Origin of the sequence: Actimicrobium sp. CCI2.3 (assembly GCF_035019065.1) — a bacterium.
In the GTDB taxonomy this organism is placed as follows: domain Bacteria; phylum Pseudomonadota; class Gammaproteobacteria; order Burkholderiales; family Burkholderiaceae_D; genus Actimicrobium.
The window spans coordinates 1-51667 of the sequence record NZ_JASJWR010000036.1 but is presented as its reverse complement, the minus strand read 5'-3'; the positions used below and the strand labels follow the sequence as shown (position 1 = coordinate 51667).

Genomic DNA, 51667 nt, shown 5'->3' with positions numbered 1-51667 from the left:
GGAGCGGGAGAAGAGGCTCGAACTCTCGACCTCAACCTTGGCAAGGTTGCGCTCTACCAACTGAGCTACTCCCGCGTGAAACTTGTTGCTGAGTTCGTTTGATGCACGCCTGTACTTTGCATCGAACCGAACTCTTCTTAAATCGAAATGGAAGCTTGAAACAGCTTTCATCGTTAATCTGGAGCGGGAGAAGAGGCTCGAACTCTCGACCTCAACCTTGGCAAGGTTGCGCTCTACCAACTGAGCTACTCCCGCGTTCACAACAGAGGCGTATTATAGAGGGCCGCTTCTTTTTGTCAAGCCAGCAGCTTCCAGACTCAACAAAAAACAGAACATCGGTCATGAATGCTCTTTCATCAATGGCCACGCTTTTCTCAGGTAATAAAACATAGACCACACGGTGAGCACGGCCGCAACAGCCAGCAGCCATTGCCCCCAAATCCGCGTGTCAATCAAACCAAGCAACGTGTCGTAGTACAGCAGCATCGGAATAGCGACCATCTGCGCCGTTGTCTTGATTTTTCCGATCGAGCTGACCGCTACGGATTTGGATGCGCCTAACTGCGCCATCCACTCACGCAAGGCCGAAATCGTGATCTCACGGCCAATAATGATGAAGGCGACGACGGCGTTGACACGATCAAGTTGCACCAGTATCAGAAGTGCCCCTGCAACCATCAGCTTGTCGGCGACCGGATCAAGGAATGCGCCAAACGCGGACGTCTGGTTCCAGCGGCGCGCCAGAAAACCATCCAACCAGTCCGTCAGCGCAGCCACAATAAAAATGCAGGTCGATGCCAAACCTTTGTCAAACGATGAAATCCAGGCTCCAGGCAAATAAAATACGCCGACCATCAATGGGATTAACGCAACACGCAACCACGTGAGCAGGATCGGAAAATTCAGTGGCATGGGTCGGGCTCTTGAAAGTCAGGCTTGGTTTGATAAGGCGTTTAGCCGAGCGTCCTGAACCCGGCTAATGGCAACGTGCCAGTAATCTAATGCAATTGCCGATAAATGTCTTCCGCCAATTGACGTGAAATACCATCAACCGACGTGAGCTCTTCCACACTGGCATTGGTTACCTCACGCAAGCTACCAAAACGTGCCAGCAGCTTTTGTCGTCGTTTGGCACCAATACCTTCGATCTCTTCAAGACGCGACGCTTGTCGGGTCTTGGCGCGTCGGGCACGCATGCCCGTGATCGCAAAGCGATGAGCCTCGTCACGAATCTGTGCGATCAGCATCAGTGCGGCTGATTCCTTGCCGAGTTCTTTGGCTTCACGACCGTCGACAAAGACCAGCGTTTCCAGTCCAACCCGCCGTCCCTCACCCTTGGCGACACCGACGATGAGGCTGATGTCGAGTCCCAGCTCGACAAATACTTGACGCGCCACTTCCACTTGGCCTTTACCACCATCAATCAACACGATATCGGGCATCACGCCGTCACCGTTGGCGACTTTTTCATAACGCCGCGTCAATACCTGCCGCATCGCCGCGTAATCGTCACCGGGGGTGATGTCGTTGATGTTGTAGCGTCGATACTCGCCGTTCTGCATGGCATGGTGATGAAATACCACGCATGATGCCTGGGTCGCTTCGCCTTGCGTATGGCTGATGTCGAAACATTCGACGCGCAACGTCTCGATGTCGGCACTATCGAGTGCCAGCACGTCAACTAACGCACGGGTACGCGACTGCTGCGATCCCTGCTCCGACAGCAAGCGCGCAAGAGAAATTTCAGCGCCCTTGCAGGCCATTTCCAGCCACTGCCGACGCTGCGCTTGCGGCTGGAACAGCAGATTGATCCGGTGACCACACTGCTCGATTAACGCCAGCATCAATTCGGGCTGATCGAACTCGAGATTCAAGATCAAGGTCGACGGAATGAATTTCTCCAGGTAGTGCTGAGCAAGAAATGCTTTCAGCACTTCGACATCAATGGCGTCTTCAGCGGTGGCCAGCGCGTTGTCAACATGGGTCGGAAAGTAGGCGCGGTCACCAAGGTGCCGGCCACCTCGCACCATTGCCAGATTCACGCAGGCACGTCCGCCCTGCACGATGACGGCGATGATATCGATATCGGCATCGCTGCCCGTTTCCATGGTTTGCTGGTGCAGCACGCGCGACAAGGCGCTGATCTGGTTGCGCACAGTCGCTGCCTGTTCAAACTTCAGTTCACCGGCATACGCATGCATCTTTCCTTCGAGCGTTTGCATCACCTCGCTTTGCTGGCCACGCAAAAATTTCGCGGCATTTTCAACATCCAGGTTGTAATCCTCCTGACTGATTTCGGCGACACACGGCGCGCTACAGCGGTGAATCTGATGCAGCAGACATGGACGGGTACGGTTGGCGAAAACGCTGTCCTCGCAGGTTCGCAACAGAAACACCTTTTGCAGAATCTGCATCGACTCTTTCACGGCCCATGCGCTCGGAAACGGTCCGAAAAACTGACTGCGCTTGTCGACCGAGCCGCGGTAGTACGCCATGCGCGGGAAAGACTGCCCGGAAATTTTAAGATACGGGTACGACTTATCGTCCCGAAACAGGATATTGAAACGCGGATGCAGCGTCTTGATCAGATTGTTTTCCAGGATCAGCGCTTCGGCTTCACTGCGCGTTACGGTGGTCTCGAGCCGGGCGATGCGTTCAACCATCATCGCGATACGCGAACTGCTGAGCGTTTTCTGAAAATAGCTGGAAACACGCTTCTTCAGGTCACGTGCCTTGCCGACATACAGCACATTATTGTCGGCATCGAAATAGCGATAGACGCCGGGCAGATGCGGCAACTTGGCGACCGTGTCGAGCACGATCATGCGTGCATCCGACAACGGCACGACGGTGACTGGAGGCACTTCCTCAGACATGCATCAAGCCTGCGACCGTACGTAATGCGGCGTGGTAACGCGTATCCGCTTGTAGTACCTCCCATTGCATGGGCGTGCTCGATGGCATCAGCGCTGCGATACGCGCCGAACTGGCCGTCGTCGCCAATGCCGGATCAAGACCGGCAAGTAGCTGATCGGCCATATCGGGACGATTGCAGATCAAGACCATGTCGCAACCGGCCTGGAGCGCGGCGGTCGCACCAGCGACCACGTCGCCGGCAACGCTGGCACCTTCCATGCTCAGGTCGTCACTGAAAATGACGCCCTCGAAGCCGATTTCATTACGCAATAACGACAGCCATTTTTTTGAAAATCCGGCCGGTGCGGCATCGAATTGCGGATAAATGACGTGTGCCGGCATCACGCCTGACAAGCCCCGTCCGAGCCAGCGATAGGGCGCGGCATCATCCGCCACGATGGCCTCGACAGCGCGATCATCAACCGGAATGGCGACATGCGAATCCGCCTTGACGTAACCGTGCCCTGGAAAATGTTTGCCGCAATTGGCCATTCCTGCAAGCAGCAATCCATGATTAAGACTCCGCGCCAGTTGCGTCACTACTGCCGGGTCACGATGAAAGGCCCGATCACCGATGACGCCTGAATCGCCGTGGTCCAGATCAAGGACCGGCGTGAACGACAGGTCGACACCGCAGGCACGCAGCTCGGCTGCCAGTACGAAACCGACATCGGTGGCGGCGCAACTGGCAGCCTGTGCGTCAACGTCCCACAATTGACCGAGGTGCCGCATCGCCGGCAGCACCGTGAAACCATCGGTACGAAAGCGCTGGACGCGACCACCTTCGTGATCGACCGCGATCAGCACGCCCGGCTTTGCAGCGTGAATTGCCGTGGTCAGGGCGACCAATTGGGCACGGTCTTGCCAATTGCGTGCAAACAGGATGACCCCGCCCGTCAGCGGATGGCAAATGCGGGCGATATCGTGCGCATCGAGGACCGTACCAACCACATCGAGCATGACAGGTCCGATGCGTTGCGCAATGCTGCTGACTACGTTCTTCATTTTTTCTCCACGATGACAAAAGCGACCGCATAGTCGGTTTCGTCGGTAATCGAGACCTGTGCGGTCAATTCGTGCTGCGCCATGAACGTGGCCAATGTGCCGCTGGTCACGATCACCGGCTTGCCACTTGGATCGTTCAACGTTTGCATCGCACGCCAGGTCATCGGCATCCTCATTCCCAGGCCAATGGCTTTGGAAAAAGCTTCCTTGGCCGCAAAGCGCGTCGCAAGAAAACTTATTCCGCGCTGATCGGAACTGGCTGCCCGGTGATGATATTTTGCCAGTTCCTCAGTGCCAAGAATTTTCTCGGCAAACCGCGGACCGTGGCGCCTGAGCGCAGCGGCAATACGGTCTATGCGGATGATGTCGGTACCAATGCCGTAGATCATGACTGTCAATGCCTGCGAGCTTGCGTCAGGATTGCCTTCATGTCCCCGACTGCCGTTTGCCAACCCACCGCAATCGCCCGGATCAGCAAAGATTGACCAACCTGAATCTGCATGACATCCTCTAGCGCGGCAAGACGAGCAGCATTGGTCAGGTCAAGCCCGTGCGCGATTTGCACTTGCATCCCGAGACGGGTCGCTGCAGCAGTGCATGTCGCGAGCCGCTCAAACTCTTCATCTGCGCGAACCGCATTTGTCGAAGTACCGTACATGCTCGCGTCAAATTCAATCGCATAGGCACCTGCAGCATGGGCTGCCTGCACTTGCTCAAGGTCGGTTTCGATGGCAAATGCCAGCTCTATTCCGTGCGCTTGCAATTGCTGCGTGATCTCAGCATTCCCGTCACCCATGACCATACAGACTCGCTGCGGCTGCATGCTGATCGCCTGAGCAAGCAGCTGACCACCCACTGGTAACCGCAAATGCAATTTGATCATCAGCTCTGAAACGATTGCTGCAAACACAGCCGGAGCGACCTCGCCTGTAAGCAGACTGATACCATCGGCACCGGCAGCTTGGGCAAGACGGGCAGCCTGAACAAGGTCCGGTCCGGGTCGATCAGAACGTAATCGAACCAGCGGCATCAGATCGACATAAAAGTCCGGGCCAGTAGAATGCGGATTGAGATAACTCATCGGTAGCGATACTTCCTAAAGCTGGGTCAGATCGATCAGGATCTGGCGGGTATTGAGGGGAACACCTCCGAGCTGATGCGCCAGCAAAAAACGCATCAGGAATTTACTCTGGCTTTGCGTCATCGACCCAGTGTAGTCTTCGCGCTCCATATCCAGTAAGGTCTGGCCCGAGACGCGTGGCCAGATATCGGACGGCCGGGCCGGTCGCGCACCGCGCTCCGGGTCAACCACATAGCTATTGCCTGGCACAACCCGTTGTCCCGTACTTGAACACATGCTGAGATCAGCCGCGACGCCGGTTTCCTTCATCAAGCTAAGCTCGAATTTACGCAAAACGATGGGTGCAGTTTCGCCGTGCGCCAGCTGATTGAGCGCTGACACATAATGATCGAACAGACCAGGATGCGGGTCATCCCTAGCGATCAGCTTGATCAGTAACTCGTTGAGATAGAACCCGCACAGCAAAGCGGATTTTTCAAGAGGCAGCAAGCCACCGACCCATTCGGCCGCTGTCAGCGTCCGAATTTCGGATTTACCTGTCCAGCTCAATGACAGTGGCTGAAACGTTTGCAGTACGCCGCGCAGTGCAGAATGAGGACGCTTGGCACCTTTGGCCACCAGTCCGATTCGACCGTGCTCGCGGGTGAACACATCGATAATCAGGCTGGTTTCCCTGTGCGGATAACTATGCAGCACAAAACCGGGCTGACCTGCGATGCGCAGGGTTTTCTCTGCGGGGGCCGCACGACGCGGACGCGCCAGCGGCTTGACCGTGGTCACCGGAAGTTCAGGCTGATCGGCCGCGCGAATCACCCTGTCGACTTATTCGTAACCGTAAGCGCGCAGGCCCGCTTCGTTGTCGGCCCAGCCTGACTTGACCTTCACCCATATTTCGAGATAGACCGGACCACCAAACAGCCGCGCCATATCCAGTCTGGACTGCGTTGAAATTTCTTTCAGGCGTGCACCCTTCTGTCCGATCAGCATCGATTTGTGGGTGGAACGCTCGACCAGAATCGCGGCAAACACCCGGCGCAAATCACCTTCCTGTTCAAATTTTTCGATCAGTACCGTACTTGTGTATGGCAACTCATCACCGACGAACCGGAAAACTTTCTCACGAATGATCTCGGCAGCAAGAAATTTTTCACTCCGATCCGTGATGTCATCGGGACCAAACTCGGGAGGATTTTCGGGCAAGAAGCGCCGCGTTTCTTTTTGCAGGCCATCCAGCTGAAAACGTAATGTCGCCGAGACCGGTACCACCGCAGCAAAATCGTGCTTGGAAGCGATTTCTTGCGCGAACGGCAAAAGGACAGCCTTGTCCTTGACGCGGTCTGACTTGTTGATCACCAGGATACAAGGCACTGTATCCGGTATCAAATCCAGCACTTGCTGGTCCGCCGGTCCAAATGTTCCCGCTTCAATGAGGAACAGGATGACGTCCGCAGACGTCAGCGTATTAGCGACAGTTTTGTTGAGTGTCTTGTTGAGCGCATTCGCATGCTTGGTCTGGAAGCCGGGTGTGTCGACATAAATAAACTGCGTATCTTCAACAGTTTGAATGCCGGTAATACGATGCCGCGTAGTTTGCGCCTTGCGCGACGTGATGCTGACTTTTGCGCCGATCAGCGCATTCATCAACGTCGACTTGCCGACATTGGGACGACCGACAATAGCGATGTAGCCACAGCGGAAATTCGGGGTTGTTACTGATTCAGTCATGCGATTTTCGATTGGGTAACGGAGATGGAAATGGCTGTTTCAGGAGCCGTTTCCGGCTCCTGCACAACAACGTTGGACGCAGGCAGCGCGAGCTTGCCCGCCTTGCCCGGCACTTTTTTTGGTTCGGCATACTTGCCTGGCATTGAAGACTCGGACGGGGCTCGCTCTGAAGCAGAGTCGGTCTGAATCGTCGCGATTCCAGTCAACTTCAATTGGGACGCACGCGGCTTGACCTTGCGTGCACCCGAACCGCCCTTGGACAGGGCTGACTGCAGGATATCCAGAGCGCATTGCGCCGCCGCTTGCTCTCCCGCACGACGACTTCCTCCGGCACCAAAAACCTTGATGTCAAGCTTCGGCACAAGACATTCAATCTCGAATTCCTGATTATGGGCAGCACCGTGCGTTGCCACAACGTTGTACTGCGGGAGGGCGATTTTTCTGCCCTGCAAATATTCCTGCAGCAACGTTTTGGCGTCCTTGCCTAGCGTCTTCGGATCGACCGAATCCAGAATGGGAATGTAAAGTGAACGAATAACATCTCGCGCCGCATCAAATCCGGCGTCCAGAAAAATCGCGCCGAACAGGGCTTCCAGCGTGTCCGACAGAATGGACGGACGCCTGAAGCCGCCGGACTTGAGTTCGCCTTCGCCAAGATGCAAAAACTGTGAAATCTCCAACCGCTGTGCGATCTCGTACAACGCTTGTTGCTTGACCAGATTCGCCCGCAATCGGGAAAGGTCTCCTTCATCGACCTTGCTGTAGCGCTCGTATAGCAAGGAAGCGATGACACAATTCAATATTGAATCGCCTAAAAATTCCAGTCGTTCATTGTGGGCAACACTGTGGCTGCGATGCGTCAGCGCCTGCTGCAACAAGGTAGTGTCTTTAAACCAGTAAGCGAGTCGATCTTCCAGAAGCATACAATCCATTTCAGTCCACACGACACCGGGTTACTCGACCGGTTTCTTCGCGACGCCTTTCACAGTCGTCGCCGAATAATCAATTAACAACCAGGTAGGACCAATCAGTGGAATCTTTTTTTGATATGCCACGTTGATCTCGAAGTTATCGCCGTCTTTTACTACCTCCAGATCTTTGCTGGATATCGAGTCGATATAGCCGACACTTGCCTGTCGATCGAACGACGCCCGAATCTCTACCGGATTTTTCCCGTCAGCCTTCGCCGCTGTGATGGCCTTTTTGATCGACAGGAATTCGATCACGGTTGGCACCACTTTTAATCCCAGCACAGCGACTGCGCCGATCAGCGCCAGCATCACAATCAGGCCGACCAATGTTACGCCTTGTTGTCGCCTCGATGACGCTCTTTGCATACGCACCCCCTGCGGTCACTATGGTTTGACTATCGAATACCACCTATCCGCTTCAGGTTACCAAGATTCATCCAGACATAGAACGCTTTTCCAACAATGTTCTTGTCCGGCACAAATCCCCAATAACGGCTGTCAGCGCTATTGTCCCGATTATCGCCCATCATAAAATATTGTCCAGCAGGTACGGTGCAAGCAAAACCCTCGGAGTCGTACGTACATGCCTCGCGCATCGGGTAGTTATCGATGTTACTGAGCTCGTTGGGCGCTTGGGGATTGTTGAGTATTTTGTGGTCCCCGACACCGAACGTTTCGACATATTGCTTCGAATACGTCAGTCGCTCTTCATCCAGATAATCAGGCAATGGTGCGTAAGAAACCGGCGTCCCATTAATTATCAGTCGCTTGTTTTTGTACACGACACGATCACCCGGAGTCCCTACTACGCGTTTGATGTAGTCCAGTGACATGTCCTTTGGATACTTAAACACCATCACATCACCACGCTGCGGGTCGTTGATCTCGATGATTTTCTTATTGATAAGCGGCAAACGGATGCCATACGCAAATTTATTCACCAGAATCAAATCACCAACTAATAACGTCGGCACCATTGAAGGCGACGGTATTTTGAATGGCTCATACAGAAATGAACGCAATACAAACACCAGCGCGATAACCGGGAAAAAACTGCCTGAATATTCAACCCACGTCGGCTGACGCAAAATCTCCGCCTCCAGCGCATGGCGACCTGACGCTTCCAGCTTAATACCCTCAGCTTGCAGTTTCGCATTGCGTGCATCGAATTCCCGAAGCGCGGAATTAGCCTTGATGCGACGCTGCTTGGCGAGATAAAACACATCCAGCACCCAGACCACGCCGGAAATGATTGTCAAAACAAAAAGTATTAATGCAAAGTTGCCCAAAATTGCCTGGAAGTTCATTTGTTATCCACTTGTAAAATTGCCAGAAAAGCTTCTTGCGGTATTTCAACAGAACCGACTTGCTTCATGCGTTTCTTACCGGCTTTTTGCTTTTCAAGGAGCTTTCTCTTGCGGCTGATGTCCCCGCCATAGCATTTGGCCAGAACGTTTTTGCGCAGGGCTTTCACGTTTTCCCGCGAAATGATATTGGCCCCGATAGCCGCCTGAATCGCCACATCAAACATCTGGCGCGGAATCAGTTCACGCATTTTTGCTGCGACGGCACGTCCACGGTAGTTGCTGTTGCTGCGGTGAACAATGATGGCCAGCGCATCGACTTTCTCGCTGTTGATCAGCATGTCGACCTTGACGACATCGGCCGAGCGATATTCCTTGAACTCGTAGTCCATAGACGCATAACCGCGTGAAGTCGATTTAAGCTTGTCGAAAAAATCGAGGACGATTTCTGCCATCGGCATTTCATACGTCAATTTGACTTGCTTGCCATGATAATTCATGTCGATCTGCATACCGCGCTTACCCGTACACAGGGTAATCACTGCGCCAACATATTCTTGCGGCATATACAAATTGACTGTCACGATGGGCTCGCGGACTTCTTCTATACGTGAAGGGTCAGGCATTTTGGACGGGTTATCCACCATCAGCAGTGTTCCGTCGCGCAAAACCACTTCATAAATTACGGTCGGTGCAGTCGTGATGAGATCCATATCGAACTCGCGTTCGAGTCGTTCCTGGACAATCTCCATGTGCAACAAACCGAGAAATCCACAACGAAAACCAAAGCCCAGCGCTTGCGAGACTTCCGGCTCGTACTGGAGTGCCGCATCATTCAATTTTAATTTCTCGAGCGAATCGCGGAGTGCCTCGTACTGATTCGCTTCGACGGGAAAGAGACCTGCAAAAACCTGTGGCTGCACTTCCTTGAAACCAGGAAGGGGTTCGGTAGCCGGACGACTGGCGAGAGTAATCGTGTCACCCACCTTGGCGGCCTTGAGTTCCTTGATACCAGCAATGATGAATCCCACCTGACCTGCAGAGATCGTCTCTCGCGTGACTGACTTTGGCGTGAACACACCAACGCTTTCGGTCAGATGAACGGAACCATTCGCCATCAGCAAGATCTTGTCCTTGGCACGCAATGTGCCATTGAAGACCCGCACCAGCATCACGACACCCACATAATTGTCAAACCAGGAGTCGACCAGCAATGCCTGCAGCGGCGCGGCAGGATCGCCCTTTGGAGGCGGCACCTTGATGATCAACGACTCCAGCACATCCTGAACACCAAGTCCACTTTTTGCCGAGCAATGCACTGCTTCCGAGGCATCAATCCCGATGACTTCCTCAATTTCCGAAATGGCATTTTCGGGGTCGGCCGAAGGCAAATCGATCTTGTTCAGCACAGGAACAACTTCGACTCCCAGATCAAGTGCGGTGTAGCAGTTGGCAACTGTTTGAGCCTCAACGCCTTGCGAGGCATCAACAACAAGCAACGCACCTTCACATGCCGACAGCGAACGGCTGACTTCATAACTGAAGTCCACGTGACCCGGTGTATCAATCAGATTCAGATTATAAATTTGACCATCGCGCGACTTGTAAGACAACGCTGCCGTTTGCGCCTTGATTGTGATTCCCCGCTCGCGTTCGATGTCCATGGAATCGAGTACCTGGGCCTCCATTTCACGGTCTGACAAGCCGCCACATAATTGGATGATGCGGTCAGCAAGTGTGGACTTGCCGTGATCGATGTGCGCGATGATAGAAAAATTACGAATGTTGTTCATGGATTCGAGCGCGATTACAAAAAAGGCGCTCCGGTCGAGGAAATGTTCCTCAGGCGAGCGCCTTGTTTTAGGAGGTTAAACAGCAGCGCATCTTACCGGATTCCAGAGGGGAATGCCCGTAAAATACCGGCAGACATCAATCGACGTCTGCAGGAGGTATGTGGACCACTGTAACTGAACTGTCAAAAATAACTAGGCTTGGGGTCGCGATGCGATGAATTGGGCCAGTCGTTCACTATCCTGAAAAAACTGGCAGAGATCGCTATCGGCTCCATCGTCGTACCGACCTTTCAATACGGGCACGCGTTCATCGTATTTTTCCAGAAGGACTGGATCTTCATCCACATCAAGGATGCGTATGTCAGCTTGTGTTTCGCCCAAGTGGGCACGCAAGGCAACAAGCATGTCATCGCACAAATGACAATAACTGCGTGAATACAAAGTGAAATGGATCAAGCAGCACCTGCTAAAAAATTAAACTGGACTGCTCGGGACGGCAGCAGTCCTCGCGGCGAACGGCGTTGTTATTACGTACCGGGACGAATTGGTACGAACTGTGACGCATCGCCGCGCCGGACCAGAATGACGGCCATTTTTTTTGCATCCAGCTTCGATACCAATGCGGCGAACTGCTTGGCATCCTTGATGTCCGTATTATTCAAGCGAAGCACGACATCACCTGCACGCAATCCTGCTCGCAAAGCGGCACCTTCAGCGCCACTGACGAGGACACCGCCATCGACTTTGAGCTCTTTCTTTTGCGCATCAGTTAGATCGCTGACGACGAGACCTAATGAGTTAGCGACTTGTTCGGCTTTGGGTTTTTTCTCTTCTCGCTTGGCTGTTTTTTCCGCTTCCATTTCGGCGACAACCACTTTCAAGTCGCGATTGGCACCTTTGCGCCATACGGTGAGTACCGAATTGCTACCTGGCTTTGTGCTGCCAACAAGTCGCGGCAAATCACTGGAACGCTCGATATTCACCCCATTGAACTTGAGAATAATATCGCCCGCTTCGACGCCAGCTTTTTCAGCAGGCCCTGCCGCTTCCACTCTTTGGACCAAAGCACCTTGCGCCTTGGCCAACCCGAGCGACTCGGCCACTTCTTTCGTCAACTCGCCAATCTGAACACCAATGCGACCACGGATCACTTTACCGGATTGCTTTAACTGGTCTGAAACCCGCATCGCTTCATCAATAGGCACCGCAAACGAGATGCCCATGTAACCACCTGAGCGGCTATATATCTGCGAGTTGATACCAATGACTTCGCCACGCATGTTGATCAATGGTCCACCAGAATTACCCGGATTGACAGCGACGTCCGTTTGTATCAACGGCAAATAGTCGCCGGTATCGCGTGCTTTGGCCGAGACGATACCTGCCGTAACGGTATTGTCGAGGCCAAATGGCGATCCGATTGCTATTACCCATTCGCCTACTCTTACCTTGCTCGAATCACCCAACGCTAATCGGGGAAGGCTCGCGCCTTCGATCTTGACCAACGCAACATCGGTTCGTTTATCAGATCCAATGATCTTTGCTTTGAACTCACGCTTGTCGGTCAACGTGACATAGACCTCATCCGCACCTTCGACGACATGGGCATTTGTCATCACGTAACCGTCAGCGGAAATAATAAAACCTGAGCCGACTCCACGCGAGACTTCCTCATCTGGCTGCGCAGCGCCAGGGGGCTTTGGACGCGACGGGCGGTCCGGTTGCTGTTGGCGGGGTGGAACTGGCACGCCGAAAAAGCGCTTGAAGAATTCCTGCATTTCTTCATCGTCGGCACCGACTCCAGGCGCGCCAGCTCCTGATTTCATTTTTTCCGTTGTGCGGATATTGACTACTGCAGGGCCTGCTTTTTCTACCATGTCAGTGAAATCAGGCAATCCCACTACCGCAGGCGCTGCAATGGCTGCAGTAGCAGGTATAGCCATCATTGCTTGCGCACTCAACGCGAATGCCACACTGAAAGCTAATGAATAAATTTTTCGTGTATTAATAATAGGAGATTTCATAGAGTGGTTATCTGGCTTTGAATTCAATGGAGTTGGCAACCTGCTTGATCGACGCTGCGGGCACTTCACCGACAATGGTAAGCCAAAAATCACCTTGACGCTTACCGGTAATATTCATGGCCCCTTGCTGCATTGAGCCCTCTGTTTTACTGCGCGAACCAGGCTCAATAAAAACAGAAATTGCGGCAAACCCATCCGAAAAGACTAATTGCATTAATTCACGCTGGGTGGCCAATGATGACACGCCGACGCTCGCCGAGCTTTCTTGCACGGACACATCCGAAACAACGCGTTTCACTTCACGCACAAGCTTGAATCCGGCTGGCACATTCTTGACTGACCATCCTGGCGTTGACACCGGCACCATTACGCTGTGCTCGGTATGCCAACCAGCGGTATTGCTGAAACTTGGCTTGACGCGGTTACGGTTGATATTCCCGATCTCCAGCTGGGTAAAAGCGATTTGTTCTACAACGACGTTTTTCTCATTGATTGTTTGCGCGCGCAATAACAAGCCAGTTGTTCTTTCAGCCCACAATTTATATCCGTAGCGCAGATTATCTTTCGGCTCCAATATCAGCGCCAACGAATCGTAGCCCGCCACGCGCACTGATTCACCACGCCTCACATCGTAATAGAGCGTGATGTCAGTTCCATTTGAAGCCAATATGGCAGGAAAAATATCCTGAGCGCCTTTTTTTTCAATCAGCAGCGTCTTTGATTCAGGAACATAACAAATAATCTCATCATTATTCCGGATATATTCCCGGGGTTTCCCGTCCAGAATCTCGAGCTTTTCGACTTCATTCTTCCCATCGAGAATGTGTGTAATGCGGGAAGTACGCACTTGACTAGCCTGCTGATACACAAATGTGCCTGAATAATTGACTTTTTTTGCCGCAACCTGAATGCGTTGCAACCAGTTCTGCGCATCCCGACTTTCGTCAGACAAAATGGAATCATTTGCCTTGGCAGAGCAAGCAATCAGGCTCAACAAGATGACGACAAACTTGAACGCGACTAATGTTTGCCGCATGAATATTATTTACCCGTATTGGTTGCAAAGGTGGCGGAGCGTGCAAACTGTGCGCTGCTATAAAGTGACGGAGAGAACTGTTGATGCGCGAGCATGTATTCATCCATTTGCGCATCTCGCAGGACCTCGACACGCTCCGGCGACGGCGAATCACTATTTCGGACAACCATCACATCGGAAAGTTGTCTGGAACCGTCCCCAGACTGTACCGCCAACTCCATCGAGGGCTTGCTGCCAACAGAATTGGTTGGGATCATCAACTTTGGCAAGCCGAGGTACACCACAGCGGCGGCGGCAGCCAAGCCTGGAACAAAGAATTTTCGACCTGCGGTCCAACGGACGCCAGACTCCTTCATTGATTGCACCGCAACGTGTGAGTGAACCATTTTAGGATCAACAACGTGCGTTTCAGCCGGACGTGAAATGATCGCCGGCTCGAGATCGATACGCGCTGTCAAGCGCATCAAAAATCCTGCGCTCAAGCCATTTTCCAGGTCATCCGAACGCAGGGCATCGCCTATCTGATGGTAGAGATTCCAGCAATCCTGCTCCGCTGGCTGACGTAGTTTTCGAGCGACCTCATCACAGCGATGCCGTGCCAACTCTCCATCGGCAAATGCCGAAATCTCCTCGCGTATCATGTCGTTCGCCTTCATAGCCACCTCACTAAATCACCCACACCAACCCCTGTTTGTCACTACAAATCATTCACCAGCGCTTATCGATCGCGGTTCCAAGCAATGGGCGTAGCCGCTCGGCAATCGCTTCTCGTGCCCGGAAAATCCGGCTCCTTACTGTCCCTATCGGACATCCCATTGCCTCGGCGATTTCGTCGTAGCTCAAGCCCTCAATTTCTCGCAAGGTGATGGCTGTACGCAATTCGTCCGGCAGTGCTCCCATTGCCACATTAACCGTTTCTGCAATCTGCTTGGTAGCCAGCAGTGACTCCGGTGTGTTGATATCTCTTAGGTGGTCTGCGTCTTCAAAAGTTTCTGCTTCCTCCGCATCTGCATCCGTTGATGTGGGTGCACGACGGCCCTGTGTCACCAGAAAATTCTTTGCCGTATTGATACCGATCCGGTAAAGCCAAGTGTAAAACGCCGAATCACCACGAAATTGCGGCAAAGCCCGATAGGCTTTGATAAACGCTTCCTGGACGACATCTTCTGCTTCAGCATGGTCGCGAATAAGCCGCGAGACCAATCGCATTAGCTTCCTTTGGTACTTGATCACTAACAGCTCGAACGCTTTCTTGTCGCCACGCTGAACCCGCTCGACAAGTAGTTGATCAATATCGCGCTCTGTCGTCAATCCCCATTCCCTTATATTTTAGCAACACGGACGCGGCCCAAACTGTTGACTGGTTGAAATGAGCAAAGTTCATTCACTGGATCTCGTTTGATGATGATTTTTTTCCGAAGGCTCATTGATTCTGCCCAGCTATCCAACGACACGCAACGGACAGACGGCGAAAAGCAGATGAAGAGACACAATCAGGGAAAATCAGTAGTGATTTGGTTTGACCTGTCTCGTCTTTTAATCTGAGTAGCAGCAGTGACGAAAAAATAAAACTGTTCGGCTGCAGAAGCAACACGCAATCATCATCGGACCGTATCTTGGCCGATGAAGCGACAGCCTTATCCCTGCGTGATACAAGTCTGATGTGTCCTTGCCCGGAAATATCAATACGTACAGGAGGCCGCGAAACCGTGATCTGCATGAAGACCGCTACAGCGGAGAAAAACGCAAAACCCGACAAGCCTGCGCGCAAAACAAAAGGCCAGGCTTGTTCAACGTTAACGAGTAATGCTATCGATGTTATGAAAAGCATTATCGCCATGGTCACGCAGAGTAGTTTGAGTATCCGGGAAGAAGTAATTACGGCAGTCACCGCGATTGATCTGTCGGAGCTAAAGAAAGCGCCGCCCTCTTCCGGGCGAACCCGAAAGAAAGGCAACGACATCAAATCTTACCGAACACCAAAGTGCCGTTGGTGCCACCGAAGCCAAATGAGTTTTTGACTGCAACATCAATCACCATGTCTCGGGCGACATTCGCACAGTAATCAAGATCGCAGTTCGGATCCTGATTCTCGAGATTGATCGTTGGTGGTGACTTTTGATGATGAACTGCCAGCACCGTAAATACCGATTCCAAACCGCCAGCACCACCGAGCAGGTGACCTGTCATCGACTTGGTCGAACTGACTACGATGCGCTTTGCATGGTCACCCAACGTCCGTTTGATGGCCACGGTTTCAGCCATGTCACCAAGCGGTGTCGACGTACCATGTGCATTGACATAATTGACTTCAGAACTGTTTACACCCGAATTACTGAGCGCTGAAATCATGCATCGCCGTGCACCCTCGCCATTTTCGAGCGGCGCGGTCATGTGATGCGCATCGGCACTCATGCCAAAGCCGAGCAGCTCTGCGTAAATTTTCGCACCGCGTGCCTTGGCATGTTCATATTCTTCCAGCACCATTACTCCGGCACCTTCACCGAGAACAAACCCGTCACGATCGCGATCCCATGGACGCGATGCCGCAGCTGGATCGTCATTACGTGACGACAATGCCCTGGCCGACGCAAATCCGCCAAGACCAAGCGGTGAGATTGTTGACTCCGAACCGCCAGCAATCATGACATCCGCATCGCCGTATTCAATCATGCGACCAGCCGTACCAATGCAATGCAACCCGGTGGAGCAGGCAGTGACGATAGCGAGGTTTGGTCCGCGCAGACCATACTTGATCGACAGGTGACCCGAGATCATGTTGATGATTGAGGCCGGTACGAAGAAAGGACTGATGCGACGTGGCCCACGGGCCGTCAGCTCCGCATGAGTTTCCTCAATCAGTGGCAAGCCACCTATTCCGGAACCGACGATCACCCCGATCCGGTCGGCATTTTCTTCGGTAACGATCAAGCCACTATCCTGCATCGCCTGAATACCGGCGGCCATACCATAGTGGATGAATGCGTCCATGTGGCGTGCTTCTTTTGCCAGCATGTACTCTTCAACATTGAAGTTTTTCACTTCGCCCGCAAACCGCGTACTGAAGGCAGTTGCATCGAACTTGGTGATCGTTGCGATGCCCGACTGCCCCTCAAGAACAGCATTCCATGCATCAGAAACTGTGTTTCCTACTGGTGAAATGCAGCCGAGGCCAGTAATGACGACGCGACGTGGACGTTGGCGTATGCGACTCAATAGGTTCTCCTAGACGCGATCGACTCAGGCTTTGACGTGTGCCTTGGCGTAGTCGATTGCTTGTTGAACGGTGGTGATTTTTTCTGCTTGCTCGTCTGGAATTTCCATTTCAAACTCGTCTTCGAGGGCCATGACCAACTCAACGGTATCGAGCGAGTCTGCACCAAGATCATCGACAAATGACGATTCAATCTTGATGTCTGCTTCGGCGACGCCCAGTTGCTCAGCGACGATTTTCTTAACGCGTTGTTCGATATCGGACATAGTGATACTCCATTGATTGGGTGACAGAAAGTGCGCGCATTTTATCAGGTTTGCGCATTGAGAAATTACTTTTGGCTTTCATTCTAAAGAATGATCAAGATGCTGCCTCAAGTAGTAAATTTTGATCAGCTCATGTACATGCCACCATTGACGTGGATGGTTGTGCCCGTGATGTAGCTAGCTTGCGGTGATGCAAGGAAAGCCACTGCAGCGGCGATATCTTCAGGCTGTCCCAGTCGCCCCAAGGGGATTTGCTGCGTCAACTGTGCGATTTGCGACTCGGCTAAAGCCTTGGTCATGTCGGTATCAATAAAACCTGGCGCAATGCAATTGACAGTGATATTTCGACTGCCAATTTCGCGCGCGAGCGCACGACTCATCCCGGCGACTCCCGCTTTGGCCGCCGCATAGTTCATCTGACCGGCGTTACCGGCTGAACCAACGACCGACGTGATATTGATGATCCTGCCGGCCTTGGCTTTCATCATCCCGCGCAGCACCGCCCGGGAGAGACGACCCACCGCGGTGAGATTTGTCGCAATGACTGAATCCCACTCATCCTCTTTCATGCGCAGTGCAAGCTGATCCGCTGTAATACCCGCGTTATTGACCAGAATGGAGAGGCCGCCGAATTCTTTCTGGATGCTTTCAACCAACTCCAGACAGGCAGCCGCGTTGGTGACGTCAAGTACTGCGCCTTTGCCCGCTCCGGCGCGCTGCGTATCGAGGTACGAAGAGATCGCCGCAGCACCGCCTTCGGTGGTGGCCGTGCCAATGACGATGGCACCCTGATTCACCAGTTCAATGGCAATGGCACGCCCGATGCCGCGCGATGCGCCAGTGACAAGGGCAATTTGATTTTGCAGATTCAAGCTCATGATCTTGCCACTCCTTTTAACAGCTCCAGCACGCGTTCCAGCGATGCCGTATCGATGATGGCATCGGAAACCAGGGTGCTGTCGATCCGCTTCGTCAGCCCCGACAGCACTTTACCCGGTCCACATTCGATCACGTGCGACGTGCCTGATGACGCCATTTTTTGAATCGTCTCAACCCAGCGCACAGGACTCGCAGCCTGCCTTACCAACGCATCTTTCAGGCTGGCAGGATCGTTCACGATCTCTACATCAACATTGTTAATGACAGGTACAAGGCCAGTCGAAAAATGCAGCGGCGCCAGATAGTCTCGCAACCGATCCGATGCAGGCTTGAGCAACGATGAATGAAACGGAGCCGAGACAGGAAGAATCAAGGCACGCTTTGCACCCCTGGCCTTGGCCAATTCACAAGCCCGCTCCATGGCCGCTTTACTTCCGGCAATGACAACCTGGGCAGGCGCGTTGAAGTTAACCGCCTCGACCACATCGCCCTGCGCAGACTCTTCACATAGCGCAATCACATCGGCATCCGGTAATCCCAGGATGGCAGCCATTCCGCCTTGCCCAACCGGCACTGCTTGCTGCATCGCCTCGGCGCGAAAACGCACCAGAGGAACCGCGTCCTTGAACGACAAGATACCAGCGGCAACCAGCGCCGAATATTCCCCCAAGCTATGCCCGGCAAACAGATCAGGTACGGGTCCGCCAGCGGCGATCCATGCGCGGTACATCGCGACGCCAGCGGTCAACATGACCGGCTGGGTATTGGTTGTCAGATCAAGCAGTTCTTTCGGACCTGTTGCAATCAAGCTAGCCAGATCTGTTTTCAACACCTCCGACGCTTCGGCAACCGTGTCTCTGACGGCAATATTGTCACCAAAGGCGTTCAGCATACCGATGGCTTGTGAACCCTGACCGGGGAATACAAAAGCAAATTTTGTCATGCGATCGCTTCAAAAAAAATGGATTGACTCTACATTCGTGCAACAACTGCACCCCAAGTGAAACCGCCACCGACACCTTCCATCAAGACAAGCTGCCCCGGCTTGACCCGGCCATCCCGAACAGCGGTATCGAGCGCAAGCGGGATCGATGCGGCCGAGGTGTTACCGTGCTGATCAACGGTCACGACCATTTTTTCGGCTGGCATTTTTAATTTCCTGGCCGTGCTCTGCATGATCCGGATATTGGCCTGGTGAGGGATCAGCCAGTCCAGTTCGCTGGCTGTCATGCCTGCACTTTCGAGCGCTTCGACGGCGACTTTTTCGAGCACCGAGACGGCCAGTTTGAATACCGCAGGGCCGTCCATTGTCAGGAATCCGCTGCCCGCAAGTACGCCGCCACTCACGCCGCCCTGCACGCTCAAAATATTGCCATAGCGGCCATCCGCGTGCAGCTTGGTGGCAAGAATGCCTGGCTCTGTGGAGGCGGAAAGAATAATCGCACCCGCTCCATCGCCGAACAAGACACAGGTACCACGATCCTTGAAATCAAGAATCCTGGAGAACACTTCCGCTCCGATAACCAGCACCTTTGCATGCGCGCCCGTGCGGATGAAGCTGTCAGCAACCGACAGCGCATAAATGAACCCGCTGCATACTGCCTGCACGTCCACTGCTGCGCAACCGTTGGTAATCCCTAACTTGTTCTGAACCACGCATGCAGTACTTGGAAATCCGCCAAAGTGATCTGGCGTCGACGTGGCAACGATAATCAAATCAATATCGTTGCCGGTCAAGCCTGCCATATCAAGGGCATTCAACGCGGCCTCTACGGCGAGATCGCTGGACAAAACAGTGGGATCCGCATAGTGACGCGCCGAAATTCCGCTGCGTGAAAAAATCCATTCGTCGGAGGTCTCTACGCCGTCCGCAGCGAGTCGCGCAACGAGTTGCTCATTCGTGACCCGGTTGGGAGGAAGGCAACTGCCTGTTCCGATAATTTTGCTATAAGTTGTCATGCACTATTCCGCTCATTCAAATCAAGCATCAGGCCTGCATCATTGACCAAAGGAAGAATGTCAGCCTGCGGCATCATCGACGTTATCGTGAGCGAGATACGCGACAGCACATCATTCTTCGCTGCATCGTACGCGCGTTTGATGGCCCATTCATAGCCATATCTGTCAGCGCTACCGTGGCTTTTAAAAACCAGCCCGCGCAAACCCAGCAGGCTTGCACCATTGTAACGAGACGGATTGATACGGCGGGAAATTGCCTTCAGCGCGCCGCGCGCCAGTAATGCCCCCAGCATATTCAGCGGGGAACTTCGTAACTCTGCTGCAAGCACATTTTTCACAAAGCGACCCAATCCTTCGGAGGCTTTCAGTGTGACATTCCCGACAAAGCCATCACAGACCACGATGTCGGTCGTTCCCTGAAAGATATCATTGCCTTCGACATTGCCATAAAAGTTGAGCGAACCTCGTTCATGATCGGCGCGTAACAGTGCCGCAGTGCGCTTGACGAGATCATTGCCCTTGATATCTTCCTCGCCGACATTGAGCAAACCAATCGTCGGACGCGCAATGCCTTCCATGGCAGCAACCAGCACAGACCCCATCAGAGCGAACTGATAAAGATGCTGCGGCTCGCAATCCACATTCGCGCCGAGATCGAGCATGTAGGTAGGAGCACCCTTTTGATTGGGAATAATGCCGCAGATCGCTGGACGATGAATCCCGGGAATCGTCTTCAATACGTAGCGCGATACTGCCATCAACGCCCCGGTATTACCCGCTGAAACACAGGCTTGCGCAGCACCCGTCTTGACGAGATTGATGGCTCCGCGCATCGAAGAATCTTTTTTGCGTCGCAATGCGATCTCGAGGGAATCGTCCATCTCAACAACTTCCGATGCATGGACGACAGAAATTCGTGGATGACCAGTGCGTTTGAGCTTTTTCAACTCGGCATGGATAACTTCTTCCTTGCCGACAAGAATAAGTGATGCATCCGGTTCATGATCAACGAAAGAGAGCGCTGCATGGACAGTGACAGACGGTCCATGGTCGCCACCCATGCAGTCAATTGAAATTTTAATGGTCATTGATTTGATTCAGTACCCTGCTCCAACCGCTATACAGCCAAGATTCGGTGCGACTCAAACTGATGCAACGGGATGTGTCAACACGTAAAAAAGCGGCACCAGGCAGAAAATACGCTGAGCCGCTTTTTATAATTTAATACCAACGAATGTTATTCGTCGTTTTTTGTTTTCAGGACTTTACGGCCACGATAGTAACCGGTAGGGCTGATGTGGTGACGCATGTGCGTCTCACCAGTTGTTGCTTCGACTGCCAGTTGCGGTGCAACGAGGAAGTCGTGTGAACGATGCATGCCACGCTTGGACGGGGACTTTTTGTTTTGCTGAACAGCCATGATTACTCCTAAACCCTAAGATCTCAAATTTTAACATAGTCGGTCTGTCCAACTACGACAAAACCGAGCGATACCCTGTACATGACGGCCGTGAACAGTATTCGGCTTCCTACTCAAAATCTTTACCGCTTTAAATCTTTCAATGCTGCGAATGCTGACGGCTTTTTGACGGCATCCAGCACTGCGCTTCCTGCATCCGGGCAAATATCGTGTTTGACCGATGCCGGAATCGACAGCAGCGCTTCGTCTTCGATCAAATCTAATATGAGCAAGGTTTTGGTTCCAACGATGACATCCGTATCGTCATCCGCAAGCACCTCATCGATGCGATCTGCCTCTTCTTCATCCGTTGCGATGACCAGTTTTGCGCTGGAAGATATTGCAAAATCCAGAGAACCAAGACACCGCTGACAAGACAACTTCACCGCTCCGGAAATCTCCAATAACAATCTGGGATGACCCGCGTTGTCGCTACCACCTTGGAGAGACCAGATGATTACACCAGAATCACCGGCAACTTCACTGGCAAGTCGCGGCAAATCGGCGACGGCTACCTCACCCTCCTGGCGATCTTTCAAGCGGCAAAACTCGAACACATCGATGACCAAAGCATTCATAGAGGTATTGGGACCCGGAAAACCTGCGATAATAACAGCCTTTTTCGTTATAAGTCAAAGCGTTACAGGCACTTTATGCATTGACGCACAAATCAATTTCAAATCATGTTTAAACAATCGCAACAGCACCGACTGATACTCGCATCAGGGTCAGCCTACCGACGTGAGCTACTGAGTCGCTTGCGATTGCCATTTACTGTCGCTTCACCCGACATCGACGAGGCCGCATTACCCGGAGAACTACCGGAGGCAACAGCACTGCGACTCGCGCAAGCGAAAGCGGAAGCTGTTGCACAACAGAACAGCGAAGCGCTCATTATCGGATCGGACCAGGTAGCCATTCTTGACGGCATACAAATCGGCAAGCCCGGTAATCATGACAATGCGCTCGCTCAATTGTTAACAATGCAGGGACGCAGCGTCGTGTTCCACACGGCGCTATGCTTGCTGGACACCCGTCATTCCCAAGGAATGAATGCAATACAATTGCGCAACATTGAAACGCGTGTCACCTTTCGCAATCTGCCATCAAGCCAACTCGACGCCTATCTGCGCATCGAACAGCCATACGACTGCGCCGGCAGTGCCAAGAACGAAGGTCTCGGGATTGTCTTGATCAAATCAATCGACAGTAGCGATCCGACCGCCCTCACCGGGCTACCTCTCATTGCACTTACCAGCATGCTCCTGCAAGCTGGCGTGACATTTTTTGGCCACTCACTTTAGTAAAGCGACATTCATGGCAGGCATCCTGTATCTCATTCCCAATACGCTCAGTGCCGCATTGAGTGCAACCGACCAGTTACTGGCAACCATCATTCCCGATGAAGTTCAGAAAATCACTGCACGACTCGATTACTTCATTGCCGAAAATGCAAAAACAGCGCGGGCACATTTAAAGCTGGTCTCACGCAACTATCCACTGGCCATCGCGTTGCAAGAAATTCGCATCGATGAATTGAATGTCAATACAGAGTCCACCATGCTTCCGGCACTGCTCGCTCCCGTACTGGCAGGACGCGATGCCGGACTGATTTCCGAGGCAGGGGTCCCTGCAGTCGCCGATCCGGGAGCAAATCTGGTACGACTTGCGCATCAACATGGCATCCGGGTCCGGCCACTGGTCGGCCCTTCCTCGCTATTGTTGGCGGTCATGGCTAGTGGCCTGAATGGTCAAAGCTTCGCCTTCAATGGCTACTTGCCGATAGACCCGGGTCAACGCATCAAACGGATCAAGACGCTCGAAGACCGCTCGCGGCAGGAAAAACAGACACAGCTGTTCATCGAAACGCCTTACCGCAACCTTGGCTTGCTGGAAGCACTGACCGCTACCTGCTCGCCAGGTACGCTCATTTGCATTGCCACCGAACTGACAACGGAAGAAGAAACAATCCGCACCCAGACAGTGACGCAATGGAAGCGCGACCTGGCAGCCGGAAAAACGCCGGATTTTCACAAGAAACCGACTGTCTTCCTGTTGCTTGCAGAATAGCTCTGACTCGAAGTCATCGTCACCTTCGATCACATTGACTTTACAGTTGCGCTTTTTGAAGATCGGCTTACTGCCCAGCTCGACCTGACTGGCCGAGGACACACCAGCCCACAATCGTCATTGGTGCAATTACGTCACGATTGGCCAGCTCATCCTTGCCATCAGGAGGAGGTCAAGTCCAGACCGAGCATCCTCGCAAAGAGGAAGGTGACGAGCATCAGCCCCAGGAGCGAGAGCACGAAGATGGCGACCACCTTGCCACCCGCGCGCGCAACCGCGCGCTTATCCTTCAATGTCTTTCCTTGATCGTAATGCCACTTGATGGCAAAGAACATCCCCGTGCCAAGCACGAGAACCTTGAACGCAATTAAAACTATCGGAATCCACTCCATCATTTTGCTCATTTCCAGGTGATTACATTGACACTGTCTATCGTGATTACCGCTACCTTCAAACGCAGCTTCAGTAGCGTCATTGCTTATTCAAAGCATCGCCTCAGGCATCCTGCTTGAATCTTTCATTACTTCTATTTTTCATTCATCCTGCTTTTTCCCGCTTCTCCGCTTGACCCGGCCCTTGTCGCTCCAAGACGGTCCAGTGGCCCTGCACGGAAGACTCACATCAAAAAAGAATCGTTCATGGGCTGATCGGGCAGGTGCGCTGACGTCATCGGTCACCCCATTCAGAACAGCCCGGCCTGGGTTGATCCCGACCTCTTCTGCCCTGCACTGCCGCTGCCAGCGCGCTGCCGGATACCCGCGGCGACCTGCGCGTCGGCGACCCGGGAACGCGCCTCGCGTGCGGCTTTCAGATGGTCGACCAGTGGTGCCGGATAATCGCTACCGATGGTGACTCCGCAGTCCGCTTGCACGGCGGGCGACATGGTCCAGGGTTCAAAAATGTAGGCATCCGGCACAGCCTGCAGCGCAGGTAGCCATCGCCTTACAAATACCCCCTTGGGATCGAGTTCTTGCGCCTGCTTGACCGGATTGTAAGCCAGCATGCTGCCAGCTCCCGCCGTACCCGCATGAATCTGCATCTGGTTGTAGTGGATGGCCGGTTCGTAGTCGACAAATTCGCGCGCAAGAAACAGCGCCGGTTCGCGCCAATGCAGCCACAGTTCGTTGACCGCAAAAGAGAGCACCATCCCGCGCAGGCGCATGTTTATCCAGCCCGTGTGATGCAGCATCTTCATCGCTGCATCCACCATCGGATAACCAGTCTCGCCGTTTTTCCACTGCACAAATCGCGCCGCATCGAATTGCTCTTCGCGCAAACCTGTCATGCCGGGATGAATGTTATCGAATTCAAGCCGGGGCATCGATTCCATGTTCTGGAAATATCCCGCACGCCAGCTCAGCCGGTCGGCAAAAAAACGCAGGGCAGAAATCAGGCGTTCTTGCCGATAGGCGTTGGAAGCCATATCCGGCGAGCCCACGCGCCGGTTCATCGCCAGAACGATTTCACGCATCGTGATCACTCCCTGAGCCAGAAACGGACTGAGCCGCGAGCATCCATGCTCGGCGGTTAACGGACTGGAAATCGACTGCGGATAACGGATGATCTTGGTCCGGACGAATTCGGTCAGAAGGCGTATCGCTTCGGCACGCCCGCCTTTGATGCGACCGGGTTTATCGTGACCGGCGCCCTGCAGAGGCGTGACAGGCTCGGCCAGCATCGGGTCCAACCGCGACGGGACAATATTGCGAGGTGCCTTGACCGGCTCGCTGCTTGAATACGCTTCGAGTTCGGCGAGCCAGTCTCGCTTCGTGCGAGAAGTGAGTCCGCGCAGAACGCCATTCTGTGGATACTGGCGCCACAGCACGCCACGCTGCCGGCACCATGCGGCGACCTGTTTGTCACGCTGATACGAAACCCAGTTTCCGGTTTCTTCGTGACTCCACAGGGTGGCAAATGGCTGCTGCTGCCAGATTTTTTCAAATACTTCAGTGGCCGAACCGGTCATCTCGACAAGCTCGGCACCACGCTCCTGTAACGCCGCATTCAGGCTATCAAGGCATTCCCGGATGAAAGCGCCATGGGAGGCAGAGAAATCCGGCGCAAGAATGATATCCGGTTCATGCAGAAACAGCGCGAGCACGGGACCAGTCGCCGCAGCGTCCGTCAGCGGTGCGTGGTCTCGAATGCGCAGATCATGCTTGAACCAGACGATTTCCATTAACTCGCTTCCTTCATCACTTTCCAGGAGTTCCGCCGGCGACCAGTTCAGGTGTCATTACCTGCGTTCCGAATCAAAAGAACACTCGCCGGACGGCCCTACAGGATACGGCACTTTGCCAATTGACCTGTGTGCGTCGCTGCGCGCGTCGCTGTGCCCACTCGCTGGCACGTCCCCTGCTCTACCTCACCCACAAGTCCCAGCTCGAACAAACTACCTCTCCCACCCCATAGAAAGATGTCCCGGACATGGATGCACTGCTACAGGATTGGCGCACTCGTGCGTTGCAAGTGGAACAGGAGGTCGGACGGGCCGTCATCGGCCAGGCAGCGGCCCTGCGGCTGATCAATGTTGCGTTGTTTGCGCGCGGGCATGTGCTGCTCGAAGGCGATGTCGGCGTTGGCAAGACCACCGTGCTGCGGGCTTTTTCGCGGGTGATCGGCGGTGCCTTCGAGCGCGTCGAAGGCACCGTCGACCTGATGCCGGGCGACTTGATTTACCACACCTTTGTGGATACGGAAGGCCGCCCGCGCATCGAGCCAGGGCCGCTACTGCGGCATGGCGAAGCATTGACAACGTTCTTTTTCAACGAGATCAACCGGGCCCGTCCGCAAGTGCAATCGCTCCTGCTGCGGGCGATGGCGGAACGCTCGGTGTCGGCCTTTAACCGCGAATACCGTTTTCCGCACATGACCGTGTTTGCCGACCGCAACCGCATCGAACGCGAAGAAACCTTCGAGCTGGCCTCGGCGGCACGCGACCGCTTCATGTTCGAGCTACGCATGATCACGCCGGTCGATCGCGAAGTACGCCGCGCGCTGGCGCTTGACCCGCTGTACCACGACGCCGACCTGCTGCTCGAACAGGTCACCCCGGCGATCCTGCCGTGGCAGGAACTCAACCCGATTGCCGCGGCCATTCAGACGAGTGTGTCGGCCAGCGCTGCGCTGCAAGACTATGTGCTCGACCTCTGGCAAGCGACCCATACGCCGCGACAGTTCGGTATCGCCATCGATGGCGTCGACATGGAACGGCTGGTACTGGCCGGTGCCAGTCCGCGCAGCATCAGCAGTCTGATGCGTGCAGCACGGGTGGTGGCCTGGCTCGATGAGCGCACGTACCTGCTACCCGAAGACATCGCCACGGTGTTGCCTGCTGCGCTGGGTCACCGACTATTTTTTACGCCGATCTACGAAATGCAGCATGCCGCCATTGCCGACGCCTTCGTTGCGCAATTGACCGCACGGATTGCTGCACCATGAAAACGGACCCGTCCTTGCCGATGCCACCTGACCTCAACGACACCACCTTCCATTACCGGGTCGGTGGTCGCGCCGATGGCCGTCGTCCGGGCGCGCACGCCGGTCGCACCGGCGGGACCGGCAATGCATTCCTGGCCCACGCGCGGCTGTTCGATCATCCCGATCCGCGCCGGCTGGATTTGCGGGCGTCGCTGCGTGCCGGCACCAATGAATGGCTGGTGCGTACCTACCGGCAACGCGCCGCAGTGACGCTGCTGGCGGTGGTCGATGTATCGGCATCGATGGCATACGGATCGCCACGCAAGCTCGATGTCGCGGCTGATTTCGTTGCGTCCATGGGTGACAGCGCCTACCAGACCGGCGACACGGCAGGCCTGCTGGCTTTTGATAGTGCCACCCGTGATGACCTGTACCAGCCGCCCCGGCATAGTCGCGTGATCGGCCAGGCCATGGCCGCGCAACTTCGCGCTGCCGCACCTGCTCGTGCTCCGGGTTGCGGCGTCCAGGCGGCGCTGCAGCCACTGGCAGGACGCGAGGCCCTGGTGTTTCTGGTCTCCGATTTTCACTGGCCGCTGGAACAGGTGGCAGCAGCGCTCGACCTGCTGGTGCGGGCATGGGTGGTGCCCCTGGTACTGTGGGACGAGCAAGAAATGCAGCCGCCTGCCCTGCCTCATTTTGTGCGCTTGCGGGATGCCGAAAGTGGCGCATTGCGTTCGCTGTGGCTCACGCCACGGCTGCGTCGCCAGTGGCAGGAACAGTTGGCCGAACGCCGTCGACAACTCGACGTCCTGTTCGCCAAGCGCCAACTACATCCGCTTTACCTGACCGGTCGCTACGACCCGATACAGTTGTCGCAGTACTTCCTGGAAGGCACACGATGAGACTCCTGCCATGGACACTTCTGGCGACCGTTCTGCTGTTTGCAAGCCAGCACGCCACCGCGGTTGTTCCACCCGGACGCGCCGAACTGTCGCGCAGTTATGGCATCGTCATCGGTGACGGTCTGCAGCAGCGCATCGCGCTGGGGACACCAGCGTCGCCCTTCATGCTGACCGGATTGCCGCCAACCGGACGCATCGGCAACTCGCTATGGCGGCGCAGCGCGGACATCGGGATCGACGCTGCCGGTCAGCACTGGCTGCAACTGGACTACCAGATCATCAACACCCCGCAGACGCTGTCAGTCTGGACCTTGCCAGCGCTGACCCTTGCGGCCGGCACCGGCACGCTTGCCGTGGCCGGCATGCCGTTTTCGATCGCGCCGTTCACCCCGGCGCAACCGTTTGATGCAGCGGCGCTGCCAGCGCTGCAACCGGATGACGTCCCTGCAGCCGTCGCACTCGCCCCCATCGAACTGCGCATTCGGCTTGCCGCCATTGCCTTGCTGGCGACGCTGCTGGCATGGAGCAGCGTTATCGGCTGGCGGTACGTGCGACGCGGCCGGCATTTGCCGTTCGCACGGGCAGTGCGTGACCTGCATGCCCTGAGCGTGCAACCCGACACGACCGATCCGCTGGCGGCGCAGCGCCGGCTACACCATGCGCTCAACGATGCTGCCGGTGAGGTCGTGCGTCCGGCGACCCTCGCCCGCCTGCTGACCAGTTCGCCTTATCTGCTGTCCGAAAAAGCCGCACTCGCCGCGTTTCTGGCCACGTCGCAAACAGTGTTTTTTGGTACCCGGCCCGCACCTGACGCGGCGACGGTCATTGCGCTGGCGCGACGCTTGCGCCGGCTTGAGCAACGGCACGCCCCATGAGCGACTGGGCCTTGCCGAAGCTCCTGTTTGCATGGCCATGGTGCTTGCTGGCACTCGTGCTGGTCGCCTTGCCACTGCGCCGCCGACGCCATGAAGAACAGGTATTCGGATGGACAGGCTGGTTGCCGCCGGACCCGCTGGGATTGTGGCGCGCCCGACTGGAAATTGCGCTAGGCATGCTGGCCATCGCGGCCACCGTGCTCGGCTTGGCGGGTATCGCCTCGCCTGCCACCACCATCGAAAAAACCGGCAGCGGTGCCGAGATACTCGTGCTGCTAGACCGCAGCGCCAGCATGGATGATGCCTTGCGCGAGCAGGGCGCGCAGACCCCGCTGACCGATAAATATGCCGAACCCAAGAAGCGCAAGATTGCCCGCGCTGCGCTGGCCGAGTTTGCCGCCGGCCGGCCGCACGATGCCATCGGCCTGATGATGTTCAGCGAAAACCAGTTTCAGGTGATGCCGTTCAACATGCGCCCCGACATGATCCAGGCCGCGATCCAGGCCGGTGGTGTCGGTTCGGGATTGGGCAATACCGATGTCGGTAGCGCCATGCTGGCGGCGGTGCGTACGTTTGATGACCGGCCTGACAGTGGCAGCCGGATCATCATGCTGGTATCGGATGGCGGCGCTCAAATTGCCCCGCCGGTGCGCGTGCAGATCGCCGCTGGCCTCCAGCGCAACCGCATCGCGCTGTACTGGATCTATCTGCGCTCGTACAACCAGCCGGCACTGGCCGACAGCGACAGTGCCGAATTTGATGAGGTGGCCGAAGTCGCGATGCACCGCTACTTCCGTTCGTTGTCCACACCGTATCGCGCTTTTGAAGCCGAGAACCAGGCCTCGATGCAGCGCGCCATCGAGGCCGTGGGCCGCCAGCAAATGCTGCCGATCACCTACCAGTTGCGGGTGCCGCAGGTCGACCGGGCCGCACTCTGCTACCTGATCGCCGCGCTCGCCTGCGCGACTTTATGGCTACTGCGCCGCAGCAGCAACCCGGGAGCTTCGCCATGAAATCACGCACCATCCACCTCGCGGGCGGCGTGCTTGCCAGCGTCTTTCTGGTGGTCCTCGGCATGGCCATGACAGAGCGAACTGCCGCACTGGCATTGAACCGCGCCCTGCTCGCACCACCTGCCGTCGCTGCGACCGCTGCTCCCGAGGACCCGCGCATCAGCGCCGCACGCGGCGTGCAACTGGCCCGCGCAAACGAGCTCGATGGTGCGCGACGCAACCTGCAATTGGCAGTACAGGGAAACGATGAGCGTGTCAGCAATCAGGCCCGCTTCAACCTTGGCAATCTGGCGCTGCGCGAGGCCCTCGCTATGCAGAGCGATGAAGAAAAACAGGCCGGACTGCTGGCTCTGGCGAAACAGCACTATCGCGAAGTCTTGCTGCGCGAACCGCAGTACTGGGCCGCTCGCTACAACCTCGAACGGGCGCTCTGGCTGGCACCGGAAGCAGGGATTGCGGCAACCGGCGACAGCATCAATACCGCCAAAGAACTGGAGGGCTCGACCAGCCGCAACAACACGAACGATGGCAGGGAAGGCGCCGCCACCACCATGCAGCCCGATGGCGGAGGCTTGCCGTGAAACTGCTGATGTGGCGACTCGCCTGGCGCGACCGATTACTTTCAGGTGCGGCGGTATTGCTGATCGTCGCCAGTGTCCTGCCGCCGGTCCCGCTGACGCGCACGGTGGTCAATCACCTGGTGGTGTTCGATATTACCCAGAGCATGTACGTGACTGACCAGCAGCGCGATGGTCGCGCCGTCAGCCGTCTCGACGCCGCGCGTGAGGGACTGGTGCAGGCGCTGGGGCAACTACCCTGCGGCTCGCAGATCGGACTGGGGATTTTTTCCAGCCGGCGCACCTTGCTCTTGCTGGCACCGCTGGAAGTGTGCAGCAACCGGACCGAGCTGACACAAGCCATCCGGCAGATCGATGCACGCATGGCGTGGGAAGACGCCAGCGTGATCGTCCGTGGCGTCTACAGCGCGACCGACGTGGCCTACGAATTGCCGCAACATCCATCGGTCATCTTCATGACCGATGGACAGGAGTCGCCGCCGATCGAAACAATCCCCGACTTCGACCGCCCCAAAGGACGCATCAACGGCATGCTGGTCGGCGTCGGCGGTGACGTGGCACAACCGATTCCACGCCTCGACAGGCAAGCCCGGCAAGTGGGCTGGTGGTCTGCCGGCGATGTCGTGCAGCGCCCGGCTCGGGCGGGATTGGGCCCAAGCCACGAACATCTGTCAGCGTTGCAGGGCCGCTATTTGCAGGCACTGGCGCAAGTCAGCGGATTGCACTACGGACGACTCGACTCCGACTCGGCACTGGTACGACTGCTGACCGATGACCGCTTTGAGCGCTCGCTGGTGGTAGCGACCGATGTGCGCTGGCTGCCCGCCGCGCTGGCAGTATTTCTGCTCGCTGGTGTGTTCTTGACCGTGCCACCGCAGCTGCCACGATGGATAACACGATGGCTGGCCCGGTGGCGACTGCGCAGAAACCGGCACACGTTGTAGCGTCGTTGTGCCAGGCACGGATGACCTGCCCGAACCGGTGTCGGTCGTGGCCACACCGACAGCAGTGGCACTGATCTTGCGGATGAGATGTTTTCTGAAACGGGAAACACCATGACTTTTTTATCGCCACGCCTCGCAACGGGCACCCCGCTTCTGCTTCTGCTGGCGATTGCTGCGCCGATGACCGCGCAGGCAAACGATTTTCCGACCGCGTCGCGGGTCGAGTACGTGTTCGAATGCATGAAGAATCACGATAGCCAATACGAGTATCTGTACAAGTGCTCCTGCTCGATCGACGCCATTGCAAAGCAACTACCGTTCAATGATTACGCCGAGCTCTCCACCGCAAACCGCCATCAGGGATTAGGCGGCGAGCGCGGTGCTGAATTTCGTGACCCGACTCTCGTCAAGGACATGGTCAGAAAATACAAGCAGGTCGAACAGATTGCGGCTGATGCCTGCTTTATCAAATAACGCGTGCCGCAGACCGGGCCCTCCTGCGCGGTCAGGCCACTTGTTATTGCTCGCCCTCGCGGAACACATCGTCTTTCCGTTGTTCAGCAAACGGCACACTGTGCAGCGCCGTCAAGCCCGCTTTGCCTGCGCAACCACTGCCCCGCCTCGCCATCGCCGACTGGCATGGTAAGTGCTGAACCTTGCAGACGACTGGTCGTCGACAGCGAGAGTCTTTGGAGAGATTTCCGCCGGTAAGGGCAGCATGCGTTTTCCGCATCACGACAAACATCACAATAATTATTGGAGGTAGACATGTCTTCGAAGGCAATCCTGAAACACCTGCTGTGCATGGCAGGCGTCCTGGCGGTGAGCAATTCCGTACTCGCCGACGAGCAACTCAGCAAGGCGATGGCCAGTCCGAAAAACTGGGCATCGCAAGCCGGTGACGACGCCAACCACCGCTATAGCAAACTCACCCAGATCAACAGCACCAACGTCAAGGAACTGCAAGTGGCGTGGACGTTTTCGACCGGGGTATTGCGTGGTCATGAAGGCGGACCGCTGGTCGTCGGCGATACGATGTATGTCCACAGTCCCTTCCCGAACAAGGTGTATGCGATCAACCTGGAAGACCAGAGCATGCGCTGGAAGTACGAGCCGCGCCAGGACGCCGGGGTGATTCCGGTCATGTGCTGTGACACCGTCAATCGCGGCGTGGCGTATGGCGATGGCAAGATCATCCTGCAACAGGCCGACACGACGATGGTGGCGCTCGATATGAAGACCGGCAAGGAAGTCTGGAAGGTCAAGGTCGGCAATCCGAAGGTCGGCGAATCCAACACCAATGCACCGCACATCTTCAAGAACATGGTCATCACCGGCATTAGCGGCGGCGAGTTCGGCGTGCGCGGCCGACTGACCGCGCATGACCTGAAGACCGGCAAGGAACTGTGGAAAGCCTACAGCGTCGGCCCTGACGCCGACATGCTGATGGATCCGGCCAAGACCATGACCTGGACCGACGGCAAGATGGCACCGGTGGGCAAGGATTCCTCGCTCAAAACCTGGTCCGGCGATCAATGGAAAATCGGCGGCGGCACGACCTGGGGCTGGTACAGCTACGACGCGGATACCAACCTGCTGTACTACGGCACCGGCAATCCGTCGACCTGGAATCCGTCGCAGCGACCGGGCGACAACAAGTGGTCGATGACGATTTTTGCGCGCGACCTCAATACCGGCAAAGCCAAGTGGGTCTATCAAATGACACCGCATGATGAGTGGGACTATGACGGCGTCAACGAAATGATCCTGGCCGACATCAAGGTCGCCGGCAAGCCACGCAAGACACTGGTGCATCTGGACCGTAACGGCTTTGGTTATACGCTCGACCGGGTTACCGGCGAATTGCTGGTCGCTGAAAAGTTTGATCCGAAGGTCAACTGGGCTACCCACATCGACATGAAAACCGGCCGTCCCGCAGTCGCCGCCAAGTACAGCACCAGCAAGGGCGGTGAAGACGTCAACGTCAAGGGTATCTGTCCGGCTGCGCTGGGCAGCAAGGATCAGCAACCTGCTTCGTTCTCGCCAAAAACCGGGTTGTTCTACGTGCCGACCAACCATGTCTGCATGGACTATGAACCGTACAAGGTCGATTTCACCGCCGGTCAGCCGTATGTTGGCGCTACCGTTTCGATGTTCCCGGCACCGGATAGCCATGGCGGCATGGGTAACTTCATTGCGTGGGATGCCGGTACCGGAAAAATCGTCTGGTCCAAGCCAGAGAAATTTTCCGTCTGGAGCGGCGCGCTGGCGACCGCCGGTGACGTCAATTTTTACGGCACGCTGGAAGGCTTCATCAAGGCCGTCGATAACAATGGCAAGGAGCTGTGGAAGTTCAAGACGCCGTCCGGCATCGTCGGCAACGTCAACACCTGGGAATACAAGGGCAAGCAGTACATCGGCGTCCTGTCGGGCATCGGTGGCTGGGCGGGTATCGGCATGGCGGCAGGCCTGACAAAACCCAACGAAGGCTTGGGTGCAGTTGGCGGCTACAAGGAACTGTCGAATTACACCGAGCTCGGTGGTGTCCTGACTGTCTTTGCGCTACCCGGCACGGTGGCCGTGGCGTCGGCGAAATAGTCCGTCGTCCTTCATCGGCACAACGACGGCCGGATCACAGCTGATCCGGCCCGGCGCACCATTGTTTTCAAGGAGGTTTTCATGGTTTTATCCAGCACACTTATGCGCACGCTACGCATCACAGCGATGACGGCCGGCCTGACGCTTGCCGCGCTTTGCCACCAGAGCGCCTTTGGCGCGACGGCGGCGTCCGACAAGCCGGCAGCCGCGACTCCCGGCAAGCTTTACACCGTTGTCGACAAGAACAAGGTCGACCCGCACACCCTGATCGGCTGGAAAGTATGGCGCGCCCAATCCTGCGAACGCTGTCACGGCGCTGCCCAGCAAGGACTGGTCGGACCATCGCTTATCAACAGCATGAAGGTGCTGACCAAGGACCAGTTCGTGACGACGCTGATGAAGGGTCGCATTGAAAAAGGCATGCCCAATTTTGATGGCGTGCCCTTCGTCGCCGACCATCTCGATGAGTTGTACGCTTATCTCAAAGGACGTTCGGAAGGCGACATTGCCGCCGGTCGTCTTCAAGCCATCACGAAATAGACCAGACCAACACCGGTGACAGGATCACTGGAAAGGGTCTCCATCGCTGAAGAAAGGTTGTCGCTCATGGTCCCAGTTATCCTCTCTCGACATGCACTGCAGAACCGCACGGCCGTCGGCCTGTTTGTCGGCCTGTTTGCCGGCTTATTTGCAGGTTTTTTGGCATTGTCAGCGCCGGCAATGGCACAAGATGCGGCACGTCCACCGGCCAACGCTCCAGCCCAAAAAATACTGCGGGTCTGCCAGGACCCCAACAATTTGCCGATGTCGGACCAGCAAGATCGCGGTTATGAAAACAAGATCGCCGAGCTGTTCGCCAGAAAACTGGGCTGGAAACTCGAACATAGCTGGTACCCGCAGCGCATGGGTTTTATCCGCAACAGCCTGAAGGCCAAGATCGACGGTACCGACACCTTCAAGTGCGATGTCGTCACCGGCGTTTCGACCGATTTCGAGATGGGACTGGTGACGCAACCGTACCTGGCATCCACTTATGCGATGGCCTTCGTCAAAGGCAAGGGACTCGATGTCATCAAGACGCCAGCGGACTTGCTCGCGTTGCCGAGAGCGATCCGTGACAAGCTGAAGATCGGTATTTTTGCGCGCTCTCCTGCCGCGGACTGGCTGCTGAAAAACGGTCTGATCGCGCAGATGGTGTCGTATTCGCCGCAGACCGGCGATCCGGATCAGTACCCGGGTCAGTTGATCGACCGCGACCTGGCCAACGGTACGGTCGACGTGGCCATTGCGTGGGGACCGATCGTCGGGTATTTCGCCAAGCATGCGGCTGGCACGCCGATCACGGTCGTGCCATTCAAGCCGCAAGACGACGGCATCCGCTACGGTTTCAGTATTGCGATGGGCGTGCGCTATGGTGAAAAAAACCTGCGCGACCAGCTCAATGCCTTGATCGCCTCCAGTCAACCGGAGATCGCGCAGATATTCAATGATTACGGCGTACCGACGACCGCACTACCGGCAACGACATCGGCGGCACCGTCCTGAGCGGCGACGTCGCATTCACATTCGCCACCCCGCACCGGGGAAGACCAAGGAGATTCACGATGCCTATTTCACCGACACACCGCACCGGCGTCCTCATGCTGGCCGCCGGTATGCTGCTGGCAATTGCCGCCAGTGCCAGCAGCGCTCAGGAAATTTCGCAGTCCGAAAAAATCCTGTTCCAGAGTAACCACTTCGGCAGCATCAAACAGTCCACCCGGATTGCGTACGCTTATCACCAGGAGAGCGCCGCGCCGGACGCTTTCGACGATGCCGTGACCCTCACGGTGACCCATCCCAATGCCGACGGAACGGCTTCCGTCGCCGCGCAGTTCCTCACGGGAAGCCATGCCATTGCGATCGCACCGATCGACCATGCGCAGGGCAACCCGGCCATCCTCGGTTTTCTGGAACGCGATATTGCGGAAATGAAGCGACTTACCGGCGGCTCGACGAACTATTTCCGCAAGCGTATCCGGCTTGCGCTGGCCGCTCCCGAGGCCGCGATCAAGACCATTACGGTGAATTACGCCGGGCACCCGGTTGCCGCGCAAGAGATTTCGGTACGCCCGTACGTGGATGATCCGCTCAAAGAGCGCTTCGGAAAATTTGCCGGCAAGGGGTATGTCTTTGTCATCAGCGACGCCGTACCGGGTAGCGTGTTTCAGGTCTACACTACGTTGCCTGCAGATCACTCTGCCGCTACGATTGCCACCACAATGACGATTCAGCAGAAAGAGCCCGCGCCAAAGAAAATTGCCGGTCCTGCGACATAACCGGCCGTCTGGCAACAGGGACACCACGGTGAAAATTTTTATCTGTGAGCACGATTGTCATCCGGTAGCTGCCGATGCGGATCTGTCGTCATCGTCTGATTTCCGGGGTGACATGTTGTTGAGCGCGCTGCTGGCCGATCTGTCGCGCATCGATGACTTGTCGGTGACGGTGATGCGCCTGGCCGGTCACGGTTTGCGCGAGCTGCCTGACAAGGTATCCGTTGTCATGGCCGACGGCGACGACCACACCGGAGCGCTGCTCCGCTGCATCGATAACGCCGACGCCGTGTGGCCATTGGCACCCGAATCCCGTGGCCTTCTCGAATCGATTTCCAGGACAACCCTACAAAAAGGCAAGCTGCTCATTGGCAGTTCTCCTGATGCCGTACGTCTGGCAGGCAGTAAATATCTGACTTCGCAGGCGTTGCGGGCGGCCGGCATGGCGGTGGTACCGACGTATTTTTTCACCGATATCCTGCCACCCGGTTCGCATGCCTGGATTGTCAAACCCGATGACGGTGCCGGTTGCTCGGACACCCACCTGTTGTCGAGTGCTGCGCTGGCCAGCGAATGGATAAACGCCAGGCCGGCGCGCAACGTTATTCTGCAGCCGTATGTGGCCGGTCGGCCTTGCAGCCTGTCGCTGCTATGCGGCAGCAATGAGGTCTTTCTGCTGGGCTGCAGCGAGCAGCGTATCGCCGCGGCGGATCACCGGATTCATTACCTTGGCAGCACCGTCAACAGCATCAGCGATACCGATGGCCGGCTCGAGCGGCTGGCGCGCGACGTGGTCGCGGCTATTCCCGGACTGTGGGGCTATGTCGGCATCGATATCATGATCACGCAACACGGCCCGGTGGTACTGGGAGTCAATCCGCGCATGACCATGTGCCACGCGGGATTGCACGACTCCATCGGTGTCAATCCGGCCGGCATGCTCGTCGAGATGCTGCGCAGTGGCCGCTGCAGCGCACAGCGCCAGAAAAAAAACCGGCAAGTCAGTATCGATGTCCATGGCGGCCTGCCGCATCACTGAATCAAGTGTACCCAATTCAAGCGCACCCAATTCAACTGTACCCAATTTAAATATCCACAATTCAAGTGTCCACGATCAGTACGTGTCGCGCGCGGCGATCGCGATATCGAGTCGGCCAAGCTTGCGATAGAGCGTATTGCGACTGAGATTAAGCTGGCGTGCCACTTTGCTGAGGTTCCAGCGCGACAGCTTCAGTTGCCGGATCAGGGCGTCGCGCTCGGCCAGTTCCAGTGGATTGAGCGAGTCGAGCGGTTCGGATGCGTGAGCTGGCAATGTCACTGCCACGTCGTTTCCGGCGCTACTGCCAAGTACAAAAAAATCCGGCGGCAGGCTGTCGAGGTGCAGTGCATCCCCATCGCGCAACGCCACCATGGTCCGCAGGACATTGCGCAACTGGCGGATATTGCCGGGCCACGGATGGCGATCCAGAGCCGCCATCAGCGGCTCATCGATGGTGACGAGTGCGTCATCCGGCATTTCCTGTTGCAGCACGAACCGGATCAGTTCCTGCCGGTCGCCGCGCTCGCGCAATGGCGGCAAGGTCAGTGTCAGTCCCTGAATCCGGTAGTACAGGTCTTCACGAAATGCGCCGCTGGCAATCTTGCCCGGCAAATCGCAATGGGTCGCACTGATCAGACGGATGTCGAGCTTGATCGCGGTTTCGCTACCCAGTGGGACGACCTCGCGCTCCTCCAGCACCCGCAGCAAGCGCGCTTGCAGGGCAATCGGCATGTCGCCGATTTCATCGAGAAACAGCGTGCCGCCGTTGGCCTGAAACAGTTTGCCGCGCTGCCCCTCCTTGTTTGCGCCGGTGAATGCGCCGGACTTATAACCGAACAACTCGCTTTCGATCAGCGACTCCGGGATCGAAGCGCAATTGATCGCGACATAGGGCTGGTGCGCCCGTTTGCTCGACAAGTGGATGCCCTTGGCAAAGAGTTCCTTGCCGGTGCCGGTTTCACCGTAGAGCAGGATCGCCACGTCCCGCTCGACGATGCGCAGTGCGGTGCGGATATTGTGTTCCATCACCGTATCCGGACCGCATTGCAAGCGTTCCAGCGGTGCGCGCGATTTGGCACCCACCTCACCCATGGCCACTGGTGCTGCTGCACTGCCGAAGGTGTGCAGGACTTGATTTTCGCCGCTCGCGCAGGCCAGCGCGCACGCGAAAAATCGCCGTCCGTGGCGCGCATCGAACACGACGGACGGCGTCGGTCCGTGCTTGATACTGGCACGCAGCAACGACTCGAATGACACATTGAAAAAGGCATCCAGCGGCTGGCCAACAATATCCTCAGGCGTAATGCCAAGTTGCGCCAGCGCGTTGCGGCTGGCTCCCAGCACTCGGTAATCGGTATCGACCGCAATGATGCCTTTACCGAGGGTCGCGACGAACTCCTGCCGGGGATGAAAAACCAGTAGCCGCGCCGTCGGAAACTCGGTCATGAAAATCCTGTTTTCAATTTCCTGCACGGACATTTTTACCAGCTCCAGCACGTGGCACGGCGCGCGGTGCACTACCCCGGAGGCATCCAGCACCGCGAGTAACTTGCCACGCCAGTCAAGCACCGGCGCACCCGCGCAAGTCAGGCCGGTATTGCGAAACAGGTAATGGTCACCCTGGTGAATCAGGATAGGCCGCTGTTCCTGCAAGCAGGTTCCCATTCCGTTGGTTCCCTGAAAACGCTCGGACCAGACGGCACCGGCGATCAGGCCGGATCGGGAGGCCGCATGCGTGAACCCCGGATCGCCAAAATAGTTCAGCAGCACGCCATCGCCGTCGGTCAGCATGATCGCGTAATCCGACTTGGCGATTTGCTGGAACAGGTTGGCCATCTCGCTTTTTGCGGCCCGCAGCACCACCGACAACTGCTCCTGCCGCTCGAGCAGTTCCGGCCGCTCCACGACATACAGCTCGCGTGGCAATGCCGGATCGAGCTGGTAGTCGTTGGAACAGCGTATCCATGAATCGGCAATGTGATTCGGTATATGCGACGAAGGGGATGAAGGCGAACGAACGACGCCGCGTATGCGAGTGCAATGACTATGCACGCTGATCATGCTGTCTCCTTGCCCGGCATGCCGTCTTGCCGGGAATGGTTAATTTGTTCCGGGCTGGAACGTGACCTCTGGCGGGTCGGTTGGCCATCGTGGCTCGGTTATTGCGGTGTTGATTATTACGGTCTTGCTGTCATGCCGAATGAACATGACAGCTTGTCTTGACTGTGACCGGGGAATTTCGGCCCCGCCTGTACTGCGCGCATCGTGACTTGTGACTTTGTCTTCTGACAGGAACGCGACTACTACTGATGACATCAACTAACCTACCAATCAGAATACACCGAATACATAGCAGTACCGAAAGTGACGCAGTAGAATTTTTGACAGCGGCAATTGAACGCAGTCTGGCGATGATCCCGAAGACATTTTTCCCGGCCATCCTCGGCCATGACGATGCCAATTAAAAGATCAACCATGCCTTCGATCTGATGAAGGCCGGCACCTCGATGTGATCGGTCGTGATGTGTTGAGGCCAGCTTGATCGGATGCCTGGCGCGCGGTACCTGCTCAATAGTTGACCACCCTGTTGCGCAGGTCGCGTCACTATCGGACCTACCGCAACGTGCGAAACCCGATGGTCCGCACAGGACAGGCCTGGCAGCCATGGGCGCGGTTGTTGCTAAGTTTATCGGGCCGCAACATTACTGAAGTTCAACAATGGGTTTGGCTAACGATTCAGACTGATCTGTTATCCAGCCCTTTTCCCAGGAGAGATACATGACTGTTCATATCCACCCATCCGTCGATCACGGCGTCAAGCCCGCACAGGCAGGATTTTCCGGCGGCACCTTGCTGTGCGACTGCACCGATCACAAGGTTGAAGTCACGATCACCTCACAGACCGCCCACAATCACGTCTGCGGTTGCTCGAAATGCTGGAAGCCGGCCGGTGCCCTGTTTTCGCAAGTTGCGGTGGTCTCGAAAGAAGCCGTCCGCATCACCGCCAACGGTGACAAGCTGAAGATCGTCGACACCACGGCAGCGATCCAGCGACATGCCTGCACCAGCTGCGGCGTCCACATGCTCGGCCGTATCGAACAGTCCGGCCATCCATTTTATGGTCTGGATTTTGTGCATACCGAACGTTCGCCGCAAGCTGGCTGGGCACCGGCCGAATTTGCCGCTTTCGTCTCGTCGATACTCGAAGCGGGTGCTCCTGCCGACCAGATGGGCGCGGTACGTGCGCGCCTGGTCGAACTGGGATTGCCACCTTACGATTGCCTGTCGCCACCACTGATGGACGCCATCGCATCGCACATCGCCAAGTCAAGATAAGGTAGACCGGACGCGCTCTTTCAAGACGACCTCAACGTGCCACAACAGCAGTGGCATCACCCCTTTGTAAAAGTAGCGTCCATTTCAATCACCGCCTTCTCTGTCTCGTAGGCAGAGAAGCGCTTTTTCGCTTCGCTCACCATGGAGCCCTTCATCACCTGATGAGGCAAGGTGACTCGATAGTGGTCTTCCATCATGCCCTCCCTTCCCACCGGCTCTGCCTTTGCTGATCCATGCGGTGTGCGGCTCACAGATCGAAAAGACCTTGTCGGCATGGGCAGTCCAACGCTATGTCTGCTACCAAACTCTTGCATGCCCACTATCGGCATCGGGTTGCATGGAGTGCGGTCAGACACACACCAGACAGTCTTTCGCCGATAGGCGTCTGCCAGTTGACGCAGCAATACTTTTATTGTTGGCAACTTTTTATGACAGGGCATGTCCAACTTGCAACGCATCCGCTCTTCACCAGAAAATCGGAAAATTGCCGGGCAGTCTTTTGGCGACACGATGTCAGTGCAATCGCTGGCTGACTACTCACTGCGGGGCAACCTTGCGATCTGCTGTATCGATGTGGATTACGCCATCGGCGTGGTCCAGTGCGCAAAGTAGCAAGTTAGTCCTGGCGCATTCAAGGTGCCCTGGCCGGCCAACACACACATCGACCGCGCGACAACCGATTGATCTGAGAGAGCTGGTCGATCCCCTTTAGCCTCGCTCCACTTGGCGAGGATCTATCCGTATTTATACCAATGCAAAGCCGGTATAACCGCACCCGTGATGACGGGCGCGAAACCGGCGGGCGAACATGAATGGACAACACTTTGAAACGATTCCTGATACTGGGCCTGGCCCTGATGTGCGCTGTTGCCCTCGGCACCGGCGGCTATCTTTATTTGACGCTGGGACAATTACCCGATAACGCGCAATTACAGGGAGCACCGCAATACCGCGACGGACAGTTTCAAAACGAGGTGGCCTCGCCACCGCGTTCTGGCGGTTTCGGATTTATTCTGGCAGTGATTCGAGGGCGTTTCGAGCCGAGAGACCGGCCCGCACCGGCGGGACCGCTGCCCTCGGTGAAGACCAATCTGGCGGCGCTGGATCCCGGGCAGGATATTGTGATTTGGCTCGGACACTCGTCCTACTTCGTGCAGGTTGGTGGCAAGCGGTTATTAATCGATCCCGTCTTCAGTAACTATGCAGCGCCGGTGCCGGGCATGGTGCGCGCCTTCGAGGGCACGAGTCTTTACACAGCCGAGGACATGCCGGAAATCGACGTGGTCCTGATCACGCACGATCACTACGATCATCTTGACTATGCAAGCATGAAGGCCCTTGAACCAAAGACGCGCCTGGTGATTGCGGGGCTGGGCAATGGTGCCCATTTGCGCCACTGGGGGTATCCGGAAGAAAAAATTCGTGAAATGAACTGGCATGGCAGCCTGGAGCTTGGTGATGGTTTGATGGTGCATGCCCTGCCTGCGCAACATTACTCAGGACGCTTCTTGAAGCGCAACCAAAGCTTGTGGGTGAGCTACGCGCTGGAGACCGCAGAGCGACGCTTGTATTTCAGCGGCGATACGGGTTTCGGTCCGCACTTTGCACAGATTGCGAAACGTTTTGATCGGTTCGATTTTGTCTCGCTTGATGCAGGACAGTACAACCAGAAGTGGGCCGATATCCACATGACGCCGGAGGAAGCCTCCCGTGCGGCGGACATACTCAACGCAGACTCCCTTCTGACGGGACATGCCGGTCGTTTCAGCTTGGCACGCCACGCGTGGGACGAGCCATTTGAACGCGCCTTAGCGGCAAGCAAAGGCAAAAGCTACCGGCTATTGACTCCCCGGATTGGCGAACCGGTCCATCTGCAGGATCGAGATCAGGCGTTCACGCTTTGGTGGAAGGGACTCAAGTAGGCGTAACGCAGGAGTCGCTTGACAAGAGCCAGCATGGCGTTGTCTTGCCGGCTGGCAAGAGCGACGGACTTGTGCAGCTTCCAACCTGAATTTGCATAAAAAGGGCACGGATACGGTAGGTGATTGATGAACTATGCGTTATCAAGAAACACACTCGTCAACATAAACGCCAACTTGCTCATTGCATCCCCGCAATAAGCCGCGGCTACCCGAACGCCTGTCCCGGGACGCTTATCCAATGTATTTTTTATTGGTATCTTTGTTTTGCAACTGCCATTGATCACCTTGCAGGGACCATTTTTTTGAGTCCTGCGGGGTGAGCGTCAGATCCCAGGAGTTGTCATGGCTAACAGCAACAAAGCCAAGCGCTTCGTACGCCTTCGTACTATCACCATTTAATGACATCAATTGAAGAAGGCATCCCTTTTTATCCCAGGCAACCGCTTGCGCAACGGCCCGTTCTATTAATGCAGCACCGGCACCTTCAGACAGCGGGTGGGTCGCCAGGACATTAATTTTTGCAGGCCTGTTGCTCGCCATTTTTTTCAAAATCAGTATCCCTATCGGGCTGTTATCGACGTAATACGCCATCACCAAATCCGGTTTGGGGAAACGTTTCACAGTGTTGATCATGGCGCGCGTGTTTTTCAGGCGATCGTTGTAAATCTCTTCGTGCGTACGTGGTGGAATTTGCCAGTCTGTGAGGCAAACATTGTTGTCAGCGCTTGGGATGCCGGATTGTTTGCGCTGAGGAAGAGGGGAAATAGCGGGATTGCTCTCTACATTTTCAAGAAAGTCCGTTACCAGCTGGGGAATATCCTGTGTGTGAATTATTTTTATGGGAGCACTATCAAAGACGCGCAAATTTAACGCGCAGGCGTTGCCCGGCTTGAGCGCTCTGGATGAGGCCGATGAAAAATAGGCAGAGGCTTTCGGCGGAGACCGGAAGACGGGTCCGGTGTTCGCCGAGCCGTCCGGAAGCTGCTTGAGCAGGCGATTTTTTAACGTCTGTCCAACGCCATGATCGAACCGTGCCTCGGTCGCCTCTGCAGGGTGCGCGCGAGCCGCCAACGCTCTGCCATTGTGCGACGGCAGCGATTGCGCTAACAAGCGCTGGCCTTGGGGTGGTAAAGATGCGGGTAGAAGCGGACGGAACAGGGAACGATGCATAGAGTGGTGGCGTGCTGATTATGGGAATGGCGCAGCATCAGTGGCATCGCTGGCGGGATAGTTCCCTCCCCCTGTCTCGAGACCGGCAAAGCGTTACCATCTCTGCGCCACATGGTTGTACTTTTATTTACTGCGCAGTCGCGCGCTTTTTCGGCTCTTTTCAAAAAAAAAGTCGGGCTTGGTTTTTACCCACGTCAGGAAGTGGCGCATTGCGTCTTGTTGCTTTAACAGTTCAATAGTGGAAAACTGCCGTGCCAGTTCCGTTTCGGTAAAGAGAGCGTGAATCTGGCGATGACATATGCGGTGAAGATCAACCGTCAGTGATCCGCCGTGCGACTTGGGTATGAGGTGATGTGCGTCTTTTTGGTGGCCAGGGATCGGTCGCCCGCACAACGGACACACGTCGTCGACTTTGTTTTTTTCTGCCCAGGCATCATCGAGCAGCGCCAACATTTTTTTCTTCTTGATACGCCCGGTCACCGCACTAATCCTGAAAATATTGGACTAACAGACAATCGATATTCGATGAAGGAGATTCGCAGACGCTCAACGACAGTCGCAAAAAAATACCGGATGCCACGGACTCTTTCAAGCATTTATCGCATTCCGGCCAACGTAGTTGCATCGACCGACAGCCTCACGCCAAGCGAGCCTGATCCGTTATGCACCGGGAATTTGCGCAAAGTGACTTCGACGGATTCCACTTCTGCACAGCCGGCACATGCTTTGACAATCCGCGTGATGAGCCGCTCTTGCGTCTCGTAGTGGCAGTCGCCAGCAAGACGGTGAATTTCTGCCATCAACGGGTCGTAATCGAATACGAACGCCATACCGTCTTCAGCAATCAGGACGTGTTGCGAACCGATCTGCAAGATAAGGTTAAGCAAGTGCTTGTCGGGCCCACTGTCATTGGGACCGAATGTTCCGATGTCGGTGTCGATTTCCAGATCGCGAAGTTCGACGCAAGCCTGATTTTTCATCCGTGTATTCCGTTGTCAAAAGTTATTTGATCGAGCCTGGGCTGCAGGCAAAATGTCACCGTCCGAAAGCAGTGAAAAATTGACAAAGCGCCTGGTTGCTTCGGTTATCAGCATTCAGTTTAATTCGCTTTTATAAACTGGGTTGCCAGACACTATTTACCCTGCTTCATGCGCAATGCGTAACAATGCAGACCAACAGACCTCTCTATCATTGAAAGAAATACGCTCACCATGTCCGCACCAAATGATCAATGCCCCTGTGGAAGTGGCAAAAAATACAAACACTGCTGTCAGCGCGAAGATATTTCACCGCGCATGTCCGAGACACCCGCTGCGAACAGCACCTCCCAGGCAGGTGCCGTCGAAAAAGCAGTGGAATGGCTTGCTGATCGCCACCGCAAGGGCTGGCAGGTCTCTTTAAAGCGCCTTCTCGATGAACTCCTGAGTCCGACCGACATCCAGAAGCTTGGACAACTTGACGAGGGGATCCTTGGTGCAATCCAGTTCAACCTGACCGAATGGCAGCTAGCCGAAGGCGAGATACAGGCAAGAGGCAGCAACCGGCGCGTAGCCGATTACCTGACGGGCCCATCCGGTCCCACCTGGAATGCCGGTCAGCGCGACTGGTTGCAGCAGCTGGGCCAGCGCCCCTTGAGCATGTACAACGTCACCGACGTTGTGTCGGGAGTTGGGATAACGCTATGCGACGCATTGGACGGTGCTGCTACGCCGATTCAAGTGCAGGAACGCGCAGGTAGCCGGGGACTTGCGCCGGGCATGCACCTGGGTTGTCGTGTGATGCGCGTGGGGGATCACCATGAACTCTCCGGGGCGGTCTATCCGTTCTCGCTGCTCCATGGACCTGCGGTGGTGGCTCGCTTGCGCGCCACCAGTGAGGAATTTGGCCACCTTCCCGGGCTGGCGCACGAACAAGGTTTGGTATTAATGGCACTCTGGCTGCAACAGTATCTGGCACCACCACCGTTGCCCACAATGATCGACCAGCATTCTGGCGAGCCCATCGTACCGATCACGGACCATTACCGTGTGCTGGACTGGGAGGTGTTGGCCGGTGCGCTGCAAGGCTGCAGCGATGTGGAGGGCAATCGGCACGATGGCTGGACGCGCCTGCTCGCCTGCTCTGACGGACAGAGCAGGCCTCTGGCTCATATCAGCGTCGGGAAAAAGAACGATCAGATCGAGATTTTTTACAGGACACAAATCCATGCTGACCAGGGACGCGCCTGGTTTGAAGGCTTGACTGCCGGTACGGTGGAATTTTTGACGCGCAAAAAAGTCCATCCTGAAAGCATCCTGCGTCAAAGCAAACAGTCTGCTGCCGGCCTGACCAACGCCACAAACTTGTCCGAGATTGACCCCCGGGAGTTGGCCAAGGCCATGGAAGAACTTGTCCACCGCACCTATGCCAATTGGGCCAATGAGTCCATTCCCGCACTCGACAATAAAACACCCCTTCAGGCAATCCAGAGCGCCGCTGGACTCGAGCGGGTCAAAGGCTTGTTACGCAGCTACGAAGTCAGCGAAAAAACAATGGCCGCGCAACAGGGACGAGATGAAATGAGTTATGACTTTCTGTGGGAATCATTGGGCTTGCTGCGTTCATAGCCACGTCAATACGTTGGTGCTTGGTGAAAAGCCTCTCGGGTGAGGCAAGGAAACTTCCTCCTTGCGTCATTCGAGGGTGGAGAGCAACAGGTTACCCACGACGGAATGCAGTTGTAGAAGCCGACTATGTAGTCGGTGATGTCATTTTTTGCTTACGCCTTGTTGGCACAAGTACTTTGCCAGGCCCGCTCCAATTGGCTGCCACGAGTGCTGTGGAATAGTAAGCCCGGAACTGGGCAGCGCTGCTGCACGGCCATCTGCAGTGTCTCGCAGACCAGTCCGGCAGGCACGTTCGACAGGATACGCAGCAGGTCTGCCGTCAACAGATTCCCGATGCCGCGCTGGCCGCTTTGCTCGGCGTCATATTGCTTGATCCAGCGACGGATCGCAGTCTCGCCAATATTCATACTTTGGCTGACATGAGTGGTCGTCAGCCCCTGTTCCTTGATCATACGAACGACTTCCAGCTTCAGGCTGATGTCGAACTGTCGGTGTTGCTTTGTCATTGATTTTTCCTCTGGTGGTGGAGTTTCCCACCTCTCGAGGTGTCAGCACAAATTAGACCACTACACCTGCTGCCGTGCTGACCAGTGCCATCAACGTCTTGGCAAGCGCGCCGTCAATGCCCGCCTGCTGCAACTGCGCGGCGACCAACGGTGAGGCGAGCGTTCCTGCAGCGGCACCATTAAGGCCACCCGTGAGGCCACCTACGACCGTGTGCGCAAGGACGCGTAGCGTGCCGTTGTCACCCCAATTGTCGTCCAGCGCCTGCGTTTGTTGCTGCAGCGCTTGCGCGCGTACCGGGTCACTTTCCCTGGAGGCTTGCTCCCGGAGACCAACGGCCTGTTTTTGCTGGCTGGCGGCATAGTCACCAATCGCCGTACTGGCTTCTCGCCCGAACGTCTGCGTAATCTGCACCTGCGTATTGATGTCCTTTTGCACCGTGTCGGCATCAAGGATTTTCTGGATGCCGGTACCTGCATCTCCAGTACGCGCAGCCTTGTCACCAGCAATACCGCTGATGGCCGACGCAGTTACGCTGCTGGCATTACCGCTGTCGTGGCCGATGCCGGCGCTGGAGCCGCCGAGGGTAAGTTTGCCGTTTGAGTCTGCGCCCGTACCCAGTGTGACGCCCACGCATGTGGCGCTGTAGCTGGCCTGGTTTTGAATATCGCTCGTGGTAAGCGTGCTGCCCGTCGTGAAGCGATTAACGTCATCGTCCATCGCCTTTTGCGTGCTGGTGATGGCACCACCCGTGAGCGTCGTATTGCCTGCAACGTTGACGTTAAATCCGCCATCACCCGCCTGAATGCCGGACTGCTCTGCCACGCTGGCGAACGTGCTGTCGACCTTGCTTTTGCTTGCGCTCAGGTTGCCACCACCCGTACCAGGACCGATCGGGACCGTGATCCCGGCGCTTGCACTTTGCTGCTTACCAGCGAACGCACTGGTGTCCTGCCGGCTGGCAATGACCAGGTTGCCGCCGATGTCGCCCATGACTTGCCGGCCACGCACGACCGCGCCATTGAGGGAGGTGTCGCCACTCGACTTCAGCGTGACCCGGTTGCCGGCGTCGACCTGGCTGTTGACTTGGGTGACGTCGCTGCCGTCAGCCTTGCCGCGTGCTGCTGCGGCGTTTGCGCTGATGTAAAAACCTGTGTTGGCACCCACCGAGAAGCCAATGCCGGCAGAGGCGCTGCTGGAGTTGTTGCTACTGGTTTGTGTGGCCGTGTTGCTGGCTGCAGTCAGATCGATCTTGCCGTCAGCGAGCAGGCGCACATCCTGACTAGCGCTGATCCGGCTGCCGTTGACGGTAATGTTGCCGTCGGTGCTATCGACGTTGCTGGCCTTATCTGCAATGGCACGCAACGTCACATCTCCGCCAGCAGCGATCATGCTGCCGCGCGCGGTGCTGCTGCGCTGGGTGCTGTCGCTCTGGCTCTTGCTGCCGCCCAGCGAAATATTGACGCCGATACTGGTGGCCTTGTCCGCACCGGTCACCGCATCCACCGCTTTGGCCGCGGCCAGCACCGTGGTCGCTGCTGCCAGCGCCTGCATCCGCACATCCTTGGTTTGGCCAGCTGCTGCTGTCATTTGCTGGGCGGTCTGTCCCGCCGAGATGACCGGGTTCGACACGGCCACCGTCAGACCGCTCTGCTTGAATTGCTGCTGCTGGCGTTGTTCTGCGGTGTCGGTCGCGGCGGTGATGTCGATCTTGCGGGCGGTAATGTCGATGCTGCCGTTCGGGGTCAGCAGGTCGCTGCCGGTTTGCGTGTAGCGCTGGCCGGCAATCAGGCGCGCATTGCCGCTCAGGCTGGCGACGGTGCTGGCTGCGCTGGTGGTCGCGGTGCCGGTGGCGTCCTGCTGTTGCTGGCGTTGGCCGAGCGTGAGCGCAGCGCCGCTGGTGAACAGGCCGGAGGTGGTTTGCTGGAACGCGCTGCTGTCTTGCTGCGTGCCTTGCGCGGTCGTGATGGTGAGATTGCGACCGGCGTCCAGTCGCAAGTCGCGATCGGCGACCAGCGAGGAGCCAGCGACGCTGATGTCACCGGTTCGGTTGGTCGGATTACCCGCTTGCGCCAGGATCGTGTTGCCCGACAGGACGCTGCCCTGCACCTGGTCGCTGCTGCTGCGCTGTCTGGTCGTGGTCGTGGTCGATGACACCAGGTTGCCGCTCTTGTTGTAGCTGTCGTTGATCGCGCTGCGCGCAGTGGTGATCGCACCAATCGCAATATCGTTGCCGGCGACCAATCCGACCTGCCCGGCCTTACTCGACAGGTAGCCCGCGTTGACGGCGATATTGCCGGCACCGTCACCTCCGTTGGCGATCACGCTGAGGTCGTTCGTTGCGCTGATGCTGCCGCCAACCAGCGTTTCGTCGCTGCGGGCAACATGGTTATAGGCGTTCTTGCCGATGGTCTGGATATCGGTTGTCGTGCGCTCTTTGGCAGCGGCTATGGTGACGTTCGCGCCCTTCAGCAGAACGCTGTCACCGGCCGAGACGGTCGCACCGCGCACGCCAAGATTTCCTCCGGCGACCAGCGCCAGGTTGCCGCCCGCTGCCAGGTTCGCACCGGCTTGCGTGAGCTTGTCGTCGACGATAAAGCCGCTGCGACCCTGCACCGTGCGCCCGCTGCTGTCTCCCACGGCGATCTGGTAGCGCTGGTCGACGCTGCTGATGCGGATGTCACGTGCGGCGGTAGCGACCAGGTCGCCGCTGGCGTTCACACTGGCGCCGGCGACCAGCAGATCGCGGGCGGCGTCGATACGCACCGTGCCGCCCTGCACCGTGGCGACGCGATCAATCGCACTGCGGGTGCTGTTGCCGCTGGTGTTGGCGGTGTCGATGGTGCGGGTCTGGATCACCACGTCGCGTCCGGCCAGCAGGGTCACGCGACTGTCGGCCCCGCTGCCCTGAATCACGCCGGACAGGTTCTTCAAATCGTTGCTCGACCTTGCGACGATGTCCTGCCCACTGAGACGCCCGCCCTGGTTGACCAGGTCGCCCCCGGCCACGAGCGTGAGCTTATCGCTGGCGGCGATCGTACCGCTGTTGACCAGGTCACGGTCGGTGCGAATCGTGACGTCGGACCCGGCGATCAGCGCGCCGGTGGGCGTGAGGTCACCGTCTTTGAGACGGCGCAGGAAGACCTGCGGTGCCAGCACCTGCTGCACCGTGCCGTCGGCCAGGGTTACGTTCTGCGTGGAGAGCCAGACGATGTCGGTAGTGAGCAGGGCCATATGCTCTGCCGACAGTGCCATACCCGGAGTAAGCTGGTACTTCCGTGCGAATCCAACCCCGCTGTCCATCAGTGCCTGGTATTCAGTTTCGGTGCTGCTGTAGCCACTCAGGAACCGGCGTCCGGTCAGCGTCAGGATCTGGTCGTTGACCAGTTGCTGTTCGGCGAAACCGTCGCCGTAGCGCTTGAGCTGGCGCTCGGGGTCGCGCTGCAGTGCTTGCAGGAAGTAGTCAGAGCCGATAAAGGCGCGCTGGTTGGTGAAGCGCGGATCAGTCTCGACCAGGGTGCGGCTGTCCGGCGCCGGAAGGATCGTGAACAGGCTGGTGCCGTGACGATGAAGGCGCTGCCCGAGTTGGCGCTGACTTGTTGGGACGATACTGGTACGACTGCGCAGATGGCGATGTTCAGGATACGACGAAATTCAAATTCAACGGACGGCAAACGCATGAACTGGGGTGCCTGAGTTACGACGCGCAGAGCGGGATGTATGCCCATGTGACGTACACCGTGACGACGCAGCGGCTGCCACTAGCGGTGCTCGATTGCTGGATGCGGGCAACCAAGGAACGTCTCGAACCCAACCTGGCGGAAAGTACGCGCTGGATCAAGGGCTATGAGCGCCTGGCGGACATGGTGGCGGGCCTTTCCGGCACGCGTCTGATCTACTTGGCCAACCGCGAAGCGGACATGCTGTCTCTGATGAAAAGGGTTGGATATCTGAATACGCCTGTCGACAGGTTGGTGCACGCTGCGCACCACTGTTGTCTGCCGGATGGCGATAAGTAGTTCGCACAGCCCTGTGCAGGGGGTGCGGCAGGAGTGATCGAATTTGTCATGCCGGCGAGCTATGGCGGCAAAACGCACAGGGTGCGCCAGCAGCTGTGCATCTGGAGTGGTGTGCAGGCTTTGTATTTATTTGTCGCAGGCATGCGGGTGGCGCGTGAGATCGTAAGCGGTGAGAGTTATGGGTAATGGAATGCTATATGCCATCACCTTTTGGAGAGTAAATTCAAATGGCACCGACAGCAATTTGATTTGTAATGCCAATAGTTCCTGGAACGGGTCCAGCACCGCTAGTTCCGGGCCAACCTAACGACATTCTTCCGATGCTTTGGGCTTTTACCGCACTTCCTGTATTCGCACCAACTATACGTTGTAGTCAATGCGTTGTTCACCCACCTGTCCGAAATTTTCTATTCGCGCTACTCGAAATCCAGCCGAAAGCAAGTTCACATACACAAACTCGTGCATCTCACTTTCATTCAATTCCGCATCTCAATTAATAGCACTCAACCGAATCCAAAAGGGAAGATCTGAATTATCTGAGTCGTCTGAAAACATGATCTTGAATTCGACTTTTTCAGTTCGTCCAATGAAGTAACGTTCATCTACATAATTACTACTTGAACGCTCTTCGTAGTTGTCTACTTTAGGGAACCGCTGAATAAAGCCGAACCCAAGAATGAAAATGGCTGATTCCGCCTCCAGCAAATTTTATTCTCGAAAAAGT

52 protein-coding genes, 2 tRNA genes and 2 pseudogenes are annotated in these 51667 nt (G+C 56.2%); 20 read left to right on the top strand and 36 right to left on the bottom strand.

Annotated elements, in window-relative coordinates; genetic code table 11:
- Positions 1–2: 2 nt before the first annotated feature.
- From QN370_RS17800 to QN370_RS17670, 27 genes are all read right to left on the bottom strand, one after another.
- A tRNA-Gly gene (locus QN370_RS17800) sits at positions 3–75 on the bottom strand.
- Positions 76–179: 104 nt separating this feature from the next.
- Positions 180–255: transfer RNA gene (locus QN370_RS17795), tRNA-Gly, on the bottom strand.
- Positions 256–339: 84 nt separating this feature from the next.
- Entirely contained in the window at positions 340–912 is a 573-nt protein-coding gene (gene pgsA / locus QN370_RS17790) for a CDP-diacylglycerol--glycerol-3-phosphate 3-phosphatidyltransferase (protein WP_322127813.1), read from the bottom strand.
- A gap of 86 nt (positions 913–998) precedes the next feature.
- The gene (gene uvrC / locus QN370_RS17785; RefSeq protein WP_416172144.1) at positions 999–2876 is read right to left on the bottom strand and encodes an excinuclease ABC subunit UvrC; all 1878 of its coding nucleotides are present in this window, start codon (positions 2874–2876) and stop codon (positions 999–1001) included.
- Positions 2869–3921: a beta-N-acetylhexosaminidase gene (gene nagZ / locus QN370_RS17780; protein ID WP_322127814.1), complete on the bottom strand. Its 1053-nt coding sequence runs from the start codon at positions 3919–3921 to the stop codon at positions 2869–2871. Before nagZ ends, uvrC begins: the two co-directional genes overlap by 8 nt.
- Positions 3918–4310, bottom strand: coding sequence for a holo-ACP synthase (gene acpS / locus QN370_RS17775; RefSeq protein WP_322127815.1), 393 nt, complete (start codon positions 4308–4310; stop codon positions 3918–3920). The genes nagZ and acpS overlap by 4 nt, the downstream gene beginning before the upstream one ends.
- 5 nt (positions 4311–4315) lie before the next feature.
- Positions 4316–5002: a pyridoxine 5'-phosphate synthase gene (locus tag QN370_RS17770; RefSeq protein ID WP_322127816.1), complete on the bottom strand. Its 687-nt coding sequence runs from the start codon at positions 5000–5002 to the stop codon at positions 4316–4318.
- A gap of 15 nt (positions 5003–5017) precedes the next feature.
- Positions 5018–5782, bottom strand: coding sequence for a DNA repair protein RecO (gene recO / locus QN370_RS17765; protein ID WP_322127817.1), 765 nt, complete (start codon positions 5780–5782; stop codon positions 5018–5020).
- A gap of 42 nt (positions 5783–5824) precedes the next feature.
- Positions 5825–6727, bottom strand: coding sequence for a GTPase Era (gene era / locus QN370_RS17760; protein ID WP_322127818.1), 903 nt, complete (start codon positions 6725–6727; stop codon positions 5825–5827).
- On the bottom strand, positions 6724–7659 hold the full coding sequence (gene rnc / locus QN370_RS17755; protein WP_322129152.1) for a ribonuclease III: 936 nt from the start codon (positions 7657–7659) through the stop codon (positions 6724–6726). The genes era and rnc overlap by 4 nt, the downstream gene beginning before the upstream one ends.
- Positions 7660–7680: 21 nt before the next feature.
- Complete coding sequence (locus tag QN370_RS17750) at positions 7681–8025, bottom strand: DUF4845 domain-containing protein (RefSeq protein ID WP_322127819.1); 345 nt, start codon at positions 8023–8025, stop codon at positions 7681–7683.
- Between the two features lie 68 nt (positions 8026–8093).
- A complete protein-coding gene (gene lepB, locus QN370_RS17745; protein ID WP_322127820.1) occupies positions 8094–9005 on the bottom strand; it encodes a signal peptidase I in 912 nt (303 codons plus the stop codon).
- Positions 9002–10795 carry a translation elongation factor 4 gene (gene lepA / locus QN370_RS17740; protein WP_322127821.1) on the bottom strand — a complete coding sequence of 598 codons (1794 nt, stop codon included), beginning with the start codon at positions 10793–10795 and terminating at the stop codon, positions 9002–9004. Before lepA ends, lepB begins: the two co-directional genes overlap by 4 nt.
- Positions 10796–10987: 192 nt before the next feature.
- Entirely contained in the window at positions 10988–11200 is a 213-nt protein-coding gene (locus QN370_RS17735) for a glutaredoxin family protein (RefSeq protein WP_322129153.1), read from the bottom strand.
- Positions 11201–11322: 122 nt separating this feature from the next.
- Positions 11323–12741: a DegQ family serine endoprotease gene (locus QN370_RS17730; protein ID WP_416347711.1), complete on the bottom strand. Its 1419-nt coding sequence runs from the start codon at positions 12739–12741 to the stop codon at positions 11323–11325.
- An 85-nt stretch (positions 12742–12826) separates the two neighbouring features.
- Positions 12827–13855 carry a MucB/RseB C-terminal domain-containing protein gene (locus tag QN370_RS17725; protein WP_322127822.1) on the bottom strand — a complete coding sequence of 343 codons (1029 nt, stop codon included), beginning with the start codon at positions 13853–13855 and terminating at the stop codon, positions 12827–12829.
- Between the two features lie 5 nt (positions 13856–13860).
- Complete coding sequence (locus tag QN370_RS17720; RefSeq protein WP_322127823.1) at positions 13861–14511, bottom strand: sigma-E factor negative regulatory protein; 651 nt, start codon at positions 14509–14511, stop codon at positions 13861–13863.
- Positions 14512–14563: 52 nt separating this feature from the next.
- A complete protein-coding gene (rpoE, locus tag QN370_RS17715) occupies positions 14564–15166 on the bottom strand; it encodes an RNA polymerase sigma factor RpoE (protein WP_322127824.1) in 603 nt (200 codons plus the stop codon).
- Positions 15167–15278: 112 nt separating this feature from the next.
- A complete protein-coding gene (locus QN370_RS17710; RefSeq protein WP_322127825.1) occupies positions 15279–15818 on the bottom strand; it encodes a protein YgfX in 540 nt (179 codons plus the stop codon).
- Positions 15818–17071, bottom strand: coding sequence for a beta-ketoacyl-ACP synthase II (gene fabF / locus QN370_RS17705; protein WP_322127826.1), 1254 nt, complete (start codon positions 17069–17071; stop codon positions 15818–15820). Before fabF ends, QN370_RS17710 begins: the two co-directional genes overlap by 1 nt.
- 24 nt (positions 17072–17095) lie before the next feature.
- The gene (gene acpP, locus QN370_RS17700; RefSeq protein WP_009664389.1) at positions 17096–17335 is read right to left on the bottom strand and encodes an acyl carrier protein; all 240 of its coding nucleotides are present in this window, start codon (positions 17333–17335) and stop codon (positions 17096–17098) included.
- Positions 17336–17460: 125 nt separating this feature from the next.
- On the bottom strand, positions 17461–18213 hold the full coding sequence (fabG, locus tag QN370_RS17695; protein WP_322127827.1) for a 3-oxoacyl-ACP reductase FabG: 753 nt from the start codon (positions 18211–18213) through the stop codon (positions 17461–17463).
- Positions 18210–19157, bottom strand: coding sequence for an ACP S-malonyltransferase (gene fabD / locus QN370_RS17690; protein WP_322127828.1), 948 nt, complete (start codon positions 19155–19157; stop codon positions 18210–18212). Before fabD ends, fabG begins: the two co-directional genes overlap by 4 nt.
- Positions 19158–19186: 29 nt before the next feature.
- Positions 19187–20173, bottom strand: a complete 987-nt coding sequence (locus QN370_RS17685) for a beta-ketoacyl-ACP synthase III (protein WP_322127829.1) — start codon at positions 20171–20173, stop codon at positions 19187–19189.
- Complete coding sequence (gene plsX / locus QN370_RS17680) at positions 20170–21261, bottom strand: phosphate acyltransferase PlsX (RefSeq protein WP_322127830.1); 1092 nt, start codon at positions 21259–21261, stop codon at positions 20170–20172. The genes QN370_RS17685 and plsX overlap by 4 nt, the downstream gene beginning before the upstream one ends.
- Before the next feature lie 149 nt (positions 21262–21410).
- Complete coding sequence (rpmF, locus tag QN370_RS17675; RefSeq protein ID WP_009664394.1) at positions 21411–21593, bottom strand: 50S ribosomal protein L32; 183 nt, start codon at positions 21591–21593, stop codon at positions 21411–21413.
- A gap of 122 nt (positions 21594–21715) precedes the next feature.
- On the bottom strand, positions 21716–22210 hold the full coding sequence (locus QN370_RS17670) for a DUF177 domain-containing protein (RefSeq protein ID WP_322127831.1): 495 nt from the start codon (positions 22208–22210) through the stop codon (positions 21716–21718).
- Positions 22211–22315: 105 nt separating this feature from the next.
- On the opposite strand from QN370_RS17670, the gene QN370_RS17665 reads away from it, so the two are divergent.
- Together QN370_RS17665 and QN370_RS17660 are read left to right on the top strand one after the other, a co-directional pair.
- On the top strand, positions 22316–22936 hold the full coding sequence (locus QN370_RS17665; RefSeq protein ID WP_322127832.1) for a Maf family nucleotide pyrophosphatase: 621 nt from the start codon (positions 22316–22318) through the stop codon (positions 22934–22936).
- A 13-nt stretch (positions 22937–22949) separates the two neighbouring features.
- Complete coding sequence (locus QN370_RS17660) at positions 22950–23702, top strand: SAM-dependent methyltransferase (RefSeq protein ID WP_322127833.1); 753 nt, start codon at positions 22950–22952, stop codon at positions 23700–23702.
- A gap of 161 nt (positions 23703–23863) precedes the next feature.
- On the opposite strand, the gene QN370_RS17655 is transcribed toward QN370_RS17660, so the two are convergent.
- Complete coding sequence (locus QN370_RS17655; protein WP_322129154.1) at positions 23864–24097, bottom strand: hypothetical protein; 234 nt, start codon at positions 24095–24097, stop codon at positions 23864–23866.
- A 287-nt stretch (positions 24098–24384) separates the two neighbouring features.
- Positions 24385–25881, bottom strand: a complete 1497-nt coding sequence (locus QN370_RS17650; protein ID WP_322127834.1) for an FAD-binding domain-containing protein — start codon at positions 25879–25881, stop codon at positions 24385–24387.
- Positions 25882–26129: 248 nt separating this feature from the next.
- Here QN370_RS17650 and QN370_RS17645 point away from each other — a divergent pair, with 248 nt between their 5' ends.
- From QN370_RS17645 to QN370_RS17590, 12 genes are all read left to right on the top strand, one after another.
- Complete coding sequence (locus QN370_RS17645; protein ID WP_322127835.1) at positions 26130–27143, top strand: MoxR family ATPase; 1014 nt, start codon at positions 26130–26132, stop codon at positions 27141–27143.
- Positions 27140–28024 carry a DUF58 domain-containing protein gene (locus QN370_RS17640; RefSeq protein ID WP_322127836.1) on the top strand — a complete coding sequence of 295 codons (885 nt, stop codon included), beginning with the start codon at positions 27140–27142 and terminating at the stop codon, positions 28022–28024. The genes QN370_RS17645 and QN370_RS17640 overlap by 4 nt, the downstream gene beginning before the upstream one ends.
- Complete coding sequence (locus QN370_RS17635; RefSeq protein WP_322127837.1) at positions 28021–28899, top strand: hypothetical protein; 879 nt, start codon at positions 28021–28023, stop codon at positions 28897–28899. The genes QN370_RS17640 and QN370_RS17635 overlap by 4 nt, the downstream gene beginning before the upstream one ends.
- A complete protein-coding gene (locus QN370_RS17630; RefSeq protein ID WP_322127838.1) occupies positions 28896–29912 on the top strand; it encodes a vWA domain-containing protein in 1017 nt (338 codons plus the stop codon). Before QN370_RS17635 ends, QN370_RS17630 begins: the two co-directional genes overlap by 4 nt.
- On the top strand, positions 29909–30493 hold the full coding sequence (locus QN370_RS17625; protein WP_322127839.1) for an MxaK protein: 585 nt from the start codon (positions 29909–29911) through the stop codon (positions 30491–30493). The genes QN370_RS17630 and QN370_RS17625 overlap by 4 nt, the downstream gene beginning before the upstream one ends.
- On the top strand, positions 30490–31434 hold the full coding sequence (locus tag QN370_RS17620) for a vWA domain-containing protein (RefSeq protein WP_322127840.1): 945 nt from the start codon (positions 30490–30492) through the stop codon (positions 31432–31434). Before QN370_RS17625 ends, QN370_RS17620 begins: the two co-directional genes overlap by 4 nt.
- A gap of 87 nt (positions 31435–31521) precedes the next feature.
- Complete coding sequence (locus QN370_RS17615; protein WP_322127841.1) at positions 31522–31908, top strand: hypothetical protein; 387 nt, start codon at positions 31522–31524, stop codon at positions 31906–31908.
- A 294-nt stretch (positions 31909–32202) separates the two neighbouring features.
- Positions 32203–34032 carry a methanol/ethanol family PQQ-dependent dehydrogenase gene (locus QN370_RS17610; protein ID WP_322127842.1) on the top strand — a complete coding sequence of 610 codons (1830 nt, stop codon included), beginning with the start codon at positions 32203–32205 and terminating at the stop codon, positions 34030–34032.
- 81 nt (positions 34033–34113) lie between these two features.
- Positions 34114–34572 (top strand): cytochrome c, encoded by a 459-nt coding sequence (locus QN370_RS17605; protein ID WP_322127843.1) that lies wholly within the window; start codon positions 34114–34116, stop codon positions 34570–34572.
- A gap of 66 nt (positions 34573–34638) precedes the next feature.
- The gene (locus QN370_RS17600; RefSeq protein ID WP_322127844.1) at positions 34639–35577 is read left to right on the top strand and encodes a quinoprotein dehydrogenase-associated putative ABC transporter substrate-binding protein; all 939 of its coding nucleotides are present in this window, start codon (positions 34639–34641) and stop codon (positions 35575–35577) included.
- A 59-nt stretch (positions 35578–35636) separates the two neighbouring features.
- Positions 35637–36350, top strand: coding sequence for a hypothetical protein (locus QN370_RS17595; protein WP_322127845.1), 714 nt, complete (start codon positions 35637–35639; stop codon positions 36348–36350).
- 28 nt (positions 36351–36378) lie between these two features.
- Positions 36379–37386 carry an ATP-grasp domain-containing protein gene (locus QN370_RS17590; protein ID WP_322127846.1) on the top strand — a complete coding sequence of 336 codons (1008 nt, stop codon included), beginning with the start codon at positions 36379–36381 and terminating at the stop codon, positions 37384–37386.
- 75 nt (positions 37387–37461) lie between these two features.
- On the opposite strand, the gene QN370_RS17585 is transcribed toward QN370_RS17590, so the two are convergent.
- On the bottom strand, positions 37462–39447 hold the full coding sequence (locus QN370_RS17585; RefSeq protein WP_322127847.1) for a sigma-54-dependent Fis family transcriptional regulator: 1986 nt from the start codon (positions 39445–39447) through the stop codon (positions 37462–37464).
- Between the two features lie 717 nt (positions 39448–40164).
- On the opposite strand from QN370_RS17585, the gene gfa reads away from it, so the two are divergent.
- Positions 40165–40722 carry an S-(hydroxymethyl)glutathione synthase gene (gene gfa / locus QN370_RS17580; protein WP_322127848.1) on the top strand — a complete coding sequence of 186 codons (558 nt, stop codon included), beginning with the start codon at positions 40165–40167 and terminating at the stop codon, positions 40720–40722.
- Positions 40723–40838: 116 nt separating this feature from the next.
- Here the strand turns inward: gfa and QN370_RS20750 are convergent.
- A pseudogene (locus QN370_RS20750) lies at positions 40839–40998 on the bottom strand (ISNCY family transposase); the annotation flags it as partial.
- 536 nt (positions 40999–41534) lie between these two features.
- On the opposite strand from QN370_RS20750, the gene QN370_RS17570 reads away from it, so the two are divergent.
- Positions 41535–42644 carry an MBL fold metallo-hydrolase gene (locus QN370_RS17570; protein ID WP_322127851.1) on the top strand — a complete coding sequence of 370 codons (1110 nt, stop codon included), beginning with the start codon at positions 41535–41537 and terminating at the stop codon, positions 42642–42644.
- A 231-nt stretch (positions 42645–42875) separates the two neighbouring features.
- On the opposite strand, the gene QN370_RS17565 is transcribed toward QN370_RS17570, so the two are convergent.
- The 3 genes from QN370_RS17565 to QN370_RS17555 all read right to left on the bottom strand — a co-directional run bounded on the left by QN370_RS17565 (position 42876) and on the right by QN370_RS17555 (position 44794).
- Positions 42876–43754: a hypothetical protein gene (locus tag QN370_RS17565; protein ID WP_322127852.1), complete on the bottom strand. Its 879-nt coding sequence runs from the start codon at positions 43752–43754 to the stop codon at positions 42876–42878.
- Between the two features lie 183 nt (positions 43755–43937).
- Positions 43938–44294, bottom strand: a complete 357-nt coding sequence (locus tag QN370_RS17560) for an HNH endonuclease signature motif containing protein (protein ID WP_322127853.1) — start codon at positions 44292–44294, stop codon at positions 43938–43940.
- 116 nt (positions 44295–44410) lie between these two features.
- Positions 44411–44794: a dihydroneopterin aldolase gene (locus QN370_RS17555; protein ID WP_322127854.1), complete on the bottom strand. Its 384-nt coding sequence runs from the start codon at positions 44792–44794 to the stop codon at positions 44411–44413.
- Between the two features lie 231 nt (positions 44795–45025).
- Between QN370_RS17555 and QN370_RS20745 the strand changes: the two are divergent.
- A pseudogene (locus QN370_RS20745) lies at positions 45026–45091 on the top strand (SEC-C metal-binding domain-containing protein); the annotation flags it as partial.
- Between the two features lie 18 nt (positions 45092–45109).
- Positions 45110–46420: an antitoxin Xre/MbcA/ParS toxin-binding domain-containing protein gene (locus QN370_RS17550; RefSeq protein WP_322127855.1), complete on the top strand. Its 1311-nt coding sequence runs from the start codon at positions 45110–45112 to the stop codon at positions 46418–46420.
- A 152-nt stretch (positions 46421–46572) separates the two neighbouring features.
- On the opposite strand, the gene QN370_RS17545 is transcribed toward QN370_RS17550, so the two are convergent.
- Both QN370_RS17545 and QN370_RS17540 read right to left on the bottom strand, forming a co-directional pair.
- Positions 46573–46926, bottom strand: a complete 354-nt coding sequence (locus QN370_RS17545) for a transposase (RefSeq protein WP_322127856.1) — start codon at positions 46924–46926, stop codon at positions 46573–46575.
- Between the two features lie 52 nt (positions 46927–46978).
- Positions 46979–50158 carry a hemagglutinin repeat-containing protein gene (locus QN370_RS17540; RefSeq protein ID WP_322127857.1) on the bottom strand — a complete coding sequence of 1060 codons (3180 nt, stop codon included), beginning with the start codon at positions 50156–50158 and terminating at the stop codon, positions 46979–46981.
- On the opposite strand from QN370_RS17540, the gene QN370_RS17535 reads away from it, so the two are divergent.
- Positions 50159–50620 (top strand): hypothetical protein, encoded by a 462-nt coding sequence (locus tag QN370_RS17535; protein ID WP_322127858.1) that lies wholly within the window; start codon positions 50159–50161, stop codon positions 50618–50620.
- A gap of 20 nt (positions 50621–50640) precedes the next feature.
- Positions 50641–50943 (top strand): hypothetical protein, encoded by a 303-nt coding sequence (locus QN370_RS17530; protein ID WP_322127859.1) that lies wholly within the window; start codon positions 50641–50643, stop codon positions 50941–50943.
- Positions 50944–51667: the final 724 nt, after the last annotated feature.

Excerpts from the sequence above, each read along its gene's own strand:
- nagZ (WP_322127814.1), bottom strand. The coding sequence starts at position 3,921 with ATGAAGAACGTAGTCAGCAGCATTGCGCAACGCATCGGACCTGTCATG.
- QN370_RS17570 (WP_322127851.1), top strand. The coding sequence starts at position 41,535 with ATGGACAACACTTTGAAACGATTCCTGATACTGGGCCTGGCCCTGATG.
- QN370_RS17555 (WP_322127854.1), bottom strand. The coding sequence starts at position 44,794 with ATGAAAAATCAGGCTTGCGTCGAACTTCGCGATCTGGAAATCGACACC.
- QN370_RS17630 (WP_322127838.1), top strand. The coding sequence starts at position 28,896 with ATGAGCGACTGGGCCTTGCCGAAGCTCCTGTTTGCATGGCCATGGTGC.
- fabG (WP_322127827.1), bottom strand. The coding sequence starts at position 18,213 with ATGAGCTTGAATCTGCAAAATCAAATTGCCCTTGTCACTGGCGCATCG.
- QN370_RS17650 (WP_322127834.1), bottom strand. The coding sequence starts at position 25,881 with ATGGAAATCGTCTGGTTCAAGCATGATCTGCGCATTCGAGACCACGCA.
- QN370_RS17665 (WP_322127832.1), top strand. The coding sequence starts at position 22,316 with ATGTTTAAACAATCGCAACAGCACCGACTGATACTCGCATCAGGGTCA.
- QN370_RS17655 (WP_322129154.1), bottom strand. The coding sequence starts at position 24,097 with ATGATGGAGTGGATTCCGATAGTTTTAATTGCGTTCAAGGTTCTCGTG.
- QN370_RS17585 (WP_322127847.1), bottom strand. The coding sequence starts at position 39,447 with ATGATCAGCGTGCATAGTCATTGCACTCGCATACGCGGCGTCGTTCGT.
- QN370_RS17725 (WP_322127822.1), bottom strand. The coding sequence starts at position 13,855 with ATGCGGCAAACATTAGTCGCGTTCAAGTTTGTCGTCATCTTGTTGAGC.
- QN370_RS17640 (WP_322127836.1), top strand. The coding sequence starts at position 27,140 with ATGAAAACGGACCCGTCCTTGCCGATGCCACCTGACCTCAACGACACC.
- pgsA (WP_322127813.1), bottom strand. The coding sequence starts at position 912 with ATGCCACTGAATTTTCCGATCCTGCTCACGTGGTTGCGTGTTGCGTTA.
- gfa (WP_322127848.1), top strand. The coding sequence starts at position 40,165 with ATGACTGTTCATATCCACCCATCCGTCGATCACGGCGTCAAGCCCGCA.
- QN370_RS17610 (WP_322127842.1), top strand. The coding sequence starts at position 32,203 with ATGTCTTCGAAGGCAATCCTGAAACACCTGCTGTGCATGGCAGGCGTC.
- QN370_RS17735 (WP_322129153.1), bottom strand. The coding sequence starts at position 11,200 with ATGCTTGTTGCCTTGCGTGCCCACTTGGGCGAAACACAAGCTGACATA.
- QN370_RS17670 (WP_322127831.1), bottom strand. The coding sequence starts at position 22,210 with ATGAATGCTTTGGTCATCGATGTGTTCGAGTTTTGCCGCTTGAAAGAT.
- QN370_RS17645 (WP_322127835.1), top strand. The coding sequence starts at position 26,130 with ATGGATGCACTGCTACAGGATTGGCGCACTCGTGCGTTGCAAGTGGAA.
- QN370_RS17635 (WP_322127837.1), top strand. The coding sequence starts at position 28,021 with ATGAGACTCCTGCCATGGACACTTCTGGCGACCGTTCTGCTGTTTGCA.
- QN370_RS17550 (WP_322127855.1), top strand. The coding sequence starts at position 45,110 with ATGTCCGAGACACCCGCTGCGAACAGCACCTCCCAGGCAGGTGCCGTC.
- QN370_RS17685 (WP_322127829.1), bottom strand. The coding sequence starts at position 20,173 with ATGACAACTTATAGCAAAATTATCGGAACAGGCAGTTGCCTTCCTCCC.
- QN370_RS17530 (WP_322127859.1), top strand. The coding sequence starts at position 50,641 with ATGTATGCCCATGTGACGTACACCGTGACGACGCAGCGGCTGCCACTA.
- QN370_RS17660 (WP_322127833.1), top strand. The coding sequence starts at position 22,950 with ATGGCAGGCATCCTGTATCTCATTCCCAATACGCTCAGTGCCGCATTG.
- QN370_RS17730 (WP_416347711.1), bottom strand. The coding sequence starts at position 12,741 with ATGATGGCTATACCTGCTACTGCAGCCATTGCAGCGCCTGCGGTAGTG.
- era (WP_322127818.1), bottom strand. The coding sequence starts at position 6,727 with ATGACTGAATCAGTAACAACCCCGAATTTCCGCTGTGGCTACATCGCT.
- QN370_RS17615 (WP_322127841.1), top strand. The coding sequence starts at position 31,522 with ATGTTTTCTGAAACGGGAAACACCATGACTTTTTTATCGCCACGCCTC.
- rnc (WP_322129152.1), bottom strand. The coding sequence starts at position 7,659 with ATGGATTGTATGCTTCTGGAAGATCGACTCGCTTACTGGTTTAAAGAC.
- QN370_RS17595 (WP_322127845.1), top strand. The coding sequence starts at position 35,637 with ATGCCTATTTCACCGACACACCGCACCGGCGTCCTCATGCTGGCCGCC.
- lepA (WP_322127821.1), bottom strand. The coding sequence starts at position 10,795 with ATGAACAACATTCGTAATTTTTCTATCATCGCGCACATCGATCACGGC.
- QN370_RS17545 (WP_322127856.1), bottom strand. The coding sequence starts at position 46,926 with ATGACAAAGCAACACCGACAGTTCGACATCAGCCTGAAGCTGGAAGTC.
- lepB (WP_322127820.1), bottom strand. The coding sequence starts at position 9,005 with ATGAACTTCCAGGCAATTTTGGGCAACTTTGCATTAATACTTTTTGTT.
- QN370_RS17710 (WP_322127825.1), bottom strand. The coding sequence starts at position 15,818 with ATGTCGTTGCCTTTCTTTCGGGTTCGCCCGGAAGAGGGCGGCGCTTTC.
- QN370_RS17600 (WP_322127844.1), top strand. The coding sequence starts at position 34,639 with ATGGTCCCAGTTATCCTCTCTCGACATGCACTGCAGAACCGCACGGCC.
- fabD (WP_322127828.1), bottom strand. The coding sequence starts at position 19,157 with ATGACAAAATTTGCTTTTGTATTCCCCGGTCAGGGTTCACAAGCCATC.
- QN370_RS17535 (WP_322127858.1), top strand. The coding sequence starts at position 50,159 with ATGCTCTGCCGACAGTGCCATACCCGGAGTAAGCTGGTACTTCCGTGC.
- QN370_RS17605 (WP_322127843.1), top strand. The coding sequence starts at position 34,114 with ATGGTTTTATCCAGCACACTTATGCGCACGCTACGCATCACAGCGATG.
- plsX (WP_322127830.1), bottom strand. The coding sequence starts at position 21,261 with ATGACCATTAAAATTTCAATTGACTGCATGGGTGGCGACCATGGACCG.
- QN370_RS17540 (WP_322127857.1), bottom strand. The coding sequence starts at position 50,158 with ATGGCCCTGCTCACTACCGACATCGTCTGGCTCTCCACGCAGAACGTA.
- acpS (WP_322127815.1), bottom strand. The coding sequence starts at position 4,310 with ATGATCTACGGCATTGGTACCGACATCATCCGCATAGACCGTATTGCC.
- QN370_RS17770 (WP_322127816.1), bottom strand. The coding sequence starts at position 5,002 with ATGAGTTATCTCAATCCGCATTCTACTGGCCCGGACTTTTATGTCGAT.
- uvrC (WP_416172144.1), bottom strand. The coding sequence starts at position 2,876 with ATGTCTGAGGAAGTGCCTCCAGTCACCGTCGTGCCGTTGTCGGATGCA.
- QN370_RS17625 (WP_322127839.1), top strand. The coding sequence starts at position 29,909 with ATGAAATCACGCACCATCCACCTCGCGGGCGGCGTGCTTGCCAGCGTC.
- acpP (WP_009664389.1), bottom strand. The coding sequence starts at position 17,335 with ATGTCCGATATCGAACAACGCGTTAAGAAAATCGTCGCTGAGCAACTG.
- QN370_RS17720 (WP_322127823.1), bottom strand. The coding sequence starts at position 14,511 with ATGAAGGCGAACGACATGATACGCGAGGAGATTTCGGCATTTGCCGAT.
- rpmF (WP_009664394.1), bottom strand. The coding sequence starts at position 21,593 with ATGGCTGTTCAGCAAAACAAAAAGTCCCCGTCCAAGCGTGGCATGCAT.